Origin of the sequence: Streptomyces sp. NPDC127098 (assembly GCF_042722465.1) — a bacterium.
GTDB lineage: Bacteria > Actinomycetota > Actinomycetes > Streptomycetales > Streptomycetaceae > Streptomyces > Streptomyces millisiae.
Map to the genome: position 1 here is coordinate 55,850 of NZ_JBHXFJ010000001.1, position 45,521 is coordinate 101,370.

A 45,521-nucleotide genomic window follows, 5' to 3' on the forward strand; every position below is an offset into this window, starting at 1 on the left:
GGACGAGGCGCGGCTCGCCCGCTACCGCGAGGGTCGCGACCACCTGCTGGCCAGCGGCTACGAGCAGCTGTCGATGCGGATGTTCCGGCGGGCCGACGCGCCCCCGCAGGGCCCGGACGACTACGCCTGCCAGACCGACGGCATGATCGGGCTCGGCTGCGGCGCCCGGTCCTACACCTCCACGCTGCACTACTCGTTCGACTACGCGGTCGGCGCGCGGGAGGTCAGGGGCATCATCGACGCCTACGCCGCCACCGAGGAGTTCGACCGCGCCCTGCACGGCCGGGCCGTCGACGAGGACGAGGCGCGGCGCCGGCACCTGCTGCAGTCCCTGCTGCAGGCCCGGGGCCTGGCGGTGGCCGAGTACCGGCTGCGGTTCGGCTCCACCCCGCACGAGGACTTCCCCGCCGAGCTGGAGACGCTGGCCGCCCACGGCTGGCTGGCGGACGCGGGTCCCGAGCTGCTGCGTCTCTCGCCGGAGGGCCTGGCCCACTCCGACGCCGTGGGGCCCGAGCTCTTCTCGCCCGCCGTGCGGGCGGCGATGGCCGCCTACCAGCCGAGGTGACCGCGCCCGCCATGGACCTGACGATCCTGTACCGGGGGCCGCTCGCCTCCTGCGACTACGACTGTCCCTACTGCCCGTTCGCGAAGCGCCGGGACACCCCGGCGCAGCTCCGCGCCGACCGGGCGGCGCTCGACCGGTTCACGGACTGGGCGCGGGCCGACCGGGAGGACCGGCTCTCGCTGCTCTTCACGCCGTGGGGCGAGGGTCTGGTGCGCTCCTGGTACCGCGCGGCGCTGGTCGACCTCTCGCACCAGGCCCACGTCGACCGGGTGGCCATCCAGACCAACCTCAGCTGCCGCGTCGACTGGCTCGCCGACGCCGACCTGGACACGGTGGCGCTGTGGTGCACCTACCACCCGGGGCAGACGCCGGCCGAGCGTTTCCTCGCCAAGACCCGGCGGCTGGCCGAGCTCGGGGTGCGGTTCAGCGTCGGCGTGGTCGGCCTGCCCGAGCACCTGCCGCACGCCGGGCGGCTGCGCGCCGAGCTGCCCGAGCACGTCTACCTGTGGGTCAACGCGGCCGAGGGGCACCGCTACACGGACCAGGAGGCGGCGCGGTGGACCGCGCTCGACCCGCTCTTCCCCTACAGCCGGCACCCGCACCGGTCGGCGGGCCGCCCGTGCCGCACCGGTTCGACGGTGGTCTCCGTCGACGGCGACGGCACGGTGCGGCGCTGTCACTTCGTCAGGGACGAGCTCGGCAACCTCTACGACGGCTCCTTCCGCGCGGCGCTCGCCCCGCGACCGTGCCCGCTGGCGGTCTGCGACTGCCACATCGGCTACGTGCACCTGGAGACGCTGCCGCTGTACGACGTCTTCGCCGGCGGCGTCCTGGAGCGGATACCGGCGGCGCCGCGGCCCGCGCCCGGATCGACCGGACCGCCCGTGACGCTTTCCTTGCTCCCCGGGACCGATCCCGCCAACCGCTGAACGGCGAACGAGCGTCCGCGGCCCGGGATCGACCGGACGCACCGCTCCCCCACCGCCGCCCTCCCCGCTGGGGCATGCTCGGCGGGACACGGCACGCGGACCGGGAGGCGGAGAGTCGTGGGGTGGTACAGCGAGGAGTTCGGCGCGTCGCACGAGGGCACGGTGCGGGCCGTCCTGGCGGACGGCGGCGAGCCGAAGCCGGTCTACTTCGACGTGGTCAGCGGCAGTCACGTGCCGGCGGTCAGCGACTGGTGGATCTACGACGGCACCTGCGGGGCGCCCCGCGCCGCCGGCCTGCGCGGCTCCTGCTCGTGCGGCTGGCGGGGCGCCCGGCACCAGCCGATCGACTGGGCGGCCACACCCGACCTCCGCGACGTGGACACCGACCCCCTCTACGAGGACTGGGCCCGCCACATCGCGGAGGTCGACGCCAGGTCGGTGCCGCTGCCGCTCGGACTCGAGGGGCTGCTCGGCCAGTTGGACGAGCAGCTGGAGCTCCTGGCCAACGACGCGCCACTGGCCGCGCTCCGGGCGGTGGCGCTGCTGGAGGGCGTCGCCCGGCGCGTCGGCGGCGACGCGGCCGAGGCCACGCTGACCGACCAGGTGCCGTGGGAGACCGTGGGCCAGGCCCTCGGCATGACGGCGGACGAGGCCCGCGCCCACCTCCGCCGCTACCGCCCCCGCTACTGACCCGGGCCCGGCCCGGGCTCCCCCGCGAGCGCGGCGGAGATGGCGCGGGACGCGGTGGTCAGCGCCGCGACGACCTCCTTCAGCCGGCGCGGCGAGTGCCGCACGCTCGGCATGGAGACCGCCACCGCCGCCACCGGGTCGCCGTCGGGGCCGGTCACGCCCCGCCCCACGGCGACGACGCCGCGCTCCGAGCGCTCCAGGTTGAGGGCCACCCCGCTCCGCCGCACCGCGCGCAGTTCGGCGCGCAGCTTCACCAGGTCCGGGCGTTCCTCGGGGCCGCCCTCGGGGACGGGCGCGTACAGCGCGGAGAGCTCGTCGTCGCCGAGGGCCGCCAGCATGACCAGGCCGCCGGTCACCTGGTGCGCCGGGAAGACCATGCCCTCGCGCCCGCCGACCCGCAGCGCCCGGGAGCACTCGACCGAGGCGATGAACCGCACGGTCCTGCCGGTGCGGACGCTGAGGTTCGCGGTCTCGTCGAGCACGTCGACGAGCGTCCGCATCGGGCCGAGGGCGGCGGCCCTGAGCGCCGCGACGTCCGATCTGGTCCGGGCGGCGAGTTCGAGGACGGGACCGACGCGGTAACTGCGGTCGGCGTTCTGCGCCGCGAAGTCCCGGTACACGAGGGTGGAGAGCAGGCGGTGGGCGGTGGAGCGGGCCACGCCGAGGCGCTCCGCGGCCTCGGAGACCGTGAGCGGGCCCTCGACCTGGAGGATCACCGCGAGTCGCAGCGCGTGGTCCACGCTGGTGACGCCGTACGCCGGCGGGTGCTTCATGGGCCTGGCCAGGACGACCTCCCACCGCTCGTGGTCGGACAGCTTGTTCCGCTGGACAGAATCTTCTGTTCCTGAGAAAGGTACGCGACGCACGGTTCCGTCATGAGCGATCGAGACCGGAACGTCGTCTCCCCCGTCACGCTGACCGCCGACGACGGGCCAGGGCAGCCACCGGTGACTCCGGAGTTGGAGGACCTCTACCGGGGCTTCGAGCAGGCCCTGCTGGTGCCGTTGTGGACCAGGATCGGCGACCTGATGCCCGAGCGGCCCAGGTCGAGGGCGCGGCCGCACCGGTGGGAGTGGCGGACGCTGCTCGACCTCGCCGGCCGGTCGGGGGACCTCGTTCCCGTCGGCCGCGGCGGGGAACGGCGCGCGATAGCGCTGGCCAACCCGGGCCTGGGCGGCAGGCCGTACGCCACGCCCACGCTCTGGGCCGCCATCCAGTACCTGATGCCGGGCGAGGACGCGCCCGAGCACCGGCACACCCAGAACGCCTTCCGGTTCGTCGTCGAGGGCGAGGGCGTGTGGACCGTGGTGGAGCGCGATCCGGTGCCGATGCGCCGCGGTGACTTCCTGCCGCAGGCGGGCATGAGCTGGCACGCCCACCACAACGCCGCCGACCGGCCGATGGCCTGGATCGACGGCCTCGACATCCCCTTCCAGTACGACGTCGAGGCGCAGTTCTTCGACTTCGGCCGCGACGAGCTGCCCGCGCGGGAGCGCACGACGCCCGAGCGCTCCCGATCCGAGCGGCTGTGGGGGCATCCGGGGCTGGTGCCGGTCTCGCAGGTGGCGCGCGCGGCGCCCGGCGCCGGCAGCCCGCTGCTGCGCTACCGCTGGGAGGACACCGACGCCGCCCTGAGCGACCAGCTGGAGCTGGAGCGCGAGGGCCGTCCCGGCACCGTCGAGCCGGGCCACGCGCTGGTGCGCTACGCCGACCCCGCCACGGGAGGGGACGTCCTGCCGACCGTCCGCGCGCAGTTCCACCGGATCCGCAGCGGCGCGGAGACCGCTCCCCGGCGCGAGACCGGGTCGTCCGTCTACCAGGTGTTCGACGGCAGCGGCCGGGTGACCGTGGGCGACGCCTCGTGGTCGGTCCGGCGCGGCGACCTGTTCGTGGTGCCGTCCTGGGCGCCGCTGTCGATCCGGTCCGAGGCGTCCCCCTCCGACTCCGACTCCGGCGCGCTCGATCTCTTCCAGTTCGGCGACGCGCCCGTGCTCACCAAGCTCAACCTGTTCCGCACCCACGTCGAGGAGAACGCGTGAAGCTCGCAACCATCCGGCTCGGCCACCGCACCGCCGCGGTGCGCGTCGAAGGCGACCAGCTGGTCGACCTCGGCCTGCCCGACGTGGGCGCCGTCCTGGCCTCCCCCGGCGGGCTCACGGCGGCGGCAAGCGCCGAAGGGCCGCTCCTCCCGGCCGCCGACGCGGTCCTCGCCACGCTCGTGCCGAACCCCAGCAAGGTGGTGTGCGTGGGCCTCAACTACCAGAAGCACATCCGGGAGATGGGCCGCGACCTGCCCGAGTACCCCACCCTCTTCTGCAAGTTCGCCGACACCCTGATCGGCGCGCACGACGACATCCGGCGCCCGGCGGAGACCGAGGCGTTCGACTGGGAGGCCGAGTTGGCGGTCGTCGTCGGGCGTGAGGTCAGGCGCGCCGACGAGGCGACGGCCGAGGCGGCCATCGCGGGCTTCACCGTGCTCAACGACATCACCTGCCGCGACTGGCAGTTCCGCACCCGCGAGTGGTTGCAGGGCAAGAACTGGGACTCCACCACCCCGGTCGGGCCCTGGCTCGTCACCGCCGACGAGGCGGGCGGCCCGCGCCCCGCGCTCGACATCCGCTGCGAGGTCAACGGCCGGGAGACGCAGCGGGACAACACCGGTGACCTGCTGTTCGACCCCGTCGACCTGGTCCGCTACGTCTCGACCATGGTGCGGCTGAACCCCGGCGACATCATCGCCACCGGCACCCCCGGCGGGGTCGGCCACGCCCGCAGGCCGCCCGTCTACCTCAGGGACGGCGACGTCGTGGTCACCGAGATCGCCGGGATCGGCCGGCTGGAGAACACCGTCCGCGCCGAGGACGCCTGATGCGCACGCTGGAGGAGACGCTCGCCTGGGTCGCCGAGGGCACCGCGCTGTGCCGGCGGGCCATGGCTGGCCTCGACGAGACCTCGCTGCTCCCCGGCTGGACACGCGGGCACGTCGTCGCGCACCTGGCCGGCAACGCCGAGGCCCTCGGCAATCTCGTGCGCTGGGCGCGCACCGGCGAACGCACCCCCATGTACGGCTCCCCGGCGGAACGCGACACGGCCATCGAGGCGGGTGCCCGGCTGCCCGCCGACCGGCTCGCCACGTGGTTCGACGAGTCGGCGCGGGCGCTGGCCGACGCGATGGCCCACCTGACCGCCGACCAGTGGCGGTCGGAGGTGACCACCGCCCAGGGCCGGACCGTGCCGGCCGTCGAGATCCCCTGGCTGCGGGCCAGGGAGGTGCTGGTGCACGCCGTCGACCTCGGCACCGGCGTGCGCTTCGCCGACCTGCCCGAGCCGTTCCTCGCCGAACTCCGCGCGGACATCCTCGCCAGGCGCGGCCCGGCCAACGTCCCCGGCGTGCACGGCGACCCCGCGGAGGTCACGGCCTACCTCGCCGGCCGCCCCCACACGGGCGTGACGACCACCGACGGCGCCGTGGCCGAGCCGCTGCCGCCCTGGCTGTGACCCGCTAGCGCGGCGTGACGTCGCGGGCGCAGCGGAAGCCGGTGTTGCCGCCCGAGCTGTCGGGGCTGTTGCCGGTGCGGGCGGCGACCCGGTAGCGGTTGCAGTAGGAGTCGTGGCACAGGTACGAGCCGCCGCGCATGACCCGGTTCTGGCCCTCCGGCGGCCCGGCCGGGTTGTCGCGCGGCCCCGTCCGGTGGAAGTCCACGCTCCAGCGGTCGGCGACCCACTCCCACACGTTGCCCGCCACGTTGTGGAGGCCGAAGCCGTTGGGCGGGAAGGCGTCGACCGGGGCGGTGCCCGGGTAGCCGTCCTCGGCGGTGTTCCGGGTCGGGAAGCGGCCCTGCCAGATGTTGCAGCGGTGCTCGCCGCCGGGGGTGAGCTCGTCGCCCCAGGGGTAGCGCCGCCGCTCCAGTCCGCCGCGCGCCGCGTACTCCCACTCGGCCTCGGTGGGGAGCCGCGAGCCGTCCCAGCGGCAGAACTCCTGGGCGTCGTGCCAGGTGACGTGGACGACGGGGTGGTCCCACCGGTCGGCGAGGCCGCTGCCGGGACCCTCGGGCTCGGCCCAGTACGCGCCGCTCACCCCGCACCACCACGGGGTCGACTCGGGGCGGGGCGAGACGCGGCGCAGTTCCCCGGGGAGGAAGCTGGCGAACACGTAGGACCAGCCGAAGCGCTCCGCCTCGGTGCGGTAGCCGGTGGCGTCGACGAAGGCGGCGAAGCGGGCGTTGGTGACGCAGTGCGCGTCGATCGCGAAGGGGCGGACGGTCACCTCGCGCACCGGTCCCTCGCCGTCGCCGCGGTTGGCGTCGGGGGCGTCGCCGCCCATCAGGAAGGCCCCGCCGGGCAGCGTGACCGGGCGGCCGTCCGAGGGAGGAGCCGGGGTGGCCGGGACGACCGGGGTCGCGAGCGGGAGCGTCTGGTGGCCGGAACCCCGGGAACGGGCGGGGCCGCAGCAGGACGAGGACATGTGCTTCTCCGTTACGCCTTCCCGCCCGCGAGCCGGACGTCGGGGATGTGTGGCGCGTGCCAGGACACCCGGGTGGCCCCGCCCAGCGGCGTCAGCCGCTCCTCCAGGTCGTCGGCCAGGTGGGCGCGGCCGGTGTCCCGCAGGTGTCGAGCGTACTGCCCCGGGTCGTTGTAGTAGGTGGGGCCGGTCTGCAGGGTCGTCTGCATCGGGTCGGGCAGCGCGCCGGGCCCGCCGGCGTAGCGGTTCCACCACTCGGCGAGGTGGCCGCGCATCCGGTCGGCGAGTTCCGGCTCCTCGGCCAGCAGGTCGCGGGTGAGGTGCGGGTCGTTGGTGACGTCGAAGAGCGACTCCCACTCGGCGCGGAAGGAGCCCGGGTGGTAGGTGCGGATGTAGAGGTGGTCGCGGGTGCGGACGGCCCGCTGGTAGGTGTGGGCGCCGTGGCCGAGCACCAGGTAGGGCCGGGAGACGAGGGGCTCGCCGCGCAGCGCGGGCGCGAAGGACTCGCCCTGCCAGCCGCCGGGCGTCGGGATGCCGAGCAGTTCGCAGAGGGTGGGCGCGAGGTCGATGTTGTAGAGCAGGGCGTCGCAGTGGCGGGCCGAGTCGGGCAGGTCGTCTGTCACGCCGGGCCAGTGGACGACGAGCGGCACCCGGTGGGTCGGCTCGTTGGCCAGGCCGTGCTCGGCGTAGGAGCCCTGCTCGCCGAGGGACTCGCCGTGGTCGGCGCTGACGATGATCGCGGTGTCCTCGGCGATGCCGAGCTCCTCCAGGGTGTCGAGGAGATGACCGAAGTGGTGGTCCCAGTACATGATGGCGCCGTCGAAGCCGTTGACCAGGTGTTCGAAGTCGGCGCGGGTGCGGATCTCCTCGGGCATGGCGTGCGGCACGGGCGAGGGGCGGGGGCCGCGGAAGTAGTGGAGGTCGCGGGCGGTGCGCGGGCCGTAGACCTCGGCGTGCCCGTCGATGGCCGCCTGGTCGGGCCAGGCGGGCGCGGGGCCCGACTCGGCGGCGCGGCGCACCCACTCGGGGCCTATCTGGTAGTCGGTGTGCGGCTCCCAGTAGGTGAGGTGCAGGTACCAGTCGTCCTGGTCGGCGTGGCGGCGGATCCAGTCGAGGGCGACGGCGTTGATCTCGTGCGCCTCCTCGTCGTTGATCTTGCCGGTGGCGCGGATGGACTCGCGGAAGTTGCCGTGGAAGAAGTAGGCGCGGTGCCGCTCGGCGAACATCGACACGGCGGCGGTGTACCAGCCGTGGTCCTGGAGGCGCTGGCCGAGCAGCGGGCGGTCGGGGTCGGGTCGGTGTCCCGAGTCGAGGCGGAAGCGGGCCGCCTCGCCGAAGTGGCCGACGACGCCGTTGGTGATGCCGAACTGGCCGCTGGTGAGGGCGGTCCTGGAGGGCAGGCAGGGCGAGTCGGAGCAGTAGTAGCGGTCGAAGGTGACGCCCCGGTCGGCGAGGCGCTGGAGGTTGGGCGTGGTGGGCCGCTGGTAGCCGTAGGGCTGGGTGTGGTCGGCGCGGAGGGTGTCCACGTCGACGTAGATGACGCGCATCGGAGTCTCCCGGGGTGACGGTGGGGCGGGGTCAGGTGGTCAGGAGTTGGAGGGTCGCCAGCGAGCCGCCGAGGCCGGTGACCCAGGCCGTGGCGAGCAGCCTGCGGCGGGCCGCGCGGGTGCCGGGGCAGGGTGTTCCGGGGGCGCCGACCAGGGCGGCGGCCACGGTCAGGCACACGGCGGCGGCGAGGTGCGGCGGGGCGTCGGCGGTGAGGCCGCCGCGCAGCAGCAGCGCGGCGACGACGAGCGCGGACAGCGCCGTGCGCTGCCGGGCGAGCGCGGTGCGTTCCGGTTGCAGGCCCGGATCGCGCGGCACCGGACCATGCGGGGCAGTCACCGGGCCGCCAGCACGATCAGCAGCACGGCGAGGCCGGCCAGCGACATGCCCCAGCTCACCAGCAGCGGCAGCCGGGTCATGGGCAGCGGCCTGCTGTGCCGCATGGCGTGCTGCACCCGCAGCCACCGGCGGTAGGAGCAGGCGCACAGCACCGTGCCGGTCAGCGCGAGCAGGGCGCCGAGCGCCACGCCGGTCGCCCGGTTCAGGTACGGCTGGACGAACTGGGCGACGGCGACGGCGCCGGCGAGCAGCGCGAGGCCGGTCCTGATCCAGGCGAGGAAGGTGCGCTCGTTGGCGAGCGAGAACCGGTAGTCGGGCTCCTCGCCCTCCTCGTACCAGGGGGTGGCCCTGGGGGTGGTGCGGTCGCGGGTCATGCGGGTCCGGCGGGTGCGGGCAGGTCGACCGGCGGGAAGCGGGGGTCGTGGGAGGCCGGGATGACGTCGGCGGTCTCGACCTGCCAGCGCAGCAGGGCGTCGGCCATCCGGCGTTCGACGTCGGCGTGCTCGGGGCGTCCGGCCAGGTTGACCGCCTCGCCGGGGTCCGTGGCGCGGTGGTAGAGCTCGGCGGGCTCGTAGAGCCGCCACACGTAGGTCCACTCGCGGTCGCGCACGGCGACGGCCTTGCCGACGAGTTCGGGGTGGTCGTGCTGCAGCTGCCCCTTGAGGTCGTAGGGGTAGCCGGGCCGTTCCAGCTGGGGCTCCTCCTCGACGGTGAAGCCGCCCTCGGTGAACGCGTACCGGCGGTGCTCGCGTTCCGGGTCGCGCAGCACCGGCAGCAGGCTGCGGCCGTAGTGCCGGTGGGGGGCTTCGACGCCGGCGAGTTCGAGCACGGTGGGCAGCACGTCGACCAGCTCGACCACGCCGTCGTACCGCTGCCCGGCGGGCAGGCCGCCGCCGCTGATGATGAGCGGGTCGCGGGTGACGCAGGCGTCCATGGCCGAGGGCCACTTCTCGATCAGCCCGAAGTCGCCGAGGTACTCGCCGTGGTCGGCGAAGAAGAGGGTGACGGTGCGGTCGGCCTGCCCGGAGGCGGCGACGGCGTCCTGGACGCGGCCGACGTGGTGGTCGAGGCGGGAGACCATGCCGTGGTAGACGGCGGCCACCTCCCGCCACATCTCCGGGGTGAGCCGGTCGAGTCCGTAGCCGCGGCGGATCGCCTGCTTGAAGCCGGGTTCGTGGCCGGCCTCGGGCCCGGCGGGGGCGGGCAGCGGGTCGGGCACCGCGTCGCGGTCGTGCAGTGAGTACCAGGGTTCCTCGGCCTGGAAGGGGCAGTGCGGGGCGAACAGCGGGACGAAGACCACCCAGGGGCGGTCGGGCGGTTCGGCAAGACGTCGCTCGACGGTCCGGACGGCGGCCTCGTCGTGGTCGGTGAGGCCGTCGGGCTCCAGCCGGCCGCGGTAGAAGGCGCGGGCCCAGGTGTCGGACGGGTAGTCCTTGACGAACTGCCGACGGGTGGGCGGCTCGCTGTGCCCGTACTCGTGGGCGCTGAGCTCGGTGACGCCGGGGGCGAAGGTGTCGCCGCGGGTGCCGGCCCAGGTGACGTGGTAGCCGGCGTCCTTGAGGATCCGCAGCAGGTTGGGCTCGTCGGCCTGGAGGAGGTGGGTGAGCGTGCGGTGGCCGCGGACGTGCGGGTACCAGCCGGTGAGGAACGAGGCGCGGCTCGGCGAGCAGACCGGGTGCTGGACGTACGCCTGCCCGAAGACGGTGCCGTTGTCGGCCAGGGCGTCCAGGTGCGGGGTGTGTGCCCGGTCGTTGCCGAACCGGCCGAGCGCGTCGGCGCGCAGCTGGTCGGGCACGATGATGACGAAGTTGGGCCGGTCGGCGGTCATGACAGGTGGACCTCCCGGGAGAGCGGCAGCGCGTCGCTCGCGGTGCCGGCGTGTGCGGTGAACGCGCCCGGCTCGTGGGCCCAGCCGGCGCCGTCCCAGTGGGCGAAGGCGCGGCCCGGGATCGCCACCGGGACGTCCGCGGTGGCGCCGGGTTCGAGGTGGACGGCGGCGAAGCCGGCGAGCCAGCGGGCGGGCCGGTCGAGGGCGCTGTGCTGGCGGGAGAGGTAGAGCTGGACCACCTGCTTGCCGGCGCGTGGGCCGATGTTGGTGACGCGGACAGTGGCGGTCACCTCCTCGCCGGCGCGGAGCCGGTCGGGCAGCGTGAGCCCGTCGAGGCGCCATTCGGTGTAGCCGAGCCCGTGGCCGAAGGCGTAGGCGGGCGCGCGGCCGGCGCGGAGCCAGGCGCGGTAGCCGATGTGCGGGCCCTCGGCGTAGTCGAGCCGGTGGTCGTCCTTCGGGCGGGTGTCGATGACCGGGACGTCGGCCTGTTCGGCGGGCCAGGTGGTGGGCAGCCGGCCGCCGGGCTCCCGGACGCCGAGCAGCAGGTCGGCGAGCGCGGCGCCGAACTCCTGGCCCGGGAACCAGGTGAGCAGCACGGCGGCCACCTCGTCGCGCCACGGCATCAGCACGGGCCCGCCGGCGTTGACGACCACCACGGTGCGCGGGTTGGCGGCGGCGACGGCGTGCACCAGGTCGTCCTGGCGGCCCGGCAGGGCGAGGGTCTCGCGGTCCCGGCCCTCGGTCTCGGCCCGGTCGGTGGTGCCCACGACGACCACGGCGACGTCGGCGCCGCGGGCCGTCTCGGCGGCCCGGGCGATGGCGGCGTCCGGGTCGGCGAGCCGGGGCAGCAGCCCGAAGGTCAGCGACACCGAGCCGGTGCGGCTGTTCCGGGAGGTGAGGTCGTGGACGACGCGCAGCTCGACCTCGCGGCCGGCCTCCAGCGTGGTCTCGCCGGAGGCGGTGGGCGGCACGAAGAGGCCGGCGCCGAGCCCGTCGTGGTGGCCGAACTCGGCCCGCACGACGGGCTGGCCGTCGACGTACAGGGTGGCGCGGCCGACGCTGGCGACCGCCAGCCTGGTCGGGCCGCCCTCCGCGGGCCGGTAGCGGGTGGTCAGCTCAAGGGTGTGGGCGCCGGCCGAGCCGCCGCCGAACCAGAGCAGGTCGGTGGCCCGCCGGTCCTCGACGCGCACCTCCCCGCCGTCGGCGTCGAGGAACCGGGCGCGCACGCCCGGCTCGCCGGTGGCGGGGTTGGTGAGCGCGTGGAGCGGCAGCGGCACGGGGGCGTCGCTGATCACGGCGCCGACGTCGTAGGCGAGGCGAGCCTCCGGCAGCGCGGCCCGCAGCCCGTCGAGCGGGGTGACGAGGGCGGTGGGGATCACCGTGGCGCTGCCGCCGCCCTGGGTGCGGGGGGTCGCGGCGGCCTGGCCGCTGACCGCGAGCGAGCCGATGTCCCGCGCGTGCCAAGGCAGTTCGCGGCCGTGGTTGCGCAGCAGGACGGTGCCGGCGGCGGCCGCCTCGCGGGCGAAGTCGGCGGGCGGCGTGGGCGGCGCCGGGGCGCGCTCCGCACCGCTGTCGGCCAGCGCGCCGACCCGGGCGGCGAGCCGCAGCAGGCGGACCACCTTGGCGTCGATCGCGGCCTCGGGGACGCGGCCCTCCCGGACGGCGGCCACCAGCCTCGCGCCCCAGGGCCCGTCGGGTCCCGGCATGGCCAGGTCCTGGCGGGCCCGGGCGCTGGCCTCGGTGCTGCGCACGGCTGCCCAGTCGGAGACGACGACGCCGTCGAAGCCCCACTCGTCGTCCAGCGGGCTGCGCAGCAGCTCGTTCTCGGTCATGGTGGCGCCGTTGACCGCGTTGTAGGCGGACATCACTCCCCAGGCGCCGCCCTCGACGACGGCGGCCTCGAAGGGGGCCAGGTACAGCTCACGCAGGGTGCGTTCGTCGACGCGGACGTCGACCGTGTAGCGGTCGGTCTCCGAGTCGTTGGCGACGTAGTGCTTGGGCACGGCGGCGACCCCGTACCGTTGCAGGCCGCGCACGAAGCCGACGGCGAGGGCCCCGGAGAGCGCCGGGTCCTCGGCGAAGCACTCGAAGTGCCGGCCGCCCAGCGGGCTCCGGTGCAGGTTGATGGTGGGCCCGAGGACCACGTGCACGCCCCTGGCCCTGGCCTCGTGGGCCAGGACCGCGCCGTACCGGCCGGCGAACCCGGGGTCCCAGGTGGCGGCGAGCGAGGTCGCGGACGGCAGGTTGAGCGAGGGCTGCCGCTCGTCCCAGAGCTCGCCGCGCACCCCCGAAGGACCGTCGGAGAGCAGCATCGAGGCGAGGCCGACGGCGGGTTCCGCGGCGGTGCGCCAGAAGCTGCCGCCGGTGAGCAGCCGGACCTTACGCTCCAGGGAGAGCGTGGCGACCAGCCGCGCCTCCCGTGAGTCGTCCGTGCCGCCGGCCGGTTGCCGCACGTCGGGGCTTGACTGGGTCATCGGGTTCCTTGTCGCTTTCCTGGGCCCGGGTGCGGGCCGGTGTGAGGCGTGAGACGTGGGGGCGGTTCAGCCCCGGGCCTGGTACTGACGGGCCCGCAGATGCTCGACGGCCTATCGCGGCTCCTCCCGCGGAGCGCTGAGGCGCAGCTCTCCGGGGAAGTGGCAGGCCGCGCCGTGCTCCGCGGGGCCGCCGATGGTGAGCACCGGGTCCCGCTCGGCGCAGACCGTGCGCTCGGGGTTGGCCAGCGGGCCGATCGGGCAGCGGGTGCGGAAGCGGCAGCCGGACGGCGGGTTCTTGGGGCTCGGCAGGTCGCCGCGGAGCACGATCCGCTCGCGGCCTGCGCCGACCTCGGGGGTCGGCACGGAGGACAGCAGCGAGACGGTGTACGGATGCCGCGGGTCGGCGTAGAGCTGTTCCGCGGGCCCGGTCTCCACGATGCGGCCCAGGTACATCACGGCGACGCGGTCGCTGATGTGCCGGACCACGGCCAGGTCGTGGGCGATGAACAGATAGCCCAGGCCCAGGCGGTCGCGCAGGTCGGCGAGGAGGTTCATGATCTGCGCCTGGATGGAGACGTCCAACGCCGAGACCGGTTCGTCGAGGACCAGGCACTCGGGCTCGACGGCCAGGGCCCGGGCGATGCCGACACGCTGCCGCTGGCCGCCGGAGAAGGCGTGCGGCAGCCGGTCGAGGTGGCGTTCGCCGAGTCCGACGAGGTCGAGGAGTTCCGCGGCCCGCTCCGCCCGGCGGGCGGCCGGCACGCCCCGCACCTCCAGGGCCTCGTCGAGCACCTGGCGCACGGTGCGCCGCGGGTTGAGAGAGGCGTAGGGGTCCTGGAAGACGTACTGCACGCCCCTTCTGGCCTCGGCGGCCGCGCGGCGCGGCAGGGTGGCCACGTCCAGGCCGCGGATCCGAACGCTGCCGGCCGCCGGCCGGTTGATGCCGACCAGGGTGCGGGCGAGGGTGGACTTGCCGCAGCCGGACTCGCCGACCAGGCCGAGGGTCTCGCCGGCGGCGACCCGCAGGCTGACGCCGTCGACGATGTACAGCGAGCCGCCGCGGCCGAAGGCGCGCCGGCTGCCGAGGTCCACCCGCAGGTCTTCGACCTCCAGGATGGTGTCGCCGATGGCGGGTCGTTCGGGCGCTGCGGCCTCGGCGGCCGCGTCGGCGCGGGCCTCGGCGGCGGCCACCGGCCGGCCTTCGGCGGTGGCCCAGCAGGCGGCCCGGTGGTCGGGTTCGGCCGGGAGGGCGTCGAGCACCGGGGTCTCGGCGCGGCAGCGGTCGTGGGCGAGCACGCAGCGGGGGTTGAAGGCGCAGCCGGTGGGGAGGTTGGCCGGGTCCGGGGGCTGTCCCGGGATGGCGGGCAGCCGGCCGCCGGTCGGCGCGTCGAGCCGGGGCATCGCGCGCAGCAGGGCCCGGGTGTAGGGGTGGGCGGGCGCGGTGAACACGGCCTCGGCGGTGCCGGTCTCGACGATCCGGCCGCCGTACATGACGGCGACCTCGTCGCACAGCTCGGCCACCACGCCCATGTCGTGGGTGATCATCAGCACCGCGACGCCGGTGCGCTCGCGGAGTTCGGCGAGCAGCCGCAGGATCTGGGCCTGGATCGTGACGTCGAGGGCGGTGGTGGGCTCGTCGGCGATCAGCAGGTCGGGGTCGCGGGCGAGGGCCATGGCGATGACGACGCGCTGCCGCATGCCGCCGGAGAACTGGTGGGGGTACTCGCCGGCGCGCCGCTCGGGATCGGGGATGCCGACCATGTCGAGGAGTTCCACGGCCCGCCGCCCGGCCCTGGCGCGGCGCTCGCCGTGCACGATCAGGGCCTCTGCGACCTGCTGCCCGACGGTGAGGACGGGGTTGAGGGATGCCTGCGGGTCCTGGAAGACCATGGCGATGCGGGCGCCGCGGATGGCGCGCATCTCGCGTTCCGGCAGGGTGAGCAGGTCGGTGCCGGCGAAGCGGACGCTGCCGCCCGAGGTGCGGCCCGGCTCGGGCACCATGCGCATCAGGGCCCTGGCGGTGACGGACTTTCCGGAGCCCGACTCGCCGACCAGACCGGTGATCCGGCCGCGCCTGACGCGCAGCGACACGCCGTCGACGGCGGTGACGGGCCCCTCGGCCGTGTCGAAGGTGATCCGCAGTTCACCGGCGGCCAGCAGGATGTCGGTCTCGACCGGGGTCTCGGTCGTCAGTGGTTCGGTCATTTCCGGGTCACCGCCTCGTTGAGCGCGTCGGAGAGCAGGCTGAAGGCGAGCGCCAGCAGCAGGAGGACGAGGGTCGGGCCCAGCACGTAGACGGGCGCGTAGGACAGGAAGCGGACCCCGGTGTTGAGCAGGGTGCCGAGGGAGGGCTGCGGGGGCTGGATGCCGAGGCCGACGATGGAGAGGCCGGTCTCCAGGAAGATGGCGATCACCATGGCGATCGCGGTGTGCACGATGATCGGGTCGATGGCGTTGGGGAGGATGTGCCGGAGCAGCACCCGCCACCTGGGGACGCCGAGGACGCGGGCGGCCAGCACGTATTCGCGCTGTTCCTGGGCGAGCAGCGCGGCCCTGGCGAGCCGTCCGTAGCCGGGGAGCAGCACGATCACGATGGTGATGAGCAGCGCGGTGGATCCGGGTTCGAGGATGAGCGCGATGACGATGCCGAGGACGAGTCCCGGGAAGCCGAGGATGATGTCGAAGACGCGCTGGAGGAACATGCCGAGGGCGCGGGAGAGGCCGCCGGCGATGCCCAGCAGGGTGCCGAGGACCATGGCGAGCGGGACGCCGACGAACAGCAGCACCAGGTCGGAGCGGAGGCCGTAGAGGGTGCGGACGAAGATGTCGCGGCCGAGTTCGTCGGTGCCGAAGGGGTGGGCCAGCGAGGGGTCGGCGAAGGTGTTGCCGGTCTGCTGGTCGTAGCCGTCGCTGAAGGCGGGCACCAGCAGGGCGGTCAGCACCAGCCCCAGGACGAGGGCGGCGCCGACGACGCCGCGGGGGCGGCGGAACGCGAGCAGGTAGCGGCGCCAGCCCTCGTACCGGCGGGCGGTGGCGGCCTTCGGCGCTTCGGCCGGCGCGGGGGGCGCGGCGGGGTCACCGGTGAGGCTCATCGGGCACCCTCCAGTCTGATGCGGGGGTCGAGCAGCGACAGGCCGACCTCGGTGAGCAGTTGCAGCAGGACGGCGATGCCGACGGCGAGCAGGATCAGCGCCTCGATCACGAGGTAGTCGCGCTGTCCGGAGCTGGTGACGGCGAGGCTGCCGAGGCCGTTGCGGGCGAAGATCGCCTCGATGACGATGGCGCCGCCGAGCAGGTCGCCGAGCCGCATGCCGAGCGAGACCAGGGCGCTGGCCAGCGAGTTGCGCAGCACGTGGCGGACGGTGACGCGGCGGGCCGAGGCGCCCTTGGCGACGGCGGTCTGCACGTACTCCTCGGCGCGGGCCTGGCGCATGGCGCTCTGGATGAGCCGGGCGATGGAGGCGGCCTGGGGCAGGGCGAGCGCGAAGGCGGGCAGCAGCAGGTACTGGACGCCGATCTCGGGGTCGTCGAGCAGTGACACCTCGCCGCTGACGGGCAGGACCTGCCAGGCCACGCCGAGGAGCAGGGCGAGCAGTAGGCCGGTGAGGAAGGCGGGGGTGGCGAGCAGGGTGGTGCAGGTGAGGTCGAGGATCGACCTGGCCCAGGGGCGGCGGCTCGAGCCGGCGGCGACGCCGAGCACCAGGCCGATGGTGATCATGAACAGGGCGGCGAGCAGCGCGAGTTGCACGGTGGAGCCGAACCGGTCGCCGATCAGGTCCGTGACCTCCCGGCCGGTGATGTAGGAGGTGCCGAAGTCGCCGTGGAGCACGCCGCCGAACCAGCTCAGGTACTGGCTGACCAGCGGCTCGTCGAAGCCGAGGTCGGCGCGGATGGCGGCGACCTCCTCGGCTCCGGCGTCGGGGCCCGCGATGGCGGCGGCGGGGTCGCCGGGGGCCAGGCGCGGCAGCAGGAACGCGAGGACGGAGGTGGCGAGGAGGACCAGCAGGGCTGAGGGGATCCGGCGGATCAGGAATCTGGTCATGATCACACCACGTATGTGTCGTCGAAGATGAAGGAGCCGAGGAAGGTCTGCCGCACGTCCCGCACCCGCTTGGAGCGGACGATGGTGGACTGCGCGGTGGCGATGCTGATGTTGAAGGCCTGGTCGAGCATGTAGCCGCCGAGCGCCTGGACGGCCGACACCCGCTCGTCGGGGGTGGCGGTGGCGGCGCGGGTGACGAGGTCGGCGTACTCGGCCGTGGTGAAGTGCGAGGGGTTCTGCTCGGCGGCGAACGCGGGGTGGGTCGCGAAGGTGGCCGCGGACAGGTCCGCGATGCCGTAGCCGTTGATGAACAGCTGGCCCAGGTTCCCCTCGACCTGGCGGCTGTTGTACTCGACGGGGTCGAGGACCTGGGTCCTGACCCGGAGTCCGGCCTCCTCCAGGTTGTAGCGGACGATCTGGGCGGTGCTCTGCACGGCCTGGATGGGGGTGGTGACGATGGCCACCTCGGTGCCGGTGGCGCCGGCCTCCCGGATCAGGTCCCGGGCGCGGTCCGGCCGGTAGTCGTAGGTGTCCGACTGCTCCTGGCTCCAGCCGGCCTCCTTCTCGCTCCACCAGAGGCTGGTGGGCCTGCCGTAGCCGGCGAAGACCTGGTCGGCGATGCGGTCGCGGTCGATGGCGTGGGCGACGGCCCGGCGCACCCGGATGTCGTCGAAGGGCGCGCTGGTGACGTCCATGCCGATCGCGTAGTCGACGGTGACGCCGGCGTTGATCTCGTAGCGCCCGTCGGTGGAGGCGCCGCGGGCGTCGAGCGGGGAGGCGCCGTAGGCGATGTCGGCCCGGCCGCTGCGGATGGCGGTGATCAGCGCGGTCGGGTCGGTGATGGTGGGCTGCTCGACGCGGTCCAGGTAGGGCCGTTCCGGGACCCGGTAGTCGTCGTTGCGGACCAGGGTGAGTCCGGAGCCGGGGTTCCAGGTGCCCCAGCGAAAGGGTCCGGTGCCGATCATGGCGCTGCCGTCGGCTATGCCGTCGGCGCTCTCCTCGTCGACGACGCTGGCGAGTTCGAAGGCGTCGAAGAGGTTGCTCGCGGGGCGGCTGAGCCGGATGCGCAGCGCGTGGTCGCCGTCGGCCGTCATGTCGGTGATCAGCGAGGTGGCGGCGCGCGCCTGGGACCTGGCGACCGGGTCGGCCGACCTGGTCAGCGAGAACATGATGTCCCGGGCGGTCATCGGGCGGCCGGTGTGGAACCGGACGTCGTCACGGAGGTCGATGGCCACGGTGCGGCCACCGTCGCGGATCTCCCAGTCGGTGGCGAGCAGCGGCTGCGGGGTGCCCGAGGAGTCGTAGGCGGTCAGGGTCTCGAAGACCAGGCGGCGCCAGATGACCGAGTTGGCGTTGTGCGCCTGGACGCTGTCGGGTTGGGCGTCGACGTTGATCGCGACGGTGAGCGTGCCGCCCCTGCGGGCTCCGCCGCCGCCCGTGGCGCCCCGGGCCTCGTCCACCGCGAGGCGACAACCGCTCACGGCGGCCAGGCCGAGGCCGGCGAGGCCGAGAAGTGTGCTGCGCCGGGTGACGCCCCCGGCTGTTCGATCGACTCTCATGGGCTTCCTGTCTCTCCATCCGCCGTCGTTGGCGGCACCACCCAGCGTCGGTGGGCAGCGTGGGAGCACTGTAGACCCAGAAACCAATCATGTGAATGGTTTGTTGCGAGTTCTTTGCCGGGGTCGAATCACCGGACGAACTAGGACAGTCCTCGCAGGTAGTCGTCCAGGAAGCGCTCGAAGGCGCCGGCCAGGTCCACCGCGTCGGGGACGAGCAGCCACTGGGTCTGGAGGCCGTCCATCACGGCCATGATCACCGTGGACGCCTGCGTCACGTCCACGTCGGCGCGGATCACGCCCTCCACGTCGCGGGCGTGTCGCAGATAGCCGGCCACCCGCTCCCGCAGCACCAGGAACCGCTCCGCGAAGTACGGCTGCGCCGGGTGCTCCCCGCCCACCGACTCGCCCCGCAGCACGGTGTAGAGCCGCACCAGGCCGGCCTGGCTCGCGTTGAGCTCCATCAGGTCGACCAGCCGGCGCAGCGCGACCATGCCGTTCTCCTCGGCGAGGGCCCGGTTGAACGCGGACTGCTCGGCGTCGCGCAGCCGCAGCACCTCCGTGAGCAGGTCGTCCTTGTTGCGGAAGTGGTGCAGCAGCCCGGCCTGGCTGAGGCCGACCGCCTCGGCGATCTCCCGCATGGACGTGCTCCGGTAGCCCTGCTCGGCGAAGGTTCGCAGGGCGGTGCGCACGATCTCCTCGCGGCGGGCCTTCCCCTTGGCGTAGCCGCGGCGACGGGGTGTGGCGCGGTCGTCCGGGTGTGCTGACTGTTCGACAGGCATGCGAAGAACGGTAACCGGCCCGCGCACGGCCCTTGACGTGGCGGAACGGAGCGACCTATGTTCGGCCGCACATATGTGCAAGCGCACACAGGGGGCCCGATGAAGCTCGAACACGTCCTGCTCCGGCTGCTGGCGACCCGCCCTCACAGCGGCTACGACCTGCGCAACTGGCTCGCCGCCGACGGCCAGTTCGTGACCTCGCGGGTGCACCACAGCCAGATCTACCGGGCCCTGGCCCGGATGCGGGCGGACGGCTGGGTCGAGGACCGCGTCGACCCGCGGGAGCGGCGCCCCGACGCCCGGGTGTACCGGCTGACGGAGCGGGGCCGCCAGGCGCTGCGCGACTGGATCGACTCGCCCTACGAGCCCACCAGCCGCTTCCACGACTCCGACTTCGTCAACCGCTTCCTGATCACCGTGGCGCTCGACCGCGCGGCGGCCATCCGCCTGGTGACCACCGAGCTCGACCACCGCACCGAGCAGATCGCCAGGAACCGCCACCGGGACCGCACCATCCACTTCGAGGACCCGCTGCCCGGCCTCGACACCCGCCGCCACCAGGCCGCCGCCGACCTCGTCCACCAGTACGGGGCCGGCGCCGTCGACTGGTGGGTCGCCTGGCTGCGCGACGTGCTGCGGCGGCTGGAGAGCGACGACCTCGACCCGGGATCCCCCGCCGCCACCTCCGACTCCCCGCAGGAGCGCCCGTGAAAGCCATCATGGTGATGTTCGACAGCCTCAACCGGCACCTGCTGCCGCCGTACGGGGCCGACTGGACGCACGCCCCCAACTTCGCCCGGCTCGCCGAGCGCTCCGTCACCTTCGACAACGCCTACGCCGGCTCGCTGCCCTGCATGCCGGCCCGCCGCGAACTGCACACCGGCCGGCACAACTTCCTGCACCGCTCGTGGGGGCCGCTGGAGCCGTTCGACGACTCGATGCCGGAGCTGCTGAGGCAGGCCGGCGTCCACACCCACCTCGCCAGCGACCACCCGCACTACTGGGAGGACGGCGGCGCCACCTACCACGGCCGCTACTCCACCTGGGAGTTCTTCCGCGGCCAGGAGGGCGACCCGTGGAAGGGCCAGGTCGCCGACCCGCCGATGCCCAGGGACCTCAAGGAGGTCCGCCGCCCCGGCTACCGGCAGGACTGGGTCAACCGGCAGCATCTGCCGACCGAGGAGGTCCACCCGCAGACCCTCACCTTCGACGCCGGGGTGGAGTTCGTCCGCACCAACGCCGCCGCCGACCGGTGGTTCGTCCAGATCGAGACCTTCGACCCGCACGAGCCCTTCTTCTCGCACCAGCGGTACAAGGACCTCTACCCGCACGACTACGCCGGACCGCACTTCGACTGGCCCGACTACAAGAAGGTGGCCGAGACCGGCGCGGAGACCGACCACGCCCGCTACGAGTACGCCGCGCTGCTGTCGATGTGCGACCACTCGCTCGGCCGGGTCCTGGACCTGATGGACGAGCTCGCGCTCTGGGACGACACCCTGCTGATCGTCAACACCGACCACGGCCTGCTGCTCGGCGAGCACGGCTGGTGGGGCAAGGGCGTGCTGCCCTGGTTCGACGAGCTGGTCCACCTGCCGCTGTTCGTCTGGGACCCGCGGCTCGGCGCCGCGGGCGAGCGCCGCTCCTCGCTGGTGCAGACGATCGACCTGGCGCCCACCCTGCTGGAGTTCTTCGACGTGCCACGCCCACCGGACATGCGGGGCCGGCCGCTGCGCGACACCCTCGCCGACGACACCCCGGTCCGCGAGGCCGGCCTCTTCGGCAGCTTCGGCGGTCACGTCAACGTGACCGACGGCCGCCACGTCTACCTGCGGGCCTGCGTCGACGACAGCAACGCGCCGCTCAACGAGTACACCCTGATGCCCACCCACATGAAGGCCAGGTTCTCCCCCGCCGAACTGGCCGACATCCGGCTCGTCGAGCCCTTCGGCTTCACCAAGGGCGTCCGGCTGATCAGCGTGCCGGGCCACTCGATGATCAACACCGCCGCGTTCGGCTCCCTGCTCTTCGACCTCGCCACCGACCCGGAGCAGAGCACCCCCCTCGTGGACGACGAGGCGGAGCTGCGGATGGCCGGGCTGCTCGTCCGGCTGCTGCGCGAAGCGGAGGCGCCGGCCGACCAGTTCGAGCGCCTCGGCCTGCCGGCCGAGGGCCCGGTCGGCCCCGAGCACCTGCTGGTGCGGGCCCAGCGCGAGCGCGGCGCGGAGACGCTGCGCGCCCTGCCGCCCGTCGAGGAGTTCCCCGACGGGCGGTTCTCGGTCCGCACACCGGTGGCCGAGCTGACCGCCGACCCGGCGGCGGCCGAGATCCTGCGCCGACACCTCCCGGGCGTCACGGACACGGAGAACCTCCAGTTCATGGCCACCATCTCGCTGATCGGGCTGGCCGCCCTGCCCGTCGCCCGGGTCTCCGTCGACGGGCTCCGCGCCATCGCCGCCGAACTCGCCGAGCTGAGCGCGGCCCGCCCCTGAGACGGGCCAGCCCGGCCGGCCCGCGTCGAGCGGCGCCGCCCCGCGCGGGGACGAGCGACTAGGATGCCGTGATCGCCGGCCGCCGGGCCGGCCGGAGGTGGAGCGGTGTGACCGAGCGGGGTTCGGCGCGTCCCCCGAGCATGGTGGACGTGGCCAGGGAAGCGGGCGTGGCACACGTCACCGTCAGCCGCGTGCTCAACAACCATCCGTCGGTGCGCCCAGGGACCAGGGACCGGGTGGTCGCGGCCATAGAGCGCCTCGGCTACCGCAGGAACGACGTGGCGCGATCGCTGAAGAGCGGGCGGTCGATGACCATCGGCGTGGTCATCGCGGGCTCCGAGCTCTTCGAGCTCCCGCGCATCCTGCTGGGCGTCGAGGAGGCGGCCCAGCGCGCCGGCTACTGGGTCAACATGAGCAGCTGGCAGGGCGGCGACGTCGACCGGCTCGCCGAGACCGTGGACCGGCTGGCCAGCCAGGCCGCCGAGGGCGTCGCGGTCATCGCCGACCGCCCCGTGGGGGCGGAGGCCCTGGAGGGGCTCGTCACCCGGGTGCCGATGACAGTGGTGATGTCCGGAGACCTGGCCAACCCCGCCATCGGCTCCGTCGAGCTGGACCAGGAGCTCGGCGCCCGGCTCGCCACGCGCCACCTGCTGGAGCTCGGCCACCGGGAGATCCTGCACCTGACCGGCCGGCTGACCACCTTCGACGCCCGCGCCCGGGTGGACGGCTGGCAGGCCGAGATGCTCGCGGCCGGCGTGCCGTCCCCCGAACTGCTCGAGGGCGACTTCTCGGCCGCCAGCGGCTACCGTCTCGGGCTCGACGTGGCCCGCCGCACGCGGCGGCCGACGGCCGTGTTCGCCGGGAACGACCAGATGGCGATGGGGGTGCTCGCGGCGTTCGCGGAGCAGGGGGTCGCGGTCCCCGGCGACGTGTCGCTCGTCGGCTTCGACGACATCAAGGGCTCCGAGTACCTGGTGCCCTCGCTGACCACGGTCCGCCAGGACTTCGTGGCCCTGGGCCGCACCTGCATCGAGGTCCTGCTCGGCGTGATGGGCGGGGAGCAGCCCCGCCACCACCTCATCGCCCCGTCCCTGGTCGCCCGGCGCAGCTCGGCGGCGCCGGCTCGCCGGCCGGCCTAGGCGCCCCGGCCCAGGAGCCGGTGTAGGTCACGTCCTCGACCGTGACCCACGGCGTGGTGGCCGGCCCCTGGTGGGCCACGCCGAGGAGCACGCCGACGAAGCCGCCCGCGTCCTCGGTGCTGAGCAGCCGCGCGTCGACCGTGGCGTGGGCCTCGAAGTCGCCCCCGACCACCGCGCCGAAGGCGTAGCTCCGGCCGTCGGAGCGGATCTCGAGACGCTGCCGGTCGGCGCCGGGGCGCTCGGCGAGCACCGTGCGGGCCCCGCCGTCCCACAGGACGGTCTCGACCACGACGTCGTCGGCGGAGCGCACCACCGACTGGCTGACGAAGCGGTCCTGGTTCTGGAACGCCACCAGCGCGGCGTGCTTCTCGGGCGAGGCGGGGGCCGGGACCGTCGCCGCGAACGCGAATCGGTGCCGGTCCTGGCGGCGGCCGAGGAACGCGGGGCGCCCCCGGGAGGCGAGCCCGTCGGGCGCGGGCGCCAGCGAGAGATCCCGCCCGCGCCACCGGTGCGGGACGGGGCCCCGCAGCCCGACCCAGTCGGCGGGGGCGTCGTCCGCCCCGGCCGCGTGGTCGTCCGGGCCGGTGAGCGCGCCGACGCCGGGCGCGAAGACGGGCCCCTCCGGCTCCCAGGAGACCGGCACCAGGAACACCTCGCGGCCGAGGTTGTGCGCGCCGTCCACCGGGCGGACGCCGAGCACCAGCGCCCAGGTGTCGCCGGTCGGGGTGTCGACGAGGTCGGCGTGGCCCACGTTCTGCACCGAGGCCCCCGCCCCGAGGTGACGGTGGGTCAGCAGCGGGCTGCGCGGGTCGGTCGTGTAGGGGCCGGTGGGCGCGCTCGCCGTGGCCGCCGTGACGGCGTGGTTGCGCTCGGTCCCGCCCTCGGCCGCCAGCAGGTGGTAGACGTCGCCCCGCCGGTACAGGTGCGGCGCCTCGACCCAGGTGCCGGTGACCGCGCCGCGCCAGATCACCCGGGTCGGACCGAAGAGGCTGAGCGACTGGTGGTCGAACTCGCGCAGGTAGATCTCGGCGGGTCCGGTGGCGTCGGCCGCGAGCGCGTCCCGGGTGGCGGTGAACCAGGCGCGGCCGTCGACGTCGAAGAACAGCGACGGGTCGATGCCCTCGGCGTCCAGGCGGACCGGCGGTGACCACGGGCCCGCGGGATCGGCGGCGGTGGTGACGAAGGTGGCGCGGCCCCGGCGGTCCTCGGCGACCGTGTAGACCACGTAGAAGAGCCCGTCGTGGTGCCGGATGGTGGGCGCCCACACCCCGTCGGAGACGTCGAGCCCGTCGAGGTCGACGTGGTCCGGGTCGGCGAGCACGTGCCCCACCCGTTCCCACCGCACCAGGTCCCGGCTGCGGTGCACGGGGAGCCCGGGGAAGTACGTGAACGACGAGGTCACCAGGTAGTGGTCCTCGCCGACCCGGCAGACGGACGGGTCCGGATGGCAGCCCGCGACGACGGGACGTATCTCGGCAGCGGGCACATCGGCTCCTTGGGTTCGGGGCAGGCCACTTGACGAATGACAACGTTGCCATGAGCATAGGGCAACCTCAAGCAGGGACAAGCGGGACGCTTTCCCTGTGCGTCAAAGGAGATGTGCATGACCACGCCACCCCGAACTCGCAGCGGCGGGGGCCGCCTTCGCCTCGCCCGCGCGCTGACGGCCCTGGCCGTCGCCGGCGTCACCACCGTCCTCGCGGGGTGCGGCGCCGAGTCGGACGAGGCGGATGGGCCCGTCACGCTGGAGTTCTGGACCTACAGCCTCAAGGCCGCCGATCCCGCCGCGCAGGCGATCATCGAGCGGTACGAGGAGGAGCACCCCGGCGTCACCATCGAGCTCTCCGAGGTCGGGGGCACGGCGGAGACCTCGTCCAAGCTGCTCGCCGCCGACCGCGCCGACGACGTGCCCGACCTGGTGCAGGTCGAGTACCGCGCGCTGCCCTCGCTCGTCGTCTCCGGCGCGGTCCGGGACATCACCGACGACGTCGCCGACGTGCGGGAGAACGTCGACGAGAACATCTGGGCCCTGAACAGCGTCGACGACCGGGTCTACGGGGTGCCGCAGGACATCGGGCCCATGATGCTCACCTACCGGGCCGACCTCTTCGAGCAGTACGGCGTCGAGGTGCCGACGACGTGGGAGGAGTACGCGGCGGCGGCCGAGACCATCCACGCCCAGGACCCGGACGTCTACATCGCCAGCTTCTCGGCCAGCCAGTTCGAGTTCTTCGCCGCGCAGGCCGCCCAGGCCGGATCCCGCTGGTGGAACGCCGACGACGAGGGGTGGACGGTCGGCATAGCCGACGAGGCCTCGCTCCGGACCGCGGACTTCTGGCAGGACCTCGTCGAACGCGACCTGGTCTCCGTCGAGCCGCTGCTGACCCCCGAGTGGAACGCCAAGGTCAACGACGGCCGGATCCTCAGCTGGGCGGCGGCCGCCTGGGCGCCGAGCGTCCTGTACTCCGTGGCGCCCGACACGGCCGGGCAGTGGGCGGCCGCACCGCTGCCGCAGTGGACGCCGGGCGACCCGGCCGTGCCGTTCCAGGGCGGGTCCACCTACCTGGTCCCGGAGAAGTCGGAACACGCGGAGGAGGCCGCGGAGTTCGCCGCCTGGCTCGGCGCCTCGGACGAGGGCTCGGAGCTGCTCCTCGACCTGGACCTCTACCCCGGCGGCAACGGCGGACGCGAGGCCACGCTCTCCAGCGACCCGCCGCGGCTCATGCCCGAGCAGACGGACTTCTACGCGATGGCCGACCAGGTCATCCAGGACACGACGATCCCGATGACCTGGGGTCCCAACGTCAACGTGGCGCAGAGCGCGTTCAGCGACGCGCTCAACCAGGCCGCGCTGGACGGCACCTCCTTCCGTGACGTCTACACCGCCACGCAGGAGGCCGTCATCGAGGACCTGGAAGACTCCGGCTACCCGGTGCGGCGATGACCACCGAGCAGACGACCACCCTCACGCCGGGCGCCCAGGTCGTGGGCGCCCGGCGGGCCCCCGCGCCGCCCCACCGGGCCCGCCGGGCCAGGCGGCGCCTCGTCCCCTGGCTGTTCGTCGCCCCGGCCATGGGGTTCTTCGTCGCGTTCCTGCTGGTGCCGATCGGCTACGCGCTCTACCTGAGCTTCCGCGGCCTGCGGGTCGAGGGCTCCGGGGCGTACGGCCGCCGGGTCGAGGGGTTCATCGGTCTCGACAACTACTCCGCGGTGCTCGGCGACCCGGAGTTCGTGGCGGGCCTCGGGCGGCTCCTCGGCTACGGCCTCATCGCCGTGCCGAGCGTGCTCGGCCTCGCGCTGCTCTTCGCCCTGCTCCTCGACACGCCCCGGGTCCGCTTCGCGGGCTTCGCCAGGACCGCGATCTTCCTGCCCTACGCGGTCCCCGGGGTGATCGCGAGCCTGCTGTGGGGCTTCCTCTACCTGCCGAGCACCAGCCCCGTGAACTACCTGGCCAGGGAGTTCGGTGCCGGGCCGCTCGACATGCTCTCCTACCCGGTCCTCTACTTCGCCCTGGCCAACATCGCGCTCTGGTCGGGCGTCGGGTTCAACATGATCATCATCTACACGTCGCTGCGGTCGATCCCGTCGGAGGTCTACGAGGCCGCGCGGATCGACGGCGCCTCGGAGTGGACCATCGCCCTGCGCATCAAGGTGCCGCTCGTGGCCCCGGCGCTCGTCCTGACCGGTCTGTTCTCGGTCATCGGCACCATCCAGCTGTACAGCGAGCCGGCGACGCTGCGGCCGATCACGACCACCATCTCCTCGACCTGGGTGCCGCTCATGAAGATCTACCAGGAGGCGTTCATGAACGACAACCTGGGCGGGGCCGCGGCGGCCTCGGTCGTGCTGGCCGTCGGCACGCTGCTCGTCTCGCTCGTCATCCTCCGCTTCTTCCAGCGGCGCACCTTCGGGGGTGACGCGTGAGCGGCGTCGCCACGCGGCCGCGGACGCGGCCCCGGATGGCCCCGGCCGCGACCCTGGTGCTCCTGGCCGGCGCCGTCTACTGCCTGGTGCCGGTGGTGTGGGTGCTCGTCGCCTCCTCCAAGTCGCCGCGGGAGCTCTTCACCAGCTTCAGCTTCGCCCCCGGCACCGGCCTCTGGGACAACATCTCCTCGCTCAGCACGTACGGCGACGGGCAGTTCTGGCGCTGGGGCCTCAACAGCCTGGTCTACGCCGGCGGCGGCGCCCTGGCGTCGACGCTGGTCTCGGCGATGGCCGGCTACGGCCTGGCCAAGTTCGCCTTCCGCGGTCGCGAGCTGCTGTTCGGCTTCATCCTCGCCGGCGTCCTGGTGCCGGGGATCGTGCTGGCCATCCCGCAGTACCTGCTGCTCGCGGAACTCGGCCTCGCCGGCACCTACTGGTCCGTGCTGCTGCCCACCGTCATCAACCCGTTCGGCATCTTCCTCTGCCGGGTCTTCGCCCAGGCGGCGGTCCCGACCGAGACGCTGGAGGCCGCCCGCGTGGACGGCAGCGGGGAGCTGCGGATCTTCGCCACCATCGTGCTGCCGATGATGGCCCAGGGCCTGGTCACCGTGTTCCTGCTGCAGTTCGTCGGGATCTGGAACAACTTCCTGCTCCCGTTCATCATGCTCTCGGACCAGGACAAGTACCCGATGACCCTCGGCCTGTACTCGTTCCTCGCCAAGGGCGCGGGGGACACCGACCTGTACCCGCTCATCATCGTCGGCTCGGCCATCTCCATCCTCCCCCTCATCGCCCTGCTCCTGGCGCTCCAGCGCTTCTGGCGCGCGGACCTGCTGGCCGGCGGGCTCAAGGGCTGACCCGCTCCGGCCGGCCGCTCCCCCGCCGGGCGCTCCGGCCGGCGCTCCGCCGGCCGGTCACTCGCGGTGCGGCTTCTCGGCGTGCGCCGTGCCGGCGATCGAGACGGCGGGGGCCAGCGAGACGGCCGCGGGTATCGCCAGCAGCACGGTGCCGATGCCGAGGGCGATGGTGGGCAGGACCCGGGCGCGGCCGCCGGCGAGCGGGCGGTCGATCAGGCGGCGGACGCGTTCTGCCAGGTCGGGTCCTGTCATCGGCAGCGTGCCGGCGCGCTGGCCGGGGACGACGTCGGTGACGGTGCCCAGGTCGAGGAGTGCGCTGGCCAGGTTGGTGCGGCCGTGGCGGCGGGCCGCCCGGTCGTCGGCGGCCATCTCACTGAGGCGCCGCACCTGGGGCGCGTAGTCCCGCAGCAGGCCGGTCCAGCCGACGGCGGCGGTCACCGTGTCGGCCACCAGGATGGCGTGGTGGTGGCGCAGCCGCAGATGGGCCAGCTCGTGCTCGACGGTGGCCGCCAGTTGGCGCGGGGTGAGCAGGCGCAGGGCTCCGGTGGTGAGGACGACGCGGGACCGGCCGCCGGAGCCCGGGACGCAGAAGGCGGCCGGGGTCGGGTGGTCCAGCACCCGGAGACCGCTGACCCGGCTGGGCACGGGCTCGGCCAACGCGTCGACGACCAGGCGGTGTTCGGCCCGCTGCCGGCGTGCCCTGACGAACCGGTAGGCCCCCGTGACGGAGAGGGTGCCCGCCCCGGCGAGCAGGAGCAGCAGGGCGGCGTCGGCGATGCCGGTGAGGGGGACGGAACCGGCGTAGGCGGCGTGCACCTTCTTCTCGTGGGCGTGGAAGAGCCAGGCGACCAGGTGTTCCCACAGGTCGTGGGCGGCCAGCAGCAGCACGGCGGTCAGCGAGGTGAAGAACCCCAGGACGCCGGCGTGCCACAGCCGCAGGGCGGTCTCGGGGAAGCGGGCGACCCAGGCGGCGCCGGCCAGGAGGCGGGTGGCGGGGTAGCCGAGGGCGAGGGCGTGGAGGAGGAGCGCGAGCATGACGGGCACGTCAGTCTCCTTCGCGGGTGTCGGGGTCCTTCTCGACCCGCGTGAGGGCGGCGCGCAGGGCGGCGGCCTCGGTGGGGTCGAGGCGGCCGGCGAAGCGGACCAGGGCGCCGGTGCGGTCGGCGGTGGTGTCCAGGGCCTGTTCCAGCAGGGCGGCGGTGTAGTCGTCGGCGGAGCGGGCGGCGGTGTACCGGTAGGCGCGGCCGGCCTTCTCCCTGGTCAGCCAGCCCTTGGCGCGCAGCCGGTCCACGATGGTCATGACCGTGGTGTAGGCCAGCGGGCGGCGTTCGTTGAGGGAGTCGGCGACGTTCTGCACGGTCACGGGCTCGGCGCTGTGCCACACCACGTTCATGACTTCGGCTTCAAGATCTCCCAGCGGCCGCATCGTCGTTCACCCTCGTTCTCTCGCGCTGCCCGGCGGCGGCCGTGGAGCCGCCGGGGCCCAGTCTGCCCGGCGGCCGGAGCTCCGCCGCGACCGGAGGCCGGAAAGCCCTCCTCCACGAATTCCTACAGACTGTAGTAGCTTGCGGGTGTGGATGCCGACCCCCGCGTCTCCGCGCGGTCCGACCATGCCCCGGCCCAGGGCAAGACGCCCGTGGGACCCCTGAGCCCGGCGGTGATCCCGGCGATGCGGCCCCCGGGCGAACGGCCGCCGCGTCTCCTGCGCCCCATGACCCCGGCCGACCTGCCGTTCGTGGTGGCGGAACACCTCGACCACTTCCCGCACGGCTTCTTCGCCCGGCTCGGCGCCGGCTTCCTGACCTCCTACACCCGGACCTATCTCACCGGCCGGCACGCCCGCGCCTATGTGGTCGAGGCCGCGGGCCATCCGGTGGGCTTCCTGGTCGGCGTCCTCGACCCGCCGGCCCACCGGCGCCACGTGCTGCGCTCGCACGGCCCACGGCTCGCCGCGCGCGCCGTGGCGAGCCTGGCCGTCCGCCCTCGCCTGGCCTGGCACTTCCTGCGCACCCGCCTCGGGCGGTACCTGCGCCGGCTGGTCCCCCGCCGGGGGACGGCGGGGCCCGCGCCGAGCCCGGGCGTCACGGCCGTGCTCTCCCACGTGGTGGTCGCCCGCCAGGCGCGGTCGCTGGGCGTCGGGGCGGCCCTGATCGGACGGTTCGTCGCCGACGCCACCGAGGCCGGCTGCGCCCGCGCCAGCCTGGTCACCGCCGCCGGCCCCGAAGGCGCCGGGCCCTACTACGAACGACACGGCTGGCTCGCCCGCGGCGAGACCCGCACCCCGGAGGGCCGACTGCTCGCCACCTACGACCTCCCCCTGAGCCCTCGCCGCCCGGAGGGACCGGACCGGTGACCGTCCGTCGACCGCTGACGGCCCTGCTGACCGCCCTGCTCCTGGCCACCACGGCCTGCTCCGGCTCCCAGGACTCCTCCACCGGCCCCACCGTCGAGCCCACCGAACCTCAACCGACCACCCCCGAACCCACGACGCCCGAACCCACGACACCCGAACCCACGACACCCGAACCGACCACCCCCGACCCCACCACCCCTGAACCACCGGGCGCCGATCCCGTCGTCCGGGAGGTGCCCGTCGAACAGTGGGAGGAGATGGTCGCGTCCGGCATGTGGCGCGAGGGCTGCCCGGCCACCCGCGAGGACCTGCGGCGGGTCGAGATCAACCACGTCGACTTCGACGGCGGGATCGCCCGCGGGGTCCTCGTGGTCAACGCCGACGTCGCCGACAGCGTCGTCCGCGTCTTCACCCGCCTGTTCGAGGAGGGCTTCCCGATCCGCCGGATGCGGCCCGTCGAGGAGTACGACGGCGACAACGACGCCAGCATGGCCGACGACAACACGGCCGCCTACAACTGCCGCCGCCCCGACCAGATCAACGCTCCCGAGGACGAGTCCCCGCACGCCAACGGCCGCGCCATCGACGTCAACCCGCTGGAGAACCCGTGGATGGACCTGCGCTGCGACTGCTGGTCCCCCAGCGCCGAGTTCGCCGCGCGCACCGAGGGCCGGGGCAAGGTCCTCGAAGGCGGCCTGGTCTGGCAGACGTTCGTCGACGAGGGCTGGATCTGGCAGAACATCGACGTGCCCGACTACATGCACTTCGACACCGGCTACCCCTCGGAGCCGTTCACCCCGAGGCGGTGAGGCCGTCCCCTCAGGGGAGCACGGGGAAGTTGCCGCGGAAGGTGTTCCCCGGGTCATGCCGGCGCTTGGCGTCGCGCAGGCGGTCCAACGCCTCGGGCGCGAAGGCGTCGGCCGCGGTCTCCTCGGGGTTGAGGAAGGTGAGCGGCTTGCGGCCGGTCACCGGGAGGGCGTCGACCAGGGCGCGTTGCCTGGCGGTGACGGCCCGGGCGGTGTCGGGGTCGGTCGGGATGCCGAACAGGTAGAGCGCGTAGGGCTGGGTCAGCGGGCCGTGCGGGCTGTCCGAGGGCCGGGCGAACGCGCCGCCCAGGTGCCGCAGCTGGACGCTGAGCAGGGGCGCGATGGGCTCGGCCAGCAGGCTCTTGCCGGCGGTGTCGTCCAGTTCGGTGAGGAGCTCGCCGCGCGACCGGCCGGGGCCAGGCTCTGTGGGTTCCGCGGTGATGGTGCCCAGCTCGGCCACCGACATGACGCGTCTGGAGTCGGACAGGGGCGCGGGCAGCGCGTCGAGCGGGGCCAGCAGGTGGCGGGCCCGGTCCTGGTCGCCGAGGTGGGTGACGTCCACGGCGACCATCGGCTCGGCGCCGGGGAAGTGCAGCAGGTCGAACCAGACGGTCAGTTCGTCCGGAGCGGTGGCGGTGACGCGCCGGTAGGCGTCCAGCACGGCCGGGGCGTGTTCGGCGGTCCACAGCATCCGGCCGCCGAACAGCCGCGGCGCGGGGCGCAGGGCGAGTTCGAGGGCGGTGACGACGGCGTACTCGCCGCCCCCGCCGCGCAGCGCCCAGCACAGCTCGGGGTCGGTCGCGGCGGTGACGTGCCGCCGGTGGCCTTCCGCGTCGACGATGTCGAGGGCGGCGACGCTGTCGGCGACCCAGCCGTGGGCGCGGCCGAACCAGCTCAGCCCGCCGCCCAGCGCGACGCCCGCGACGCTGACGACCGGGGAGCTGCCGGGCAGACCGGTCAGGCCGTGTTCGGCGGCCGCCGCCTGGAGCCGCCCCGACGACACGCCCGCGCCGACGCGGGCGCGGCGGGCGACCGGGTCGATCTCCACGGAGTCGAGCCGCCGGGTGCGCAGCAGGATCGTGCCGTCCGTGCGGCCGGTGGCACCGTGCCCGTTCGGCTGGGTGGCGACGCCGAGGCCGGCGGAGCGCGCGAACCGGACCAGGCCCGCGACGTCGTCGGCGTCGGCGGCCTCGACCACGGCCGCCACGGGCTGCTCCACGGCCAGGTTCCAGGGCCGGCGAGCCGCGTCGAAGCCGGGGTCGCCGGGCAGCAGCACCTGGCCGCGCACGGTGGCGCGCAGTTCGTCGATGGGGTTCATGAGGAGCCTTCCTCCGGTGATGGTCTTGTGGTTGGTCCGTCAGGCGAAGATCGCGGTGGGGTCGCCGGTGTACCGGGCGTTGTCGACGCGCGTGCGGCGTGCGACCCAGCGCTCGCCGTCGCGGATCAGCTCGACGTCGTAGCGGTTCTTCAGCAGGGCGAACGAGGGGGTGTCGAGCGCCTCCACTCTCGAACGCGGCGGGGAGCCGATCAACGCGCTCCTGTGCAAGGATCGTCAACGGTGACTTAACGATCGGAGGGGTGACCATGCTGGAGCGACACGAGCTCGAAGCGTTCCTCACCCTCGCCGAGGAGCTGCACTTCGGCCGCACCGCCGAGCGGCTGCGGGTGTCGACCGCCCGGATCAGCCAGACCATCGCCAGGCTGGAGCGGCGCGTCGGCGTCCCCCTGTTCAACCGCACCAGCCGCCGGGTGGAGCTCACCGTGGTGGGGCGGCAGCTGTACGAGCGGACGCGGCCCGCCTGGGACGAGATCGCCGCCGCGGTGGAACAGGCCGTCGCCACCGGCCGCGGCGTCACCGGCACGCTGCGGGCCGCCTTCGTCGGGGCCGCGGGCGGCCAACTGCTGGTCGGGGCGGCCGAGCTCTTCGGGCGACGCCACCCCGACTGCGACGTGCGACTCCGCGAGGCGCAGATGACCGATCTCATGCCCTGGCTGCGCGACCGGGAGATCGACGTCGCGCTCGGCACCCTCCCCGTCGAGGAGCCCGGCATCGCCACGGGACCGCCCCTGGTGTCTGAGGCGCGCCTGCTCGCGGTGCCGGCACAGCACCCCTTCGCCCGCCGCGAGTCGGTCTCCCTGGAGGACCTGGCCCGGGTCCGGCTGCTCCAGCTCCCGGACACGCTGCCCGAATCCCTGCGCGCCGACCGCACCCCGCGCACCACCCCCTCCGGCCGGCCGATCGAACCCGGGCCCTCGGCGGCCACGTTCAACGAGATGCTCACCCTCATCGGCGCCGGCCAGGGCGTCTTCCCCGTCGGCGCCCAGGCCAGGCGGTACTACGTCCGCCCGGACGTCGCCTATGTCCGGTTCACCGACGCGCCACCGCTGCGCTGGGGCCTGCTGTGGCGGACCGACAGCGCCACCGCCCGCGTCCGTGCCTTCGCCCAGGCCGCCCGGGACCTGGTCGGCGGCCGGAGCTGAGCGCCGTCGTCGGCCGAGGCCGGGGCGCCGCGGTAGTGCGCCGAATCGTCAGCGACGACCGTCGTCCGGTCGCTCGGCGATGATCAGGAACCGGTGCGCGCGCACGTCGAGGCGGCCCTCCGCGCACATCCGCCGGTGGAGGCGGCGCAGCGCCGAGTCGTAGCGCTCGGGGCTGAAGTCGGGAACCTGCCAGGCGACCAGGCGCAGGTGGTGGACCAGGGCGCCGACGTCGTGGAACGTGAGCACCGGGTGCTCCTCCGCCGTCCGGATCGGCTCCATGCCCGCCGCGGACAGCGCCTCGCGCGCCGTGCGCAGGTCCCAACTGCCGGGCGGGCGCGCCGGCGGGGCACCGAGAGCGTGGTTCAGCTCGGCGCAGTCCTCGCTGCCCACCTGCTGGGTCAGCAGGACGCCCCCGGGGCGCAACACCCGCCGGACCTCGGGCGCGGCCAGCCGTCCGTGCCGGTTCAGCACGACGTCGATCGACCCGTCCGGCAGCGGCAGCGTCTCCCGGTCGGTGGTCGGCACGACGGTGACTCCCAGCGGTTCCAGTCGGGCGCGGGCGACGGCGACGTTCGGCGGCCAGCCCTCGGTCGCCCACGTGTGCCGGGGCAGGGGCCGGAGCGAGGCCAGCAGTTCACCACCGCCGGTGTCGACGTCCAGCAGGCGCTCCGCGGTGGCGAGGAGCGCGCGGGCCTCCTCCGGATAGGACCAGGACGGGTCCGAGCCCCGCACGCGGCCGGCCGACCAGCCGAAGTCCCACCCCTCGACCGGCGCCGCCAGCGCGGCGGCGACCAACTCCTCGTAGTCCGCGGCGACCATGCCTGGAGGCTAGGGACGGCCGCCGACCCGGGCAACCGGTATTCGCCGCTCGGCGGCCGGCAGGCCGAATGCGGAGACCACCGCCCCCAGCAGCACCATGACGACCGGGACGACGAGCGCGGTGCGGTAGGCGTCCAACACCGCGCCCGGTGAACCGTCGGAGCCGGCCGCGGCGATCCCGTACACCGCGGTCACCGCGGAGATCCCGACCGCCGAGCCGAACTGGGTGAACGTGTACAGCAGCCCACCGGCCAGGCCCTGCTCCTCCTCGGCCACGCTGTCGGTCGCCGCGATGGTGAGCGGACCGTAGGCGAGGGCGAAGGCGACGCCCGCGGTGATCAGGCTCGGGAACATCGCGGGTACGGCCAGTCCGCCTCGACCGGCAGGAACAGCCCGTAGGACGCGATCGCCAGCAGGAAACCGCCGAAGATCACCCGGCCGTTGCCGTAGCGGCGTACCAGGCGCGGGGTGAGAAGGGGCGCCAGCACGGCGTCGCAGCCCATGACGATCAGCGCGATCGCGGTCTCCAGGGAGGACCAGCCGCGCAGCTCCTGGAGGTAGAGCGTGACGATGAACTGGAAGCCGAAGAACGCGCCGAGGAACAGCAGCGCGCCGACGTCGGCCCGCACCATCGCGGCCTTGCGGAAGATCCCCAGCCGGACGAGCGGCGCCGCCGCGCGCCGTTCGACGGCGATGAACGCCGCCACCAGCACCAGCCCGGCGGCGAACGCGCCGAGGGTCAGCCCGAACCCCTCGCCGCCGCGCTCCAGCCGGACGACCCCGTACGCCAGCAGGAGCATCGCGGCCGCGGCGCTGGCCGCGCCGGCCAGGTCGTAGCCGCGCCGCGCCGGCTCGGGGCGGGCCTCGGCCGGCACCAGACCGAGCGCCGCGAGCAGGATGGCGCCGGCCAGGAACACCGGGGCGAAGAACACCCAGCGCCAGCCGAGTTCGGTCAGCAGCCCGCCGATGACGAGGCCCAGCGAGAAGCCGCCGGCGCCGACCCCGGCGAAGATCAGCAGGGCCCTGTCGCGCCGCGGCCCCTCCGGGTAGGAGGTGGTGATGATCGACATGGCGGCGGGGGTCATGAAGGCCGCCGCCACGCCGGTGACGAACCGGGCCACGACCAGCGTCCAGCCGTCGGTCGCGAAGCCGCCCAGCGCGGAGAAGACCAGGAAGACGCCCAGCCAGGTCAGGAACATCCGCCGCCTGCCCAGCAGATCGGCGGCCCGGCCGCCGAGCAGGGTGAAACCGGCGTAGCCGAGCACGTAGCCGCTCATCACCCACGCCGCGGTGCCGGTCGTCAGGCCGAGGTCGGCACGGATGGTGGGGATGGCGACGGCCAGCATGGCGACGTCGCTGCCCTCCAGGAAGATCGTTCCGCACAGGACGAGCAGCAGGGCCCGGGCTCGTCCGCGCTCGCGTCCCGGCGCCTCCACGACCGTCATGGCCGCGACCGTACCGAGCGGCGATCAGCCTGGGCCACGCGTTTTCGCTCCGCGCCCTGAGCCTCGCGACATCGTCCCCGTCGTCGCCGGCGCGGCGTTCGGTGGCCAGGCGGCGGCGTCCGGGGGCCTCGATGGGGTGAACCGCTCGCCCGGCTGCCGGGGGCCACGGCACCGCCGCGGCCATCCTGGGGGCCGGCACCGCACAAGGGAGTTCCCATGGCCATCGCCGCACTGATCACCTGGCTGGTCACCGCCCTCGGCGGCATCTTCATGTTCGGCACCTGGCTCGCGCGCGGAGGCACCAGGAGCGGTCACAGCCGGCTGCCGGTCCCCGTGATCTTCGGCCACGTCGTGTTGGCCGTGACCGGCCTCGTCCTCTGGATCATCTACCTGATCGTCGACACGCGGGCGCTCGCCTGGATCGCCTTCGTGCTGCTGCTGGTCGTCGCGCTGCTCGGCTTCACGATGCTGGCCCGCTGGCTGCCCGTCCACCGGGAGGACTCCGCGGCCCACGACGAGCTCGCCGAACGACACTTCCCGGTCCCGGTGGTCCGCGTCCACGGCCTGTTCGCCGTGGCCACCGTCGTGCTGGTGTTCCTCACCGCCATCGGCATCGGCTGAGGCCGCGCACCCCTCGTCCCGCTCCGCCCACCGCGCGGAAACGGTCCACGCACATCCCTTGACGGACGCCCCACCCCTGATCCATGCTCCCTGGAAACGATTCCATGGAATCGTTTCCACGAACGGGACGACGAGCTGACGGGAAGGGTTACGCGTGGACGGCACGGTGACGATCAGGGATGTGGCGGCGCTCGCCGGCGTGTCCGTGGGCACCGCGTCGCGCGTGCTCTCCGGCAACACCGCCACCTCGCCCGCCGCGCGCGAACGGGTGCGGGCGGCGGCCGAGAAGCTCGGCTACCGTCCTGACGCCCGGGCGCGGGCCCTGCGGTCGACCCGGAGCCACGCCGTGGGCCTGCTGGTGTCGGACGTGCGCAACCCGTTCTTCGCCGACATCGCGCACGGCGCGGAACAGGCCGCGCTCGCCTCCTCGTACGTGACCCTGCTGGCCAACGCGAACGAGGACACCGCGCAACAGGACACCTACCTGGAGGCCTTCCTCACGCAGCGCGTCGACGGGATCATCGTCGCGCCGCAGGGTGAGGGCGGCGGCAACCTCCGCGCGGTCGAACGGGCCCGCACCCCGCTGGTGTTCGTGGACCGGACCGTCGACGGCTTCGACGTGCCCAGCGTGACGGCCGACAACGCCCAGGGGATCGAGCTCGCCGTGGCCCACCTGGCGGCCCTGGGGCACACCCGCGTCGGGTACATCGGCGGGCCCTCCTCCGTGTCCACCGGGCGGGCCCGGCACGAGGCGTATCTCGCGGCCGTGGCCCGGCACGGCCTGGACGACGACGCCGAGCTCGTCACGGTCGGCGACTTCCGCAGCGCCAGCGGGGCCGCGGCGACCGCGAAGCTGCTCGCCGGCCGCCGACCGCCGACCGCGCTGCTGGCCGCGGACAGCCTGATGGCGGTCGGCGCGCTGGGCGAGGTGCGGAGGCAGGGGCGGCGCATCGGCACGGACATCGCGCTGGTCGCCCTGGACGACATCGAGTTGTTCCGCGAGCTCGACCCGCCCCTGACGGTGGTGGCCCACGACGCCCGGGCCCTCGGCGAGCGGGCGATGCGACTGCTGCTCGACGTGATCGACGGCAGACCCGCCGCCTCCCAGGTGCTGCCGATGCGCCTCGTCGTCCGCGAGTCCTCCACCGGCCGGACCGGTCACTGACCCGAGGCGCGCGCTCCTCCGGACGTACCCGAACCTCCCCGAACCCCCCGAACCGCCAACTCCCCGAAAAGCAGGACACTCCCCCATGCCCTCAGTGCACGTCGTAGGAAGCCTCAACGCCGACCAGCTGCTGGAGCTGACGACGTTCCCGGAGCGCGGCGAGACCGTGCTCAGCGCCGGGATGCGCGTCACCGCCGGCGGCAAGGGCGGCAACCAGGCGGTGGCGGCCGCCCGCGCCGGGGCCCGCACCGGCATGGTCGGCGCCACCGGCGCCGACGCGCACGGCGACCTGGTGCGGCGGGCGCTGGCCGAGGCGGGCGTGGCGACCGCCGCGGTGCGCACCGATCCCGAGGCACCCACCGGGCTCGCCGTGGTGCTGCTCGAACCCGGGGGCGGCAACCGCATCATCGTGGCGCCCGGGGCCAACGCCACCCTCACCGGGCGGGACGTCGAGGCCGGCCTGGCCGCCGTCGCACCCGGCGACGTCGTGCTGCTGCAACTGGAGATCCCGCCCGCCGTGGTGTCGGCCGCCGGCCGGCTGGCCCGGGCCCGGGGGGCCACCGTGGTGCTCAACGCCGCCCCCGCCCCCACCGACGCGCGCCACCTCGACCCCGACGACCTCGACGTGCTGATCGTCAACGCCCACGAGGCGCGCGCCGTGGCCGACCTCTTCGGCGTCGCCGAGCGGGCGCCCGAGGAGCAGGTCGCCGCCCTGGCGCGGGCGTTGAACCTGCTGGTGGTGTGCACGGTGGGCGCGCGCGGCGCGTACGCGGCGCCGGCCGGCGGCCGGGAACCCGTGCTGCACGTCCCCGCCGTCCCGGTGACGGCCGTCGACACCACCGCCGCCGGCGACACCTTCACCGGATACCTGGCGGCCGCGCTGGCCGACGGCAGTGACGACCTGCCGACGGCGCTGCGCCGGGCCGCCGCGGCCGCCGCGCTCACCGTCACCCGGCACGGCGCCATGACATCGATCCCCAGCCTGAGCGAGGTCCCAGGGACCCGCCCCACCTCCCAACTCACCGGCAAGGAGTGACCATGCGCATAGCACTGGGCAACGACCACGCGGGCCTGCTGCTCAAGGAGCACGTCCGCGAGACCCTGGTCCGCCTCGGACACGAGGTGCTCGACCGGGGCGTGAACAGCGACGAGCCCGTCGACTTCCCCGACATCACCTTCGCCACCTGTGACGAGGTGCGCGGGGGCGGGGCCGACCGCGCGGTGCTCGTGTGCGGCACCGGCGCCGGCGCCCTGATGGCCGCCAACAAGATCGCCGGCATCCGGTGCGGCCTCGGACACGACGTGTATTCCGCGCACCAGGCCGTGGAGCACGACGACGCCAACGCCATCGCCATCGGGGCCTGGCTGGTCGGGCCCGCGACGGCGACCGAGGTGCTTGAGGCGTTCCTGGCCGCGCGGTTCGACAACGACGAGGACACCGTGCGCCGCGTGGCCAAGCTCCACGACCTCGAACTCCGCTCGGCCCGCGAGCTCGCCGACCGGATCTGACGCCCGTTCCCCGCCGGGCCCACCCGCCTCTCCCCGAACCCACCCCCGTCCCCACGGTCCCCACCTCCCCTCCCCACCTCCCCCGCGCACAGAGTGATCAAAGGAGACCCAGCATGAGCGCGCCCGACTCCCCTTCCGCTCCCCCCGCTCCCTCCGCTCCGGGCCGCCGTCTCAAGACGGCACTCGCGTCCGCCGCCGGCACCTGCGTGGAGAACTACGACTTCGTCGCCTACGGCACCGCGTCCGCCCTGTACTTCGGCGACGCGTTCTTCCCCGAGTCCGACCCGCTGGTCGGCACCCTGCTCGCCTTCGCCACGCTCGGCGTCGGCTTCCTGATGCGCCCCGTCGGCGGGGCGCTCGGCGGTTACCTCGGCGACCGGCACGGCCGCAAGCCGGTGCTGGTGGGTGCCCTGCTCGTGATGGGCGTGGCCACCGTCCTCATCGGTCTGCTGCCGACCTACGCGCAGATCGGGGCCGCGGCCCCGGTGCTGCTGGTGATCATCCGCTGCGTGCAGGGCCTGGCGTTCGGCGCCGAGTGGGGCGGCGCCGTGATGATGACGTTCGAGCACGCGCCGCGCCGGCGACGCGGCCTGTACGCGGCGATACCCCAGGCAGGGAACCCGCTCGGCATCGCCCTCGCCAACATCGCCTTCCTGCTCTCCGCCTCGATCGACGGCGACCTGGCCTGGCGGCTGCCGTTCCTGGCCAGCTCGCTGCTGATCGTCGTCGGCCTGGTGGTGCGGATGAAGCTCAGCGAGTCCCCGGAGTTCGAGGCCGCCAAGGCGGAGGGCGACACGGTGCACAACCCGCTGCTGACCGTGTTGCGGGACGACTGGCGCAACATCCTGCGCATCATCGCCCTGCGGGTCGTGGAGTCCTGCGCCTACTACCTGACGGCCACCTACCTGTTGTCGTACATCACCGACCGCAACGAGGACGACCGCGGCGTCGCGCTGGCCGGCGTCGTCATCGCCAGCCTGCTGGCCGTGGGCACCACCGTGCTGTCCGGCGCGCTGACCGACCGGGTCGGGCGGCGCACGGTCTACCTGGCCGGCTGCCTGCTCGCCGTGGCGTTCGGCATCCCGATGTACGTCATGGCCAACACGGGCGCGGCCATACCGATCGTGCTGACCTTCCTGATCGCCATCGGCGTCATCCACGCCGCGCTGACGGGCACCCAGGCGGCGTGGTTCGCCGAGTTGTTCCGCACCGGGACGCGGACGTCGGGCGCGTCGCTCGGCTACCAGACCGCCGCCTCGGTCGCGGGCTTCGCGCCCTTCGTGGCCGTGCTGCTGGCCGACTCCTTCGACTGGTGGGGCCCGGCGGGCCTGTACGTGGCCGTGTCGGCCGTGGGCCTGGTCGGGGTGCTGACCACCCGCGAGACCTGGGGGCCGGCCGAACGCGCCGCGACGCCGCCGGAGCCGGCGGCCCGCGGGGCCGCGGCCTCGCCGCACCACGGCGAGGCGGTGCCGACCTCGTCGGGCGATCGCCGGTAGCCGCCGCCCCGTTCGGCTCCGGTGCCGCGCCTGCCGGTCGGCGACCGGCGGGCGCGGCACCGCGTCAGCCGCCCGGCTGGAGCCGCACGACCACGATCGAGTAGGCGGGCACGGTCTGCCGGGTCGCGCTGCCCGCCGTGGTAGAGCCGATCGAGGTGGCGTTCTTCAGGTAGGAGTACACCGTCGGGGTGGCCGGGGACGGCGTGAAGCCGCGGTACGACAGGTCGACGGTGGCCTCGTTCCTTGGATCCTTGTTGATGAGCATGACGCTCAGGCCGCCGTCGGCCCGCCGGACGGCGTGCGCGGACACCAGCGCGGTCGAACCGGTGGCCCGGACCAGGGTGTCGCCCGGCGATCCGAGCCGGGTGATCATCCGGACCCCGTGGTACGGCGGGAACGGGGTGTTCAACGGCGGCTCGCACGCGGCCCCGCTGGAGAGGATCCCGCCGTCGTCGTAGTCGGTGGCGCCCTCGACCTGGGTGATGTTGCGGCAGTCGGTGCCGTTGTGCAGGTTCCACCAGTCCAGGGTGAACGCGCCGTTCTCCAGCCAGGTCAGGTACTCGTCCGGCGCGAAGAGGCCGCTGGGCGAGGTGTTCTTGTAGGCGGTGGCGGCGGCCTCGGTCACCGCGATGCCCACGTTCGGGGCGTTGGCGCCGGCGTAGCGGTTGATCAGCGACCGCAGCGCCGTGGCCATGCCCGGGATCTCCGTCCCCGGCGCGTCCAGCAGGTCGGGCTGGCCGTTGGCGCTCGGGTAGTGGTGCACGATCACGAAGTCGATCACCGAGCCGGCGATGGACATCACCGTGTTGTTCCAGTCCGTCGTGTCCCCGGGACCGATGATGCCGTCCGGCCAGGACCCGGGGGTGGTCAGCACCGCCCCGATCCTGATGTCCGGGTCGACCGCCCGCATCGCCTCGGCGTAGGCGAGCACGTTGCGCGCGTACTCCCGGGGGCTCTTGTCCGGGTGGTGGTCGATCTCCCAGGTGGCGCCGTAGTGGCCGTTGCCGTAGACCTCGTTGCCGATCTCCCAGTACTCGATGTCGTAGTCGTTGGTCACGTTCGCGTACCGCACCCACTCCGCGGCCTCCTCGGGCGTGCCCGAGCCGTAGTTCGCGGTGATGATCGGCTGGGCGCCGGCGGCGCGCACGGTGCCCATGAACCTGTCGAACTCGGTGTTCGGCGCGACGTAGCCGCCCTCGACGGTGTGCGTCTCCCAGTGGTAGCCGTCCGCGTAGCTGCCGCCCGGATAGCGCACCATCCCGACCCCGGCGTCCCGGAAAAGACCCGGGATGGCCGGGTGGTTCATGTTCTCGTCGTAGACGGCGACGTTCATGCCGACGCCGGTGTCCGGGATCGTCGCCAGCCGGGCGCCCGCGTCGACCGAGACGGAGGCGGTGTACGCGGCGGACGAGGGCGGCGCGGCCGCCGTGACGGAGCCCGCGGCGGCCAGCGCCAGGGCCACGGCCAGGCCGACCAGGCGGGACGAGGACGAACGAACCGACCTCCGCATGAGCACCTCCAGGGGCGACCACCGGGGTCGCTTCGGGGTGGGTGGCGCCGTGGCGGTGCGCCGACGGCGCAGGGCAACTGTCAGCGGATCAGAGCGGAAACTTTCGCTCCCATTTCCCGACACTTTCTCAGGGAAGGTAGCGACGGCCCGGGCAGGGGTCAATGGTCGTGCCCGTCGCTCCCTGCGGCCCGCGGGGTCAGTTCTTGGGCGACGCCGTGCTCTGCCGGACCGTCAGGGTGGTGGCGATCTCAAGGCCGAGCTGGGGGGCCCGCTCGCCACGGCCGAGGGCGAGCGCCAACTCGGTCGCTGCCGCTGCCATCTCGGTGAGCGGCTGGTGCACGGTGGTCAGCGGCGGGTCGACCCAGGCGACCACCGGCAGGTCGTCGAAGCCCACCACGCTCAGGTCGTCGGGGATCCGCAGGCCCGCCTCGCGCGCGGCCTGGTAGACGCCGAGCGCCTGCAGGTCGTTCGCCGCGAAGACCGCCGTCGGCCGGTCGGCCCCGGCCAGCAGGCGACGCGCCGCGGCGGCGCCGCCCTCGGGCGTGAGCGGGGCGTGCACGACGAGGTCCGGATCGACCTGGAGGCCGGCGCCCCGCATCGCGGAGCGGTAGCCGTCGAGCCGGGCGGTGCAGCACAGCACGTCCTCCGGGCCGGCGACCATGGCGATGCGGCGGTGCCCGAGCCCGGTGAGGTGACGGGTCGCGGCCCGGCCGCCCGACCAGTTGGTGGCGCCGACGAACGGGACGTCGTCCGGCAGCTCGGTGGTCGGGTCGAAGACGACGAACGGGATGCCCTTGGCACGGAGTTGCTCGCGCTCGGCCGGGGAGAGCTGGGCCACGGACAGCACGCAGTTCGGCCGCCGGGAGACCGTGTCGTCCCAGGTCGCGGGCGCGGAGTCGTGCAGGCCGAACTCGGACACCAGCACGCCGACGCGGTGTTCACGGGCGACCTGCTCCACGCCCCGGATGATCTCCACCGCCCACATGCTCTGCAGTTCGCGGAAGACGAGCTCCACCACGTTGCTGCGGCCGGCGCCCGCCGGCTTGCGGTACCCGTAGCGGTTGACCAACTCCTCGACCCGGGCCCGGGTGTCGGCCGACACCCCCGACTTGCCGTTGATCACCTTCGACACGGTCGGCACCGAGACCCCCGCCGACTCGGCGATGTACGCGATGGTGACCGGCCTGGAGGCGCCGGGGCCCTCGGGCTCCCGGCCGGCCGGCTCCCCGGATCCGTTGTCAGCCATGGTCGCCCTCCCGATGACCTGCCACCGCCCGCGCTGGTGAGGACCACATTGTGACACCCCGGAAGACGGGCTCCCGGTACGGCCGTTCGACGCCCGTCCGCCGCGATCACCGAAACTCTCCCCAACTCCTTCCGGAAACCGGTAACGCGAGCGTTGACGCGGCCATGCCGCGCTTGGGACATTCTTGGGAGCGTTTGGGAGCGCTCCCAAGACCCGTCCGCCTCTCGGAGAGGAAGCCGGCATGTCGCTCACCCCCCGTCCGCCCGGCAGGTCGAGGAGCATCCGTGGCCTGACCGCCGCCGTGGCCGCCGTGGCGGCGGTCGCCGTCCAGTCGCCGGCCGCCGCGGACCCGACCGCCGACCCGGCCGTGGACCCGGCCGTGGCGGTCTCGGTCAACGCCGCCCTGGGGCTCGGGACCATCGACGAGGCGGCCTTCGGCGTCAACACCGCGATCTGGGACGCGCACATGAACGACCCCGAGGTCGCGACGCTGATGGGCGACGCCGGGATCGGGGCGATGCGCTACCCGGGCGGGTCCTACGGCGACCTCTACCACTGGGAGGACCACACCGCGCCCGGCGGCTACGTCGCGCCGAACACCGAGTTCGACAGGTTCATGGGCACGGTGCGGGCCACCGGCGGCCAGCCGGTCATCATCGCGAACTACGGCACCGGCTCCCCCGAGGAGGCCGCGGAGTGGGTGCGCTACGCGAACATCACCCGCAGCTACGGCGCCAGGTACTGGGAGATCGGCAACGAGGTCTACGGCAACGGCCACTACGGCTCCCCGTGGGAGGAGGACGACCACGCGGACAAGAGCCCGAACGAGTACGCGCGCAACGTCCTGGCCTACGCCGAGGCGATGAAGGCGGTCGACCCGACCATCGAGATCGGCGCCGTGCTGACCACCCCGGGCGACTGGCCGGACGGCATCGTCGGCCCCGGCGACTCCGCCGACTGGAACCACACGGTGCTGGCCGCGGTCGCGGACGCCATCGACTTCGTCATCGTGCACTCCTACCCGGGCGGCGCCACCGCCGACGAGGCCCTGGACCGGATCGGCCGGCTCCCCGGCCAACTGCGCGAGGTGCGCCGGCAGATCGACCGCTACGCCGGCGAGCGCTCGGCCGAGATCGGCATCGCGCTGACCGAGATCAACTCCAACGTCCAGCAGAACAGCCGGCCCAACGGCCTGTTCGCCGCCGACGCCTACATGACGGCCCTGGAGAACGGGGTCTTCAACGTCGACTGGTGGAACACCCACAACGGCCCGACCGAGGTCAACCGGGTCGACGGCGAGCTCGACTTCAACGACGCCGGCCTCCTCTCCAGCGGCGGCTGCGTCGGGGACGTCTGCCAACCGCCGCTCCACACGCCGTTCCACCCCTACTACGGCATCAAGTCCCTCACCACGCTCGGCGGCCCGGGCGACACCATGGTGGCCGCGACCTCCAGCAGCGACCAGGTCTCAGTCCACGCCGTGCACCAGGTCGACGGCGACCTCGCCGTCATGCTGATCAACAAGGATCCCGAGCGGTCCTATCCGGTGGACCTCTCCTACGCCGGCTACGCCCCGAACGCCCAGGCGCCCGTCGTCCACCGCTACGCGCGCGGCGACACCGACGTCACGCGGATCCCCGCCCCCGAGGACGGCTCGCACGTCCTGCCGCCCTACTCGATCACCACCGTGACCGTCTCCCCCACCCCGGGCGGCGCGTCAGTCGGCGCCCCCGGCACGCCGCGGGTCACCGCCGTGGACAGCACCACCGCCACGGTGAGCTGGCCCGCCAGCGCCCAGGGCAGCCCGGTGCGCTACGAGGTGTACGAGCGGCTCGGCGCCAACGCCCAACTGCTCGCGACCTCGACCTCCACCTCGGCGACCCTCCGCAACCTGCCGCCGGGCTCGGAACACACCGTCAACATCCTCGCCAGGGACGCCGACGGCCGGCTCTCCCGCCCCTCCGAGCCGCTCACCCTCACCACCACCTCGCCGAGGGACAGCAACTGCCTGGTGACCTACCGCGTGGACGGCAACTGGAGCAGCGGCTTCGTCGCCTCGGTCACCGTCTCCAACCTCGGCGACACCACGATCAACGGGTGGAGCCTGGACTTCTCCTGGCCCTCCGCGGGACAGTCCGTCCAGAGCGCCTGGAACGCGCGGGTCAGCAGCGACGGGCGGCGGGTGCACGTCACCGACGACGGCGGGAACGCGGTCCTGGCCCCCGGCGGCGGCTCATCGGCCACCTTCGGCTTCGTCGGGGCCAACGAGGGGGCCAACCCGACGCCCACGGCCTTCACCCTCAACGGCACGGTCTGCCGCACGTCCTGAGGCGACAACCAGCCCCGGGACGTGATGCCTGACGTCCTGTCGGGGGGGCCCCCCCCCGGGGGGGGGGGCCCCCCCACCCCCCCCCCGGCACCCGCCCCGCCCCGCGGGGGGGCGGCG

41 protein-coding genes and 1 pseudogene (1 of these 42 cut by a window edge) are annotated in these 45,521 nt (G+C 73.9%); 21 read left to right on the forward strand and 21 right to left on the reverse strand.

The genetic code is table 11. The features are described from left to right. The 3 genes from ACFWI8_RS00265 to ACFWI8_RS00275 form a co-directional block, all read left to right on the forward strand. On the forward strand, window positions 1-565 hold the final stretch of the coding sequence (locus tag ACFWI8_RS00265) for an STM4012 family radical SAM protein (protein ID WP_387083865.1). 776 nt of this gene lie to the left of the window's left edge; only the last 565 of its 1,341 coding nucleotides appear in the window; its start codon lies off the left edge, out of view; the stop codon is at window positions 563-565. Window positions 566-576: 11 nt separating this feature from the next. Beyond that, window positions 577-1,494, forward strand: a complete 918-nt coding sequence (locus ACFWI8_RS00270; protein ID WP_387083867.1) for an STM4011 family radical SAM protein — start codon at window positions 577-579, stop codon at window positions 1,492-1,494. A 117-nt stretch (window positions 1,495-1,611) separates the two neighbouring features. Continuing rightward, window positions 1,612-2,184, forward strand: coding sequence for a hypothetical protein (locus ACFWI8_RS00275; RefSeq protein WP_387083868.1), 573 nt, complete (start codon window positions 1,612-1,614; stop codon window positions 2,182-2,184). On the opposite strand, the gene ACFWI8_RS00280 is transcribed toward ACFWI8_RS00275, so the two are convergent. Next, entirely contained in the window at window positions 2,178-2,957 is a 780-nt protein-coding gene (locus tag ACFWI8_RS00280) for an IclR family transcriptional regulator (protein ID WP_387083869.1), read from the reverse strand. The two genes, ACFWI8_RS00275 and ACFWI8_RS00280, sit on opposite strands and share 7 nt — an antisense overlap. Before the next feature lie 102 nt (window positions 2,958-3,059). On the opposite strand from ACFWI8_RS00280, the gene ACFWI8_RS00285 reads away from it, so the two are divergent. From ACFWI8_RS00285 to ACFWI8_RS00295, 3 genes are read left to right on the forward strand one after another with little or no spacing between them, the layout of a single operon-like run. Next, window positions 3,060-4,223, forward strand: a complete 1,164-nt coding sequence (locus ACFWI8_RS00285; protein WP_387083871.1) for a cupin domain-containing protein — start codon at window positions 3,060-3,062, stop codon at window positions 4,221-4,223. Further along, window positions 4,220-5,053 carry a fumarylacetoacetate hydrolase family protein gene (locus ACFWI8_RS00290; protein WP_387083873.1) on the forward strand — a complete coding sequence of 278 codons (834 nt, stop codon included), beginning with the start codon at window positions 4,220-4,222 and terminating at the stop codon, window positions 5,051-5,053. Before ACFWI8_RS00285 ends, ACFWI8_RS00290 begins: the two co-directional genes overlap by 4 nt. Next, window positions 5,053-5,682 carry a maleylpyruvate isomerase family mycothiol-dependent enzyme gene (locus ACFWI8_RS00295; RefSeq protein ID WP_387083875.1) on the forward strand — a complete coding sequence of 210 codons (630 nt, stop codon included), beginning with the start codon at window positions 5,053-5,055 and terminating at the stop codon, window positions 5,680-5,682. Before ACFWI8_RS00290 ends, ACFWI8_RS00295 begins: the two co-directional genes overlap by 1 nt. Window positions 5,683-5,686: 4 nt before the next feature. Here the strand turns inward: ACFWI8_RS00295 and ACFWI8_RS00300 are convergent, their stop codons facing one another. From ACFWI8_RS00300 to ACFWI8_RS00350, 11 genes are all read right to left on the reverse strand, one after another. Then, window positions 5,687-6,649, reverse strand: coding sequence for a formylglycine-generating enzyme family protein (locus ACFWI8_RS00300; protein WP_387083876.1), 963 nt, complete (start codon window positions 6,647-6,649; stop codon window positions 5,687-5,689). Window positions 6,650-6,660: 11 nt separating this feature from the next. Next, the gene (locus ACFWI8_RS00305) at window positions 6,661-8,193 is read right to left on the reverse strand and encodes a sulfatase (protein ID WP_387083878.1); all 1,533 of its coding nucleotides are present in this window, start codon (window positions 8,191-8,193) and stop codon (window positions 6,661-6,663) included. Window positions 8,194-8,224: 31 nt separating this feature from the next. Next, entirely contained in the window at window positions 8,225-8,509 is a 285-nt protein-coding gene (locus ACFWI8_RS00310; RefSeq protein ID WP_387083880.1) for a DUF202 domain-containing protein, read from the reverse strand. 17 nt (window positions 8,510-8,526) lie between these two features. After that, the gene (locus ACFWI8_RS00315) at window positions 8,527-8,904 is read right to left on the reverse strand and encodes a YidH family protein (protein ID WP_387083882.1); all 378 of its coding nucleotides are present in this window, start codon (window positions 8,902-8,904) and stop codon (window positions 8,527-8,529) included. Then, a complete protein-coding gene (locus ACFWI8_RS00320) occupies window positions 8,901-10,358 on the reverse strand; it encodes a sulfatase-like hydrolase/transferase (protein WP_387083884.1) in 1,458 nt (485 codons plus the stop codon). The genes ACFWI8_RS00315 and ACFWI8_RS00320 overlap by 4 nt, the downstream gene beginning before the upstream one ends. After that, complete coding sequence (locus ACFWI8_RS00325; RefSeq protein WP_387083886.1) at window positions 10,355-12,832, reverse strand: glycoside hydrolase family 3 protein; 2,478 nt, start codon at window positions 12,830-12,832, stop codon at window positions 10,355-10,357. The genes ACFWI8_RS00320 and ACFWI8_RS00325 overlap by 4 nt, the downstream gene beginning before the upstream one ends. Window positions 12,833-12,943: 111 nt before the next feature. Further along, window positions 12,944-15,037 (reverse strand): dipeptide ABC transporter ATP-binding protein, encoded by a 2,094-nt coding sequence (locus ACFWI8_RS00330; protein ID WP_387083888.1) that lies wholly within the window; start codon window positions 15,035-15,037, stop codon window positions 12,944-12,946. After that, window positions 15,034-15,924, reverse strand: coding sequence for an ABC transporter permease (locus ACFWI8_RS00335; protein ID WP_387083890.1), 891 nt, complete (start codon window positions 15,922-15,924; stop codon window positions 15,034-15,036). Before ACFWI8_RS00335 ends, ACFWI8_RS00330 begins: the two co-directional genes overlap by 4 nt. Beyond that, the gene (locus tag ACFWI8_RS00340) at window positions 15,921-16,874 is read right to left on the reverse strand and encodes an ABC transporter permease (RefSeq protein ID WP_387083892.1); all 954 of its coding nucleotides are present in this window, start codon (window positions 16,872-16,874) and stop codon (window positions 15,921-15,923) included. Before ACFWI8_RS00340 ends, ACFWI8_RS00335 begins: the two co-directional genes overlap by 4 nt. A 2-nt stretch (window positions 16,875-16,876) precedes the next feature. Beyond that, window positions 16,877-18,433: an ABC transporter substrate-binding protein gene (locus ACFWI8_RS00345; RefSeq protein ID WP_387083894.1), complete on the reverse strand. Its 1,557-nt coding sequence runs from the start codon at window positions 18,431-18,433 to the stop codon at window positions 16,877-16,879. A gap of 140 nt (window positions 18,434-18,573) precedes the next feature. Then, the gene (locus tag ACFWI8_RS00350) at window positions 18,574-19,212 is read right to left on the reverse strand and encodes a TetR/AcrR family transcriptional regulator (RefSeq protein WP_387083896.1); all 639 of its coding nucleotides are present in this window, start codon (window positions 19,210-19,212) and stop codon (window positions 18,574-18,576) included. Between the two features lie 99 nt (window positions 19,213-19,311). On the opposite strand from ACFWI8_RS00350, the gene ACFWI8_RS00355 reads away from it, so the two are divergent. From ACFWI8_RS00355 to ACFWI8_RS00365, 3 genes are all read left to right on the forward strand, one after another. Beyond that, window positions 19,312-19,923: a PadR family transcriptional regulator gene (locus tag ACFWI8_RS00355; protein WP_387083898.1), complete on the forward strand. Its 612-nt coding sequence runs from the start codon at window positions 19,312-19,314 to the stop codon at window positions 19,921-19,923. Beyond that, window positions 19,920-21,704 (forward strand): sulfatase, encoded by a 1,785-nt coding sequence (locus tag ACFWI8_RS00360; protein WP_387083900.1) that lies wholly within the window; start codon window positions 19,920-19,922, stop codon window positions 21,702-21,704. Before ACFWI8_RS00355 ends, ACFWI8_RS00360 begins: the two co-directional genes overlap by 4 nt. 107 nt (window positions 21,705-21,811) lie before the next feature. Further along, a complete protein-coding gene (locus ACFWI8_RS00365; protein ID WP_387083902.1) occupies window positions 21,812-22,843 on the forward strand; it encodes a LacI family DNA-binding transcriptional regulator in 1,032 nt (343 codons plus the stop codon). Here ACFWI8_RS00365 and ACFWI8_RS00370 read toward each other — a convergent pair. Further along, entirely contained in the window at window positions 22,782-24,329 is a 1,548-nt protein-coding gene (locus ACFWI8_RS00370) for a family 43 glycosylhydrolase (RefSeq protein ID WP_387083903.1), read from the reverse strand. The two genes, ACFWI8_RS00365 and ACFWI8_RS00370, sit on opposite strands and share 62 nt — an antisense overlap. Window positions 24,330-24,446: 117 nt before the next feature. On the opposite strand from ACFWI8_RS00370, the gene ACFWI8_RS00375 reads away from it, so the two are divergent. Genes ACFWI8_RS00375 through ACFWI8_RS00385 form a run of 3 tightly spaced genes read left to right on the forward strand, consistent with a single transcriptional unit; the run spans window position 24,447 to window position 27,624 of the window. Further along, window positions 24,447-25,787, forward strand: a complete 1,341-nt coding sequence (locus tag ACFWI8_RS00375; RefSeq protein WP_387083904.1) for an ABC transporter substrate-binding protein — start codon at window positions 24,447-24,449, stop codon at window positions 25,785-25,787. Next, entirely contained in the window at window positions 25,784-26,767 is a 984-nt protein-coding gene (locus ACFWI8_RS00380; RefSeq protein ID WP_387083906.1) for a carbohydrate ABC transporter permease, read from the forward strand. Before ACFWI8_RS00375 ends, ACFWI8_RS00380 begins: the two co-directional genes overlap by 4 nt. Before the next feature lie 35 nt (window positions 26,768-26,802). After that, window positions 26,803-27,624: a carbohydrate ABC transporter permease gene (locus ACFWI8_RS00385; protein WP_387083908.1), complete on the forward strand. Its 822-nt coding sequence runs from the start codon at window positions 26,803-26,805 to the stop codon at window positions 27,622-27,624. A 57-nt stretch (window positions 27,625-27,681) separates the two neighbouring features. On the opposite strand, the gene ACFWI8_RS00390 is transcribed toward ACFWI8_RS00385, so the two are convergent. Beyond that, a complete protein-coding gene (locus ACFWI8_RS00390; RefSeq protein WP_387084293.1) occupies window positions 27,682-28,659 on the reverse strand; it encodes a M56 family metallopeptidase in 978 nt (325 codons plus the stop codon). 10 nt (window positions 28,660-28,669) lie between these two features. After that, window positions 28,670-29,050: a BlaI/MecI/CopY family transcriptional regulator gene (locus ACFWI8_RS00395; protein WP_387083910.1), complete on the reverse strand. Its 381-nt coding sequence runs from the start codon at window positions 29,048-29,050 to the stop codon at window positions 28,670-28,672. A gap of 285 nt (window positions 29,051-29,335) precedes the next feature. Here ACFWI8_RS00395 and ACFWI8_RS00400 point away from each other — a divergent pair, with 285 nt between their 5' ends. Beyond that, window positions 29,336-29,977 (forward strand): GNAT family N-acetyltransferase, encoded by a 642-nt coding sequence (locus ACFWI8_RS00400; protein ID WP_387083912.1) that lies wholly within the window; start codon window positions 29,336-29,338, stop codon window positions 29,975-29,977. Continuing rightward, window positions 29,974-30,786, forward strand: coding sequence for a M15 family metallopeptidase (locus tag ACFWI8_RS00405; protein ID WP_387083914.1), 813 nt, complete (start codon window positions 29,974-29,976; stop codon window positions 30,784-30,786). The genes ACFWI8_RS00400 and ACFWI8_RS00405 overlap by 4 nt, the downstream gene beginning before the upstream one ends. Before the next feature lie 10 nt (window positions 30,787-30,796). Here the strand turns inward: ACFWI8_RS00405 and ACFWI8_RS00410 are convergent, their stop codons facing one another. Further along, window positions 30,797-32,101 (reverse strand): FAD-binding oxidoreductase, encoded by a 1,305-nt coding sequence (locus ACFWI8_RS00410; protein WP_387083916.1) that lies wholly within the window; start codon window positions 32,099-32,101, stop codon window positions 30,797-30,799. A gap of 39 nt (window positions 32,102-32,140) precedes the next feature. Next, window positions 32,141-32,314: a hypothetical protein gene (locus ACFWI8_RS00415; RefSeq protein WP_387083918.1), complete on the reverse strand. Its 174-nt coding sequence runs from the start codon at window positions 32,312-32,314 to the stop codon at window positions 32,141-32,143. 53 nt (window positions 32,315-32,367) lie between these two features. Between ACFWI8_RS00415 and ACFWI8_RS00420 the strand changes: the two genes are divergently transcribed. Further along, window positions 32,368-33,264, forward strand: coding sequence for a LysR family transcriptional regulator (locus tag ACFWI8_RS00420; protein WP_387083920.1), 897 nt, complete (start codon window positions 32,368-32,370; stop codon window positions 33,262-33,264). A 48-nt stretch (window positions 33,265-33,312) separates the two neighbouring features. On the opposite strand, the gene ACFWI8_RS00425 is transcribed toward ACFWI8_RS00420, so the two are convergent. Continuing rightward, window positions 33,313-34,083, reverse strand: coding sequence for a class I SAM-dependent methyltransferase (locus ACFWI8_RS00425; protein ID WP_387083922.1), 771 nt, complete (start codon window positions 34,081-34,083; stop codon window positions 33,313-33,315). A gap of 9 nt (window positions 34,084-34,092) precedes the next feature. Further along, window positions 34,093-35,528 (reverse strand): annotated as a pseudogene (locus ACFWI8_RS00430) (MFS transporter). A 216-nt stretch (window positions 35,529-35,744) separates the two neighbouring features. On the opposite strand from ACFWI8_RS00430, the gene ACFWI8_RS00435 reads away from it, so the two are divergent. The 5 genes from ACFWI8_RS00435 to ACFWI8_RS00455 all read left to right on the forward strand — a co-directional run bounded on the left by ACFWI8_RS00435 (window position 35,745) and on the right by ACFWI8_RS00455 (window position 40,319). Beyond that, window positions 35,745-36,149, forward strand: coding sequence for a hypothetical protein (locus tag ACFWI8_RS00435; protein ID WP_387083924.1), 405 nt, complete (start codon window positions 35,745-35,747; stop codon window positions 36,147-36,149). A gap of 166 nt (window positions 36,150-36,315) precedes the next feature. Further along, window positions 36,316-37,314 (forward strand): LacI family DNA-binding transcriptional regulator, encoded by a 999-nt coding sequence (locus tag ACFWI8_RS00440; RefSeq protein ID WP_387083926.1) that lies wholly within the window; start codon window positions 36,316-36,318, stop codon window positions 37,312-37,314. A gap of 85 nt (window positions 37,315-37,399) precedes the next feature. Continuing rightward, window positions 37,400-38,350 carry a ribokinase gene (locus tag ACFWI8_RS00445; RefSeq protein ID WP_387083928.1) on the forward strand — a complete coding sequence of 317 codons (951 nt, stop codon included), beginning with the start codon at window positions 37,400-37,402 and terminating at the stop codon, window positions 38,348-38,350. Between the two features lie 2 nt (window positions 38,351-38,352). Continuing rightward, entirely contained in the window at window positions 38,353-38,823 is a 471-nt protein-coding gene (locus ACFWI8_RS00450; protein ID WP_311600599.1) for an RpiB/LacA/LacB family sugar-phosphate isomerase, read from the forward strand. Between the two features lie 113 nt (window positions 38,824-38,936). Then, window positions 38,937-40,319 (forward strand): MFS transporter, encoded by a 1,383-nt coding sequence (locus tag ACFWI8_RS00455; protein ID WP_387083930.1) that lies wholly within the window; start codon window positions 38,937-38,939, stop codon window positions 40,317-40,319. Between the two features lie 64 nt (window positions 40,320-40,383). On the opposite strand, the gene ACFWI8_RS00460 is transcribed toward ACFWI8_RS00455, so the two are convergent. Both ACFWI8_RS00460 and ACFWI8_RS00465 read right to left on the reverse strand, forming a co-directional pair. Further along, complete coding sequence (locus tag ACFWI8_RS00460; RefSeq protein WP_387083932.1) at window positions 40,384-41,829, reverse strand: cellulose-binding protein; 1,446 nt, start codon at window positions 41,827-41,829, stop codon at window positions 40,384-40,386. A 196-nt stretch (window positions 41,830-42,025) separates the two neighbouring features. After that, window positions 42,026-43,075, reverse strand: a complete 1,050-nt coding sequence (locus ACFWI8_RS00465; RefSeq protein ID WP_387083934.1) for a LacI family DNA-binding transcriptional regulator — start codon at window positions 43,073-43,075, stop codon at window positions 42,026-42,028. 241 nt (window positions 43,076-43,316) lie between these two features. Here ACFWI8_RS00465 and ACFWI8_RS00470 point away from each other — a divergent pair, with 241 nt between their 5' ends. Then, the gene (locus ACFWI8_RS00470) at window positions 43,317-45,404 is read left to right on the forward strand and encodes a cellulose binding domain-containing protein (RefSeq protein WP_387083936.1); all 2,088 of its coding nucleotides are present in this window, start codon (window positions 43,317-43,319) and stop codon (window positions 45,402-45,404) included. Window positions 45,405-45,521 lie beyond the last annotated feature (117 nt).

Coding starts and splice junctions, on each gene's coding strand:
- ACFWI8_RS00385 (WP_387083908.1), top strand. CDS start 26,803: ATGGCCCCGGCCGCGACCCTGGTGCTCCTGGCCGGCGCCGTCTACTGC.
- ACFWI8_RS00375 (WP_387083904.1), top strand. CDS start 24,447: ATGACCACGCCACCCCGAACTCGCAGCGGCGGGGGCCGCCTTCGCCTC.
- ACFWI8_RS00425 (WP_387083922.1), bottom strand. CDS start 34,083: ATGGTCGCCGCGGACTACGAGGAGTTGGTCGCCGCCGCGCTGGCGGCG.
- ACFWI8_RS00280 (WP_387083869.1), bottom strand. CDS start 2,957: ATGAAGCACCCGCCGGCGTACGGCGTCACCAGCGTGGACCACGCGCTG.
- ACFWI8_RS00355 (WP_387083898.1), top strand. CDS start 19,312: ATGAAGCTCGAACACGTCCTGCTCCGGCTGCTGGCGACCCGCCCTCAC.
- ACFWI8_RS00320 (WP_387083884.1), bottom strand. CDS start 10,358: ATGACCGCCGACCGGCCCAACTTCGTCATCATCGTGCCCGACCAGCTG.
- ACFWI8_RS00315 (WP_387083882.1), bottom strand. CDS start 8,904: ATGACCCGCGACCGCACCACCCCCAGGGCCACCCCCTGGTACGAGGAG.
- ACFWI8_RS00420 (WP_387083920.1), top strand. CDS start 32,368: ATGCTGGAGCGACACGAGCTCGAAGCGTTCCTCACCCTCGCCGAGGAG.
- ACFWI8_RS00450 (WP_311600599.1), top strand. CDS start 38,353: ATGCGCATAGCACTGGGCAACGACCACGCGGGCCTGCTGCTCAAGGAG.
- ACFWI8_RS00295 (WP_387083875.1), top strand. CDS start 5,053: ATGCGCACGCTGGAGGAGACGCTCGCCTGGGTCGCCGAGGGCACCGCG.
- ACFWI8_RS00330 (WP_387083888.1), bottom strand. CDS start 15,037: ATGACCGAACCACTGACGACCGAGACCCCGGTCGAGACCGACATCCTG.
- ACFWI8_RS00470 (WP_387083936.1), top strand. CDS start 43,317: ATGTCGCTCACCCCCCGTCCGCCCGGCAGGTCGAGGAGCATCCGTGGC.
- ACFWI8_RS00340 (WP_387083892.1), bottom strand. CDS start 16,874: ATGACCAGATTCCTGATCCGCCGGATCCCCTCAGCCCTGCTGGTCCTC.
- ACFWI8_RS00335 (WP_387083890.1), bottom strand. CDS start 15,924: ATGAGCCTCACCGGTGACCCCGCCGCGCCCCCCGCGCCGGCCGAAGCG.
- ACFWI8_RS00300 (WP_387083876.1), bottom strand. CDS start 6,649: ATGTCCTCGTCCTGCTGCGGCCCCGCCCGTTCCCGGGGTTCCGGCCAC.
- ACFWI8_RS00285 (WP_387083871.1), top strand. CDS start 3,060: ATGAGCGATCGAGACCGGAACGTCGTCTCCCCCGTCACGCTGACCGCC.
- ACFWI8_RS00305 (WP_387083878.1), bottom strand. CDS start 8,193: ATGCGCGTCATCTACGTCGACGTGGACACCCTCCGCGCCGACCACACC.
- ACFWI8_RS00410 (WP_387083916.1), bottom strand. CDS start 32,101: ATGAACCCCATCGACGAACTGCGCGCCACCGTGCGCGGCCAGGTGCTG.
- ACFWI8_RS00325 (WP_387083886.1), bottom strand. CDS start 12,832: ATGACCCAGTCAAGCCCCGACGTGCGGCAACCGGCCGGCGGCACGGAC.
- ACFWI8_RS00455 (WP_387083930.1), top strand. CDS start 38,937: ATGAGCGCGCCCGACTCCCCTTCCGCTCCCCCCGCTCCCTCCGCTCCG.
- ACFWI8_RS00465 (WP_387083934.1), bottom strand. CDS start 43,075: ATGGCTGACAACGGATCCGGGGAGCCGGCCGGCCGGGAGCCCGAGGGC.
- ACFWI8_RS00445 (WP_387083928.1), top strand. CDS start 37,400: ATGCCCTCAGTGCACGTCGTAGGAAGCCTCAACGCCGACCAGCTGCTG.
- ACFWI8_RS00270 (WP_387083867.1), top strand. CDS start 577: ATGGACCTGACGATCCTGTACCGGGGGCCGCTCGCCTCCTGCGACTAC.
- ACFWI8_RS00395 (WP_387083910.1), bottom strand. CDS start 29,050: ATGCGGCCGCTGGGAGATCTTGAAGCCGAAGTCATGAACGTGGTGTGG.
- ACFWI8_RS00390 (WP_387084293.1), bottom strand. CDS start 28,659: ATGCTCGCGCTCCTCCTCCACGCCCTCGCCCTCGGCTACCCCGCCACC.
- ACFWI8_RS00380 (WP_387083906.1), top strand. CDS start 25,784: ATGACCACCGAGCAGACGACCACCCTCACGCCGGGCGCCCAGGTCGTG.
- ACFWI8_RS00460 (WP_387083932.1), bottom strand. CDS start 41,829: ATGCGGAGGTCGGTTCGTTCGTCCTCGTCCCGCCTGGTCGGCCTGGCC.
- ACFWI8_RS00345 (WP_387083894.1), bottom strand. CDS start 18,433: ATGAGAGTCGATCGAACAGCCGGGGGCGTCACCCGGCGCAGCACACTT.
- ACFWI8_RS00435 (WP_387083924.1), top strand. CDS start 35,745: ATGGCCATCGCCGCACTGATCACCTGGCTGGTCACCGCCCTCGGCGGC.
- ACFWI8_RS00400 (WP_387083912.1), top strand. CDS start 29,336: ATGACCCCGGCCGACCTGCCGTTCGTGGTGGCGGAACACCTCGACCAC.
- ACFWI8_RS00350 (WP_387083896.1), bottom strand. CDS start 19,212: ATGCCTGTCGAACAGTCAGCACACCCGGACGACCGCGCCACACCCCGT.